Genomic DNA, 56,796 nt, shown 5'->3' on the forward strand with positions numbered 1-56,796 from the left:
GCACATCGCTGAGGAACGCGCGGATCGGCGCGTCATCGCGTTCGATGACGGGGTAGTCCACCGGGGCCGGCTGCGGCACCTCGGTGGTCAGCTCGCGGCCTTCCGCGATCCACTTGTCCCGGCCGCCGTCCAGCAAGCGCACGTCCTCGTGGCCGAACAAGGTGAACACCCACAGGGCATAGGCTGCCCACCAGTTGCTCTTGTCTCCGTAGAGCACCACCGTGGTGTCGCGTCTGATGCCCTTGGAACCGAGAAGCGCGGCAAAGCCTTCCCCGTCCACGTAGTCGCGGGTATCCGGATCATTCAGGTCGGTGTGCCAGTCGATTTTCACCGCCGACGGGATGTGCCCGGTTTCGTACAGCAGAATGTCTTCGTCGGACTCCACGACCACCAGGCCGTCCGTGCCCAGTTTGTCGGCCAACCACTGCGTGGAGACCAAGCGGTCGGGATTGGCGTAGGCGGCGAACTTTTCGTTCTGCTCAGCGGCAATGGGCATGGCAGGACCTTTCTGTAGCGTGCAGGGGCCGTCGATCACGGCGCGGGACTCCTGTTTAGCCTAACCACCGCAGCCGGCAAATGCTTCCGGGCGTTCACGCCGAGCCATATTCGTCACCGGCGCCACATGGAATCCGTTCCCAATGAGGCCGGGCCGAGTTCCCGGTGAGGCCGGGTCGGGTTCCCGATGTGGCCGGGCCGGAATGCCGTGGCCGGGCGAAGTTCCCGATACGGCCCGGTCGACACCAACTGCCGCTGATTGGCGCGGGTAGCGTATCGTTTTGCTGGCGGCATTCCGTCCGCTATGTCTATGAACCCCATGTCAGGAAAGCAGCGGTAAGTTTCACGTGCCCAAGATTGAACAGCTTTCACGCCGGACCCCCAGTGTGTCCGTGGACGAACTGCTGGCGGGCCTGCACCCGTCGCCGCGCTTCGGTGAGGTGTCCTTTGCCAGTTACCGGCCGGACCCGGCCCAGCCGTCACAGGCCGCCGCGGTCAAGGCCCTGCAGCACTTTGCCGCTGCCGTGGACCGGCCCAAGCCGAAGGGCCTGAGGAAGCTGTTTGGCGGCGGCAAGACGGAAAGCCGGGCCGGCATCTACCTGGACGGCGGGTTCGGCGTAGGCAAGACGCACCTGCTCGCCTCGCTCTGGCACGCGGTGGACGGGCCGAAGGCCTTCGGTACCTTCGTCGAGTACACCAACCTGGTGGGTGCGCTGTCCTTCCGCAAGACGGTGGAAGCCCTGAGCAGCTACCGCCTGGTCTGCATCGACGAGTTCGAACTGGATGATCCAGGCGACACGGTGCTGATGTCGCGGCTGATGCGCGAGCTGGCCGACGCCGGGGTCAAGCTTGCCGCCACGTCCAATACCTTGCCCGGTTCGCTGGGGGAGGGCCGCTTTGCCGCCGTCGACTTCCAGCGCGAAATCCAGGTGCTCTCCGACCAGTTCGACGTCATCCGTGTAGACGGCGAAGACTACCGGCACCGCGGGCTCCCCGCCGCTCCGGAACCGCTCAGCAACCATGACCTCAAGCGCCGGTTGCACGACTTCGACGGCAAGGTGGTGGCCGCCGACGAATTCTCGGATTTGGTCAACCATCTGGAAGGCGTGCATCCCAGCCGCTACCGGCAGTTCCTCGACGGCGTGGATGCGGTGGCCTGGCACAATGTCCACACCATTTCCGAACAGGCCCTGGCCTTGCGGTTCGTGGTGCTGGCCGACCGCCTGTACGACAAGGATGTGCCGATCATCGCCAGCGGTGTGCCGTTCGATCAACTGTTCACACCGGAAATGATGTCCGGCGGCTACATGAAGAAGTACTTCCGGGCCGTCTCCCGTTTGACCGCGCTGGCCCGTGAAGGCCAGACCGGCGAAGCCGCAGTCTAGATCCCGACCGTTCCCGGGCAAGCACCGCACCTGAACGAAACAGCGCCGCCCTTCAACGAAGAGCGGCGCTGCCTTAATGAAGAAGGGCGCCGGCGCCGCCTCCCGGCGGTCCGGCACCCTCCTTGGCGTGCTAAGGACTAGTTGGACGAGGGCTTCCCGTCGGACGGCGCCTGGCCACCCCTGCCGCCGAACGAATCGACGAAGCCGGATGCCTTGGCCTGCAGGCCGTCTACCTGCTCGGAATACTTACCGCCGGTCTTGGTATCGATGTATCCACCGACGTTGCCGACGGCACCCTTGATCGTGTCAGAGTTTTCTCCCACGAGACCGGCTGCCTTGTCCTTGAGTGCTCCTGCCCTGCCCTTGAGCTCGTCAAATAACGACACTGGCACCTCCTTTCCGACGGGGGGCCTTTCGCCCCTGCCATTCCATCGTAGGCACTTCGCAGCGGGTGCTCAATAGTTTAAACAACAAAGGCTCCCGCGAAGGGGAGCCATCCGATGGTGGGCGATACTGGGATCGAACCAGTGACCTCTTCCGTGTCAGGGAAGCGCGCTACCGCTGCGCCAATCGCCCCGGTCTGCCCGAGGCGGGCGATGGAGGAACTGAAGAAAAAACTGGAGCGGACGACGGGATTCGAACCCGCGACATCCACCTTGGCAAGGTGGTGCTCTAGCCAGCTGAGCTACGTCCGCACGAAACGGTTCCGGATTACTCCGGTCTGTTTCAGTGGGCGATACTGGGATCGAACCAGTGACCTCTTCCGTGTCAGGGAAGCGCGCTACCGCTGCGCCAATCGCCCGTGATCTCTCACGAGATGTGTGCCTGCTTGCCGTGCCACCGCACGAGGTGGGGACGGGATTCGAACCCGCGTATACGGCTTTGCAGGCCGCTGCCTCGCCTCTCGGCCACCCCACCGCGCCTATGGGCTAATGCCCTAGGACCGGCCAGCGACGCTGGCACTAAACAGTGACTTGCGAGCGGACGACGGGATTCGAACCCGCGACATCCACCTTGGCAAGGTGGTGCTCTAGCCAGCTGAGCTACGTCCGCAGAAGTTATCCATCACTGTAACCGCGAACCGTTTGTGGAACCGCTCGCGGCGTCGTTGTGATTTCCAACGAGTAAAAACTCTATAGGACGTTTCGCGCTTCGTCCAATCGGCATCTCCAGCGCGTGAAACGCCGGTGAAACCGGCGGGTCCTAGAGCCCGCCGTCGGTACTCTTCAGGGCGGCCGTCGCGCCTTTGCTGCGACCTCCAGCGCGGCCGCATCAGCCGACATGCAGGCAGCACGTCCCGCCGATTTTTGATTCTCCGGACCTGTGGGCTAGCATTTCTACACGTTGCAGAAAGCGTTCGGCGCATCGGCAACATGTTGGGGCGATTGGCGCAGTGGTAGCGCGCTTCGTTCACACCGAAGAGGTCACTGGTTCGAACCCAGTATCGCCCACCACTTCACAACATCCCGGCCAGGCAGCAGCCCGGCCGGGATTTTTGTTGTGCGATACCAAGGACACCGAAGGGTGCCGGTGGCAGCAGGCGGCCGGCAACCGAGGATTGCGGACCGTAACCGTCAGTGGAACCTGAGAAGATCTCTATATGACTGCACCACTCCTTGCGCATGCCACCGCCAACGGCCGGATGTACGCGCGCTCCACCTCGGAGCCGCCGTCGGTCCCTTCCATCACCACCGTGATCGCGCAGGAGCCGACCACGCTGGACGGCTGGTTTGCGCACATGGCCGCCACTTCGTTGGCCTCGGACGCCCGGTTGGCCGAAGCCGCCGGGAATCCAGGTCGGCTGCGGACACTGGCAAAAGAAGCCACGCTGGCGGCCGACCGCTACCGGGACGCGGCGGCGCTGCGCGGCGACCGGGTCCACGGATATTGCGAACAGGTGGCGCTGCGGGCGCTGGGTAAGGACCATGATGTCGCCGGCGCCAGGGAGGCCCTCAAGGCAAACGGGGAAGAAGCCTTTGCCGACAGGTTCGATGAATGGTGGCAGCTCTACTCGGTCGAGCCGATTGCTCCGGAGATCACTGTCTGGAACCAGGAAGTGGGGTACGCCGGCACCCTGGACCTGGTGGCCCGGATCGGCGGTCGTACCTGCCTGATCGACTTCAAGACCAAGGGGACCGACCGCAACGGCCAGGTCAAGGCGCTCAATGACAAGGTGGTCATGCAGTTGGTTGCGGGCATGAAGGCCCAGGAGTCGCTGGTGGACGGTGCCGCGGGAAGCTGGGAGCCGTGGGCGCACGGCGAGGACCCGCTGCTGCTGGGCGTGGCGATCGGCGAGACGGAAGTCCGCCCCATGCGGGCCAACCCGGAGGTGCTCCGCTGGCACTGGTACCGGTTCTGCTCGTTGCGGCGTGCCTGGGAGACGCATCTTCAGGTGTCGGAAGCCGGCCGCGCGCTGCTGCCGATCGCGCCTCCGTCCCCGGCACTGCAGGCAGCCCAACAGGCCCACTAAACTGGACCGGAACCCAACCACTTTCAGCGCCGTCAACGCGGCAGCAGTGAGGACAAGAACTACATGGCGATCCTGAGCATCCGGATTATCGGCGACCCCGTCCTGCGGACCAAGGCGGAACCGGTGACCGAGTTCGGGCCGGAACTGGCCAAGCTGGTGGCGGACATGGACGAAACCATGGAGGACGTCGACGGAGCCGGGCTGGCCGCCCCGCAAATCGGCGTCAGCCTGCGGGTCTTCACGTTCCGGGTGGGTGGGCAAAGGGGCCACGTGGTCAACCCCGTGCTTGAGCTCAGCGAAGACTTCCAAGAAGACGTGGCCGAAGGCTGCCTGTCTATTCCCGGGCTGGGCTATCCGGTCCGCCGGCGCCGCTGGACCCGGGTCACGGGCCAGGATGTGCACGGCAATCCGGTGGAGTACCAAGGCGAAGGCATGCTGGCCCGCTGCTTCCAGCATGAGACCGACCACCTGGACGGCATCCTCTACATCGACCACCTGACCGGCGAGGACCGCAAGAACGCGCTGCGATCCATCCGCAACGCGGGTTATAACGAAGTAGCCGGCGAAACCCAGGCCAAGCGTGCAGCCCACGTCGGTTCGGGCTTCAGCCGCGCAGCGGCACCGGCACGGACCGGTTCCTTCGGGCAGCCGCTGGCATGACGGACGGCGGGAGCGGGTTGCGCGTCCTATTCGCCGGCACGCCTGCGGTGGCGGTGCCGTCCCTTGACCGGCTGGTCCAGGACGGTTTCGAGATCGTGGCAGTGCTCACCCGGGAGGATGCGCCGGTCGGCAGGAAACGCGTCCTGACTCCCTCACCGGTGGCCGCCCGTGCCGGCGAACTCGGCGTCCCGGTGATCCGGGCCAACCGGATCGACCAGACCGCGATGGAGGCCATCCGGTCGGCCGCTCCGGACGTGGCCGCCATTGTGGCCTACGGCGGTTTGGTCCCGGAAACAGCATTGGGCATCCCGGAACACGGCTGGATCAACCTGCACTTCTCGCTGTTGCCCGCATGGCGCGGTGCCGCGCCGGTGCAGCATGCCGTCATCAACGGAGATGACGTCACCGGTGCTTCCACCTTTCTGCTGGAAAAGGGCCTGGACACCGGCCCGGTCTACGGCACGCTGACCGAGGCATTGCGCCCGGAGGACACCAGCGGCGACGTGCTGGACCGGCTGTCCCGCAGCGGCGCCGTGCTGCTGTCCCAAACCCTCGCGGCCGTTGGCGCAGGCAAAGCCGCGGCTGTGGCACAAACCGGCGAGGTCAGCCTGGCGCCGAAGCTGTCCTTGGAGGACGGGCACATCGACTGGCAGCAGCCGGCACTCGCCATCCGCCGCCGCATCAACGGTGTGACGCCCGAGCCGGGTGCCTGGACCATGCTTGCGGGGCAGCGATTCAAACTGGGACCGGTACGGCCGCGGCCGGAAACCCGGGACTTGCCGCCGGGCGCCGTCAGGCTGTCCGGCGGATCGTCCGCGTCCGCACTGGTGGGTACCGGCTCGCATGCGGTTGAGCTGGACAAGGTCCAGCCGGCAGGCAAAAAGATGATGGATGCTGCAGACTGGGCCCGCGGGCTTGGGCAGCGTGAGGATGTGCACTTCGAATGAGCGGCCGGAACGAAGGCGGCCGGAACAGCGGCCGCGGCAACAATGAAGGGCTCGGACGCCAGGGCGGCAGGGGCCAGGGAAGCGGTCGACGCGATGCTGCCGGTCGTGAGCGCAACCGCGGCGGCACCCGGCACTACTCGCAATCGGCACCGTCGCAGCGGTCCAGGACGGCAGATCCTGCCCGGCTGGCCGCCTTCGAGGTGCTGCGCGCGGTGGAACGGGACGACGCGTATGCGAACCTGGTGCTGCCGGCGAGCATTCGCAAACACCGGCTGGACAAGCGGGACGCCGGTTTCGCCACGGAGCTGACCTACGGCGCGTTGCGCGGCCTGGGCACCTACGATGCCATCCTCGCCCGCTGTGTCGACCGGCCCCTGGAGCAGTTGGACCCGGCGATCCTTGACGCCTTGCGCCTCGGCGCCCACCAGTTGCTGGCCATGCGGGTCCCGGCCCACGCCGCCTTGGACCAGACGGTCAGCCTGGCCCGCGCGGTCATCGGTGCCGGGCCGGGGTCGCTGATCAATGCCGTGCTGCGCAAGGTGACGGCGCACGACCTGAGCGGCTGGACCGCCGAGCTGACCGCGGGGGAGACCGACCCGGTCAAGGCAGCCGCCCTGGAACACAGCCATCCGGAATGGATCGTGCGCGCCCTGCGGCAGTCGTTGGCCGGACATGGCCGCAGCGTGGACGAAGTGGAAGACCTGTTGGCTGCCGACAACGCCGCGCCGGTGGTGAATCTGGTGGCCCTGCCCGGACTGGGTTCGTTGGACGAGGCGGTCGAGGCAGGCGCCGAGCCCGGCGAACTGGTGGAGGGTTCGGCCCTGTATGCCGGCGGCGACGTCGGCCGCCTGGCCAGCGTACGGGCCGGAACCACCCGAGTGCAGGACGCCGGCTCGCAACTGGTGGCCCGTGCCCTGGCCGCCGCTGCCCCATCCTCTCCCGGAGAGCGGTGGCTTGACCTGTGCGCCGGCCCCGGCGGCAAGGCGGCGCTGCTGGCCGCGCTGGCCGCCGAACAGGGCGCCACACTGCTGGCCAATGAGGTAGCCGAGCACCGGGCTGAGTTGGTCCGCAAGGCGCTGGCGCCGGTCCCGGCAGACGTCTGGGAAGTCCGAACCGGAGATGGCCGCGAGGTCGGCGACCAGTACGCCGGCCAGTTCGACCGGATCATGGTGGACGCGCCCTGCACGGGATTGGGAGCGCTCCGGCGCCGACCGGAATCCCGTTGGCGCCGGAAGCCCTCCGACGTTGCGCAACTTGGTCCGCTGCAGCGCGACCTGCTCGAAGCCGCCGTCGCGGCCGCGAAGCCGGGCGGCCTGATCGCCTACGTGACCTGCTCACCGCACCCGGCAGAGACGACCGCAGTCGTGGCCGACCTGCTCCGCCGGCACCCCGGGCTGGACCTCCTGGACACGTCCGCCGTCCTCGACGGCGTCAGCCTGCCGGGCCATCTGGACGCAGGACAACCGGGAGGGGACACGCTTGGCCGGGCCGGCGGGACAACCACGCAACTCTGGCCGCATCGCCACGGCACCGATGCCATGTTCATGGCCCTGCTGCGCCGGAGCAGCTGACCCGCCCCGGGGCAACCGGCCCAGGTTCCCCCACTCCTACAACACCAAGACAGGCAGGCAAGCACCCGATGGCACACTGCTGCATCAACCCCAGCATCCTCTCGGCTGATTTCGTCAACCTTGAAGCCGAACTGCAGCGCATCAGCACCGCGGACGCGGTGCATGTGGACGTGATGGACAACCACTTCGTGCCGAACCTGACGATCGGGCTGCCGGTGGTGCAGCGGATCCAGGAAGTCAGCAGCCTGCCGCTGGACGCCCACCTGATGATCGCCGACCCCGACCGCTGGGCGCCGGCCTATGCCGAAGCAGGCATCGACTCGGTGACCTTTCATGTGGAAGCGGCGAAGGCACCGGTGCGGCTGGCCCGGGAACTGAGGTCCCACGGAGCCAAGGCGGGAATGGCGCTCAAGCCGGCCACCGCCGTCGAACCGTATCTCGATCTGCTCCCCGAGATGGACCTGCTGCTGATCATGACCGTTGAACCCGGATTCGGCGGCCAGGCGTTCCTGGATGTGACGCTGCCCAAGATCCGCAAGGCGGCGAACGCGGTAGCGGGTTCCGGACTGCCGGTGGCCATCCAAGTGGACGGTGGCGTCACCGAAGAGACGATTGTGCGGGCCGCCGAGGCCGGCGCCACGGTTTTCGTCGCCGGCTCCGCCGTCTACGGACAGGCGGACCCAGAACAAGCCATCGCCTCGCTGCGGGCCGCTGCCAAGGTCCTGTGACTGCTGTTACACGATGTGACGGGAATGCGGGACCCCCTGCAGCAGTTGTGAGAGCATAGTTACGCAAACACAACGTGCTCCGGGGTCGGTGTAAGTCCGAACCGGCGGTTATAGTCCGCGACCCGTTGCCAAAAGTTCCACCCGGAACCCGAGGCCACGGTTGAACCGGTGGAATTCCGGTACCGACAGTTAAAGTCTGGATGGGAGAAGCACGTACAGGTGGCAGCAATGGGCCACCGGGTACGGCCACTGGCCAGTCAACCCGGGTGCCCGGACCTACCGCACTGTCGTTCCCCCGGAGCCGCCGCGGCTCGAAAGGAACGGCATGGATTTTCTGCGGTGGCTCTTTGAAGCTCAGATTCCCGTTGCCGGCAGCTCACTGCTGCTGCGCGAAGTTCTGGGAAACGTTTTTGGACTCCTCAGCGCCCTCGGCGGCATGCGCCGGAAAGTGTGGGCCTGGCCGGTAGGCATTATCGGCAACCTCCTCCTGCTGACGGTCTTCCTCGGCTCGTTGTTCGGCTCCGCCAGCACGGCCAACCTGCTGGGACAGGCAGGCCGCCAGGTCATGTTCATCGCGGTGGCCGTTTACGGCTGGAACCGCTGGCGCTCCGCCCGCAACGGCAGCGGCCGCGCCATCACCCCGCAGTGGGCCGGCGGCAAGGCGCGGGTTGGCCTGGTGGCTGCCTTGCTCCTGGGCACCGTTGCCCTGACCCCGGTCTTCGCTGCGCTGGGTTCCTATGAGCCGGTATGGGCCGACGCCTGGACCTTCGTCGGGTCGCTGTTGGCCACCTATGGCATGGCCCGCGGCTGGGTTGAATTCTGGCTGATCTGGGTTGCCGTGGACATTGTGGGCGTGCCACTGCTGTTCAGCGCCGGCTACTACGCCAGCGCCTTCATGTACCTCTTCTACGGAGGCTTCACACTGGTTGGGTTCTTCGTCTGGTGGCGGGCCAACGCACAGGCCAAGCCCGAGGTCGAGACGCTGCACCCCGATCCGCGGATCGGGCAGCCGGCCCGGGCTGACAGCGGCGACGAGACGGTGCCGGCGCGATGAGCCAGCCAGCCCCCGGCCCCGGCCAGGATTTTTCGACGGCGGAGCAGCGCGGCATGGAGCTGGCGCTGGCGGCCGCCGGCCAGGGTGTGCGCGGCGCGAACCCCGTGGTCGGAGCGGTCATCATCGATCCGCGCGGCGACGTGGTCAGCACCGGATACCACCGGGGCGCCGGCACGCCGCACGCCGAAGTGGATGCGCTGGCCAACGTTCCGTCGGGACGTGCGGCGGAGCTGGCGGACTGCACCATGCTGGTGACGCTGGAGCCATGCAACCACTCTGGCCGGACAGGCCCCTGCTCAGCTGCCATTCTGGCAGCGGGCATCGGTTCGCTTATTTACGCCGCGGCCGACCCCACCGACCAGGCGGCCGGCGGAGCGCAGCGGCTGGCGGAGGCCGGGGTAGCTGTGCGCACCGGACTGATGTCGCTGCAGGCCCAGGAACTGAACCACCGCTGGTTCCAGGCCCGGCGGGAAAACCGCCCGTTCACCACGCTGCACATCGCCCAGACAATGGACGGGCTGATCGCTGCGGCAGACGGCACCAGCCAATGGATCACCGGGGAGGAAGCCCGGGCGGACAGCCACGGCATCCGCTCCCGCGCGGACGCGATCATCGCCGGCACCGGAACCATCGCCGCCGACAACCCGCGGCTGACCGCCCGCGACCGGACTGGAGCCGAAACGCCGGACCAACCGCTGCGCGTTGTGATGGGGCGCCGGAAGGTGCCCGCAGACGCGGCAGTCCGCGGCACCGACGGTCGCTTCCTGCAACTGGCTACCCATGATCCCGCTGACGTACTGGCCGAACTGGCCGGCCGCGGCGTGGGACACGCCATGATCGAGGGCGGAGCCACCATCGCCTCGGCCTTCTTGCGCGCCGACCTGGTCGACGAGCTGATCCTCTACCTGGCGCCGCTGATGCTCGGTGCAGGCACCCGCGCTGTGGCCGACCTTGGCATCGGGACACTGGCGGAGGCAGGCCGGTGGCGCTGGGACAGCGCCGACGGCCATGCCCGCACCTTGGGCGCGGACCTCCGCCTGCACCTTGAACCCCTGCCGTTCCGCGGCACCCAGAAAGGCAAGTGAATGTTTACCGGAATCATCGTCGAACAAGGGCGGGTTGAAGCCCTGGACCTGAATCCAGCCACCGACAGCGCCGTGCTGACCTTCACCGCACCGCAAACCGCATCCGGCCTGGGACTCGGTGGCTCGATCGCGGTCAACGGGGTGTGCCTCACCGCCGTGGCGCTGGACGGCAGCCGGGTCAGTGTTGACGTGATGGGCGAGACGCTCACCCGCACCACCACCGGGTCGCTCCGGCCGGGGCAGACCGTCAACCTGGAACGCTGCGTGCCGGCCGGCGGCCGGTTGGATGGGCACGTGGTCCAAGGACATGTGGACGGCGTGGGCACGTTGACTGAGCGCGAGGATTTGGGCGACTGGGAACGCCTGCGTTTCACCGTTCCCCGGGAGCTGGCCCGCTACGTCGCGGAGAAAGGGTCCATTGCCGTGGACGGTGTCTCCTTGACGGTCACCTCGGTCAGCGACGCGTCGGCAGCAACGCAGTTCTTCGAAGTCGGCCTGATACCCACCACACTGGCCGACACCGGCCTGGGGGCAAAACAGCCCGGAGACACGGTGAACCTGGAAGTGGATGTGCTGGCCAAGTATGCCGAGCGGCTGCTCGCCTTCACCCCCGGGGCGCGGTCATGAGCGCCGCGGTGGAGCATCGCATCGCGCTGGACACCATCGAAGCCGCGGTGGCCGCGATCGCCGCGGGCCGCGCCGTCGTCGTTGTTGATGACGAGGACCGGGAAAACGAAGGCGACATCATCTTCGCAGCGGACGCCGCGACCCCCGAGTTGATGGGCTGGACCATCCGCCATACCTCGGGCGTCATTTGCGTGCCGCTCCCGGCGTCCCGCGCGGACGAACTGGGACTGCCGCCGATGGTTGAAGTCAACCAGGATGCCAAGGGCACGGCCTACACGGTGTCCTGCGACGCCGCTGTCGGCGTGAGCACAGGGATTAGTTCTGCGGACCGGGCGCGCACCGCATCGGTGCTCGCGGCGGCGGACAGCACCGCGGCGGACTTGACCCGGCCTGGCCATATCTTTCCGTTGCGTGCGGTCGACGGCGGGGTGCTGGCACGGCGCGGGCACACCGAGGCGGCCGTGGACCTGTGCCGGCTGGGCGGGCGGGCGCCGGTCGGTGTCATTGCGGAGCTGGTGCATGACGAGGGGGACATGATGCGGTTGCCGGCGCTGCGCGCATTTGCGGACGAGCACAACTGCCCGCTGGTCTCCATCGAGGACCTCGCGAACCACCTGGCCGGGGGAGAACCGGCCTCCTTCCCGGAGGTGGCTGATCATGGCCACTGACGACATCCGCGGCGACATCCGCGAAAAGGCACCGGCCGCCACGGTCGAGGGCGGGCCGTCGGTGCAGCTGCCCACTGCCTTCGGCAACTTCCTGGCCCAAGCCTGGACCGACGCCGCCACCGGCGTGGAGCACTTGAGCATCACCTCCCCGGTCCAGCCGGCGGCCGAGCCGCTGGTCCGGCTGCACTCCGAATGCCTGACCGGGGACGTGTTCGCCTCCTACCGCTGCGACTGCGGCGAACAACTGGAACAGGCACTGGCACTGATCGCCGAGCAAGGCGGAACCGTCCTCTACCTGCGCGGTCAGGAGGGGCGCGGCATTGGCCTGGCCAACAAGATGCGGGCTTATGCGCTGCAGGAAGCCGGCGCAGACACGGTGGAAGCCAATGAGCAGCTGGGGCTGCCGGTGGACGCGCGCGATTATTCGGCTGCCGCGGCTATCCTGCGAGCCATGGGCATCGGCGCCATCCGGCTGTTGAGCAACAATCCGGCCAAGAGCGGGATGCTGGCGGCACTGGGCATCGAGGTGGTCGACATGGTGACCGCCGAAGTCCCCTACCGCGAGCAGAACCGCCGTTACCTGGAGACCAAGCGGGACCGCATGGACCACCGGCTGGCAGTCCTCCAGACCACCCCGGTGCAGCAGAGCTGACGCCTGCGCCCCGGCCACACCATCCACAACTGACAAAGACATTCACGAAGGAAGAACATGAGCGGACACGGAGCCCCGGTTATCGACATCAGCGGCCTGCAGGAGGCGACCGGCGGGCTGAAGCTGGCCATTGTCGCCGCCAGCTGGCACACCCAGATCATGGACGGGCTGGTGGACGGCGCGCTGCGGGCGGCCGCCGAGGCAGGCATCGACGACGCTGCCTTGGTCCGCGTGCCCGGTGCCTTCGAGCTACCGGTGGCAGCCGCCCGCCTGGCTCCGCACTACGACGCCGTGGTGGCGCTCGGCGTGGTGATCCGCGGGGGCACGCCGCACTTTGAGTACGTGTGCCAGGCCGCCACCGACGGACTGACCAATGTCAGTGTGCAGACCGGCAAGCCGGTGGGTTTCGGCGTGCTGACCTGCGATACGGAGCAGCAAGGCCTGGACCGTGCCGGCTTGGCGGACTCCACGGAGGACAAAGGGCACGAAGCGGTGACCGCGGCTTTGGCTACCGCGGCCACGCTCAGGGGCCTCGGCGTTTGAGCCGGCCAGCTGGCGGCGCGGAGGGGTTCGTCACAATGGGGACGGCGGTTTGCCGCCGTCCCGCGCTCCTGACGTAGGCTAAAGGGCGTGAAATCCTTCGAATCCCTGTTTGCGGAACTGAGCGATAAGGCGCAGCAGCGCCCGGAGGGCTCCCGTACGGTAGCCGAGCTGGATTCCGGTATCCACGGGATCGGCAAGAAGGTCGTCGAAGAGGCCGCCGAAGTCTGGATGGCAGCCGAATACGAATCTGACGAAGCCGCCGCTGAGGAGATCTCCCAGCTGCTGTACCACCTGCAAGTCCTGATGATTGCCAAGGGACTGCAGCTGGAGGACGTCTACAAGCATCTGTAGCGGGACGCCGCCCTCGTCGGCGCCCCGCCCGGACCCAGGCCGAATCCAACCTTGAAGGCCGCGCTGCGGCCGAGCCGATTCCAGAAAGTCTTTCACATGCTCCGTGTAGCAGTTCCCAACAAGGGATCCCTGTCCGAGGCCGCCTCCGCCATGCTGGGGGAGGCCGGTTACCGCCAGCGCCGCGACAGCCGCGAACTGGTCATGACCGACCCGGACAACGATATTGAGTTCTTCTTCCTCCGCCCGCGCGACATTGCCGTCTATGTGGGGTCAGGCACCCTGGACGTCGGCATCACCGGCCGCGACCTGTTCCTGGATGCGCAGGTTGAGGCCGTGGAGCTGATGAACCTCGGCTTCGGGTCTTCCACCTTCCGCTTCGCCGGCCCGGTGGGGGAGTTCTCCCGCGCCGAGCAACTCAACGGCAAGCGGCTGGCCACCAGCTATGACGGGCTGCTGCGCAGCTACCTGTCCGAGCGCGGCATCGAAGCCTCCGTCGTCCGGTTGGACGGCGCGGTTGAATCCTCCGTTCGGCTGGGTGTTGCCGATGCCATCGCCGATGTCGTGGAGACCGGCAACACCTTGCGCGCTGCCGGCATGGAAATTTTCGGCGAACCAATCCTGAAGTCCGAGGCCGTGCTGATTGGCCGCTCCGGGGAGAACCCTCCGCCCGGACTGGACGTGCTGATGCGCCGGCTCCGCGGCGTCATTGTGGCCCGCGAATACGTGATGATGGACTACGACATCCGCAAGGACCTGGTCGACGCCGCCGCGACCCTGACGCCCGGACTGGAATCGCCGACGGTCTCGCCGCTGCGCGACACCGGCTGGGTAGCCGTGCGCTCGATGGTCCGCCGGACCCAGACCAACCGGATCATGGACGAGCTCTACGATCTCGGTGCCCGGGCCATCCTGGTCAGCACCATCCACGCCTGCCGCATCTGAGGTCCGGAGTAAGCCATGACTGTTGCCATCCGCGTTATCCCCTGCCTCGACGTCGACGCCGGACGTGTGGTCAAGGGAGTAAATTTCGAAGGCCTGCGCGACGCCGGTGACCCGGTGGAACTGGCCCACCGGTACGATCGCGCCGGCGCCGACGAGCTGACCTTCCTGGATGTGACCGCTTCGTCCGGCAACCGTGAAACGACGTTCGACGTCGTTGCCCGCACCGCCGAGGAAGTCTTCATCCCACTGACCGTGGGCGGCGGCGTGCGGCAAGTGGCCGACGTCGACAAGCTGCTTCGGTTCGGGGCGGACAAGGCCGCGATCAATACCGCCGCGGTTGCCCGGCCCGACGTGATCGACGAAATCACCCGGCATTTTGGCTCCCAGGTGCTGGTGCTCTCGCTCGACGCCCGCCGCACTGCCGACCCCTCGGTGGCCTCCGGCTTCGAAGTCACCACGCACGGCGGCCGCAAAGGTACCGGGATCGACGCGGTGCAGTGGGCGAAGGAAGCTGCGGACCGCGGCGTGGGGGAGTTGCTGCTGAACTCGATCGACGCCGACGGCACGAAGGACGGCTTTGACCTGGAAATGATCCGCGCCGTCCGGGCCGCCGTGAAAATTCCGCTGATCGCCTCGGGCGGTGCCGGCAAGCCGGAACATTTCCCGCCGGCCGTCGCCGCCGGCGCCGACGCCGTGCTGGCCGCTTCGGTGTTCCACTTTGGTCCCGACGACGCGATTGCCCAGGTCAAGCAGGCCATCCGCGAAGCGGGCTACCCGGTCCGCTGATCCGCTGCCCGGCCGGTCCAGGGCACAGCGGGGGACCGGCCGGCGCCTAGCGTCGGGTGGCCGGTGTCTTCAGGGGTGCGTCAGTGGCCGGGTTTCGGGAGAGGTGCCTCAGAGGCCGATGTCGGCGCTTTCCAGCAGGGCCAGGGCATCGGGCTGGCCCTCAAAGGTGACCAGGGCATGCTTGGTGCGGCCGTGGGCATGCATCAGCAGTTCGCCGGGTTCTCCGACGATGGCTACCGAAACCGGGGCGCGCTTGGCCACGTGCCGTGGCCCATCAGGACGCACCAGCACAATGCCCAGGTCCACGCCGCGGTACAACAGCGCGGCGCGCTTGACCAGATCGTCCCACAGCGCCGTCGAATAGTCCTCGTCGAGGGCGCGTGGCGCCCAGCGGTCGGTCGCTCGGCGCACGTCCTCGGTGTGGACAAAGAACTCCACCAGGTTGGCCACGTTGTCCACGGCCGGAACCTTGAACGGCGAGATGGCCGGTGGCCCGGCGCGGAAGGCCTCCACCAGTTTGGCGTAGCCGGCCGTGGCACGGGCCTTGTCCGCCGTCTTCCGGGTGGCGTCGTCGGAAACTTTGGCGAGCGGCTTGAACGCCAGCCCCAACGCGGCCCCCACCCGGTGTTCCCGGATGTACAGGTGAGCGGCGAGCTCCGCCGTCTTCCATCCCTCGCACAGGGTAGGCGAATCCGGCCCGGCAGCCAGCAAGGTCTCGGCCAGGACTTCACGGGACGGATTAACGTAATGCATCACTCCTGAACCTAGCACGAAGCCGCCAGTTTCGGGCCGTACCTCACGCCCGCGCAGGATGCCCCGGTGCGGGCCGGGGCCACGGGGACTTGGCACTAGACTTGTAGGGATGTCGTCCCAGCCTGATGCCCCGAACACTCCGCCGCCCGCCGCCGGTCCCGCCGCCCTTGATCCGGCGATCGCCGAGCGGCTCAAACGCGACTCCGCCGGACTGGTGGCCGCTGTGGTCCAACAGTTCGATTCCGGCGAGGTGCTGATGCTCGGCTGGATGGACGATGAGGCGCTGCACCGCACGCTGACCAGTGGCCGCGTGACCTTCTATTCACGCTCCCGGCAGGAATATTGGCGCAAGGGCGATACCTCCGGGCACGTGCAGTTCGTCAAGTCGGTTTCGCTGGATTGCGACGGCGATGCCCTCTTGGTCCGGGTGGACCAAGTGGGGGCGGCCTGCCACACCGGCACCCGCACCTGCTTTGACGGCCGCGACCTGGGTGCTGTCGCCGGCCGGCGGCCTACCTCGGACAACGGACCAGCGCTGGACAGCTGAAGCAGCTGCCGGCCCCCTTCCCAACTTGATCAGCGACTGAAGTGAAAGACGGATAACGCATGCAGGACCTCGGAGTCATCAGCCCCAGCTTGGAAGAATTCCGCACCTTGGCGCGGGACCGACGGGTGATCCCGGTGTCCATCAAGGTCCTGGCCGATGACCAGACCCCGATTTCGATCTACCGCAAACTCGCAGACTCGCGGCCGGGCACCTTCCTGCTGGAGTCCGCTGCGGTGGGAGGTGTTTGGTCGCGCTACTCCTTTATCGGCGCCCATTCCCGCGCAACGCTGACCACCAAGGACGGACAGGGGCACTGGCTGGGCGAGCCGCCGGTGGGCGTGCCGCGCGACGGCAACCCGGTGGAGGCACTGCGCGCGACCGTTGAGGCGCTGCGCACCGAGCGCTTTGAATCGCTGCCGCCGCTGACGTCCGGTTTGGTCGGCTTCGTCGGCTGGGAGGCCGTGCGGCACTGGGAAAAACTCACCTCCCCGCCCCAGGACGACCTGAACCTGCCCGAACTTGCCATGAACCTGGTCACCGATCTGGCGGTGCACGACAACGCCGAGGGCACGGTCACGCTGATTGCCAACGCCATCAACTTCGACAACCGCGATGAGCGCGTCGACGAGGCCTGGCTGGACGCTGTGAAGCGGGCCAAGCACATGCTGGCCCAACTGGCCGAACCACTGGCGCAGCAGGTTTCCGTGCTCGAAGATGCCTCGCTGGCCACCGATGACCTGATGAACAGCGTGACCCACCGGTGGGCCCGCGAGAAGTATCTGGCGGCTGTGGACCGCGGCAAGGAAGCAATCGTCGACGGCGAGGTGTTCCAGGTGGTGATCTCGCGCCGGTTCGAGGCAGAGTGTTCGGCCCCGGCGCTCGACGTCTACCGGGTGTTGCGGAACCTTAACCCCAGCCCCTACATGTACCTATTCAGCCTGGAAGACGCCGACGGCGTGGGCTACTCGATCGTGGGATCTTCGCCGGAAGCGCTGGTCACCGTGACCGGCGATGAAGTCATCACCCATCCGATCGCGGGATCCCGGCCGCGCGGGCACAGCGTGGAGCACGACAAGGAACTGGCCGAGGAACTGCTGGCGGACAAGAAGGAACGCGCCGAGCACCTGATGCTGGTGGACCTGGCCCGCAACGATATCTCCAAGGTCTGCGAACCCGGCAGCGTTGATGTCACGCAGTTCATGGAAGTGGAAAAGTTCAGCCACATCATGCACCTGGTCTCCACCGTGGTGGGCCGGCTGTCTCCGGACAAGACCGCCTACGACGTGCTGGCCGGGACGTTCCCTGCCGGGACGCTCTCCGGCGCCCCCAAGCCGCGCGCACTGCGGCTGCTGGACGAACTGGAACCACACCGGCGGGGCATCTACGGCGGAGTGGTGGGCTATCTGGACTTTGCCGGGGACATGGACATGGCCATCGCCATCCGGTCCGCGCTGCTGCGCGGCGGGACCGCCTACGTCCAGTCCGGCGGCGGGATCGTGGCCGACTCCCAGCCGGAGGCCGAGGCGCTCGAGACCGTGAACAAGGCGGCAGCTCCGCTGCGGGCGGTGACGTTGGCGGCCCGGCTGCACCAAGCCAACCCGGCGCATGTGCCGGTCAAGGGACAATCATGAGCGAGGACAAGGCAATGCCGGCCAAGGGCGGGCAGCCGGGGCGCACAACCGGCGCGTCGCGGTGGCAGCGCAAAGGCATAGTGGTCCTCGCCGCGGTGGCGGTCGCCCTGGCCGCCTTCGGCACGACGACGCAGACGTGGCTCACCGCGCACCTTCCCGGAACCAGGGTCCAGACCCCGGACGTCAGCGTAGCCGGCAGCGACGCCGCGACCGCAGTGACTGCCCTGGCCCTGGTGGCGCTGGCGGCAGCCCTGGCGGCTTCCATTGCCGGCCGGATTGCGCGCATCGTGATCGCCGTGCTGCTGGCAGCCGCCGGCATCGGCATCGCCGCCGCCAGCGTTGCCGTGATCGCCAACCCCGCGGCCGCCGCCTCCGCCGCCATCGGCGAGGCAACCGGACAGATCGGGGGAGAGGCCGCCGTCGTCGTCACCGCCTTTCCATACCTAGGGGCCGGCGCCGGAATCCTGCTGGTGGCGATGGCCATCTGGCTGGTCCTGGCTGGCCGGTCCTGGGCCGCGTCGAAGAAGTACGTGCCGGCCGCCGAGCGGCAGGCCGACGGCATGCCCTCCGACCGGGCCGGCAACGTCGACGAAATCGACAGCTGGGACCAGCTCAGCCGCGGCGAGGATCCGACCGACTGAACCGCCTGTACCGGCCCAGGACACGAGGCCGGGCCGCCGGCCTGCGTGTCACACTGGCCTGCCGTAGAGCCAAACAATGGCAGAATGAATAGCAGAACCGTTGAGAGGGAGAAACACCATGGCCAACCACGCCACCACCACCGAAACCGCGATGAAGACGGATCCGGCAGGCAGCATCCACGACGAAGTCATCGGCCACGGCAACAGCCCCGCCGCCTGGACCTGCGTGTTCATCATGATCGCGGGCTCCATCGTGTCCGGCATCGGTTTCGTGATGGCCTCTAACGTGGTGTTCTGGGCCGGCGTGGTGGTCATCCTTATCGGCCTGATCGTTGGCTGGATCATGAAGAAGGCCGGCTACGGCGTGGACGGCAGCAAGATCCAAGGGAGCGGACACTAAGCGTGACCGTTCTCGACGACATCATCGTTGGGGTCCGCGAAGACCTCCAATCCCGGCGCGCCCAAGTCCCGCTCGAGGAGATCAAGCGGCAGGCCGCTGAGGCACCCGCGGCCCGTGACGCCTACGCCGCCCTGGGCGGCAACGATTCACCCCGCGCCGCGCTGAAGGTGATCGCCGAGGTCAAGCGCAAGAGCCCCTCCAAGGGAGAGCTCGCGGCCATCGCCGATCCGGCCGAACTCGGTGCTGCCTACGAACGTGGCGGCGCAGCCGTCATCAGCGTGCTGACGGAGCAGCGCAGGTTCAACGGCTCGCTGGCCGATTTCGACGCCGTGCGCGCCGCGGTGGACCTGCCGCTGCTGCGCAAGGACTTCACCGTTGAGGAATACCAGATCTTCGAGGCCCGCGCCCACGGTGCGGATTTGGTGCTGTTGATCGTTGCTGCTTTGGACGATGCCGAACTGAAGGCCCTGCTGGCCCTCACCCACGACCTGGGCATGAACGCCCTGGTCGAGACGCACACCGCCGAGGAAATCGACCGGGCCGTGGCCGTCGGCGCGCGCATCATCGGGGTGAATGTCCGCAACCTTAAGACCCTGGACGTGGACCGTTCGTTGTTCGCGGAGCTCGCGGGCAGGATTCCGGCCGGCGCCGTGGTGGTGGCGGAATCCGGTGTTCGCTCGGTAGCCGACGTCCGTGACTATGCCAGCCAGGGCGCCAACGCCGTCCTGGTCGGCGAAGCGCTGGTCACGATGGGTGATCCGGAAGCGGCCGTTGCGGAATTCGGCACGGCCGGCTCCGAAGCTGTTGCCTCCCGCCGCTGAGGCAACGGCCCGTACCAGGTAAAGAATCTTCCAGGGGCAGGCAGTGGACCTCCATGGCTCCGCCGCCTGCCCCCAGCACTAGACAGGACCGCCATGACGCAGAGCCCCGACACCCCGGCAGAGTCCGGAAACCCGCAGGAAGCAGCCGACGCTTTCTTGGCCGGAAGCAGCCTTCGCCATGCCCCCGGTCCGTACTTCGGCGCCTTCGGCGGGCGCTGGATGCCCGAATCGCTGATTGCGGCATTGGACGAGCTGGAAGACACCTTCGAAAAGGCCAAAGCCGACCCCGAATTCATTGCCCAGGTCGCCGAACTGAACAAGAACTACTCCGGCCGGCCCTCGCTGCTCACCGAAGCCAAACGCTTCTCCCAGCATGCCGGCGGCGCCCGGATCTTCCTCAAGCGCGAGGACCTGAACCACACCGGCTCCCACAAGATCAACAACGTTTTGGGCCAGGCCCTGCTGGCCCAGCGGATGGGCAAGACCCGGATCATCGCGGAAACCGGTGCCGGCCAGCACGGCGTGGCCAGCGCCACCGCGGCCGCCCTGCTCGGCATGGAATGCGTCGTCTACATGGGCGCCGAAGACACCCGCCGGCAGGCCCTGAACGTGGCCCGGATGGAACTGCTCGGAGCCACCGTGGTGCCGGTCACCGCCGGATCGCAGACCCTCAAGGACGCGATCAACGAAGCCCTCCGCGACTGGGTAGCGAACGTGCACAACACGCATTACCTGCTGGGCACCGCGGCCGGGGCGCACCCCTTCCCTGCGCTCGTCCGCTACTTCCATGAGGTCATTGGCGAAGAATCCCGCGCCCAGATCCTGGACCAGACCGGCCGCCTGCCGGATGCGGTCTGTGCCTGCATCGGCGGCGGCTCCAACGCCATCGGCATCTTCCACGGCTTCCTGGATGACCGCAAAGTGGCGCTGTACGGCTTCGAAGCCGGCGGCGACGGGGTGGACACCGGCCGGCATGCCGCAACCATCACGCTGGGCCGGCCCGGTGTGCTGCACGGCGCACGCTCCTACCTGATGCAGGACGAGGACGGCCAGACCATCGAGTCGCATTCGATCTCGGCGGGACTCGACTACCCCGGCGTGGGACCCGAGCACTCCTACCTGGCGGACATCGGCCGGGCCACCTACGAACCGGTCACCGACACCGAAGCCATGGACGCCTTCCGGCTGCTCTGCCGCACCGAGGGGATCATCCCCGCGATCGAATCGTCACATGCCTTGGCCGGTGCCTTGCGGGTGGGCAAGCGCCTGACCGAGGGCAAAGACAACCCGCAGGACGTCATCATTGTGGTGAACCTCTCCGGCCGGGGCGACAAGGACGTCGCCACCGCCGCCGAGTGGTTCGGCCTGCTCCCGCAGGAATCACCCGAGGCTGGAATCGGCTCCGAAGGAGAGCAGCTGTGAACAATACCGCTACCGCCAGCAAGTCGGCGGCCGCCATCGACCGCGCCCTGGCCGCGGGCCGCACCGCACTGGTCGGCTACCTGCCCGCGGGCTACCCGGACGTCCAGACCACCATCGATGCCGCCGTCGCGCTGGCGGAGAACGGCACCGACGTCATTGAGATCGGCATTCCCTACTCCGACCCCGTGATGGACGGTTCGGTCATCCAAGCCGCCACGGTGCAGGCGCTGAAGGACGGCTTCCGGGTCAGCCAGGTATTCGACATCGTCGCCGGGATCACCGCCCGCTGCGATGCCGCCGTGCTGGTGATGACGTACTGGAATCCGGTGATGCGGATGGGAGTGGACGAATTCTCCCGCCGGCTGGCAGAAGCCGGCGGCGCCGGACTCATCACACCGGACCTGATTCCGGACGAGGCCGCCGAATGGTTCGAGGCATCGGACAAATACGGATTGGACCGGGTATTCCTGGTCGCTCCCTCGTCCTCACCGGAACGGATGGCCATGACGGTCAAGGCCAGCCGAGGTTTTGTCTACGCGGTCTCGATCATGGGCGTCACCGGCGCACGTGAGAATGTTTCCAGTGCCGCCGAGCGAGTGGTCCAGGCCGCCCACGAGGCCGGCGCTGAACGGGTATGCGTCGGCCTGGGCGTCTCCAATGCGGAGCACGTTCGGGAGATCGGCGCCTATGCCGAGGGCGCCATCGTGGGCACGGCACTGGTTGCCGAACTCGGCCACTCCGGCGTGGAAGCACTGGGCGCACTGGCGGCGCGGCTGAGCGAAGGCACCGCCCGGGCCTGACAGAATAACCGGTGGGTCAGCGGTTCGTCCGCGGCCGCGCCTTAACCTGCAAACTTCGGCCTAGAGGACGAATCTGGTGTACAGCACGACTATGGCAATGGCCGTCCCGGCTTCCATCCCCAGCCCCGGCTGGTCCGGCTTCAGCATCGGCCCGCTCACCATCCACGCCTACGCGCTGTGCATCCTGCTGGGCATCGTGGCAGCGCTCTGGCTCACCAGCCGGCGCTGGAAGGCCCGCGGCGGACCCGACGAGTTCATCTGGGATGCGGCCATCTGGGCCATCCCGTTCGGCATCATCGGCGGGCGCCTGTACCACGTCTTCTCCTCGCCCGATGCCTACTTCGGGCCGAACGGCGACCTCGCCCTCATCCCGCAGATCTGGCGCGGCGGACTGGGCATTTGGGGTGCGGTGGCCTTCGGCCTGCTCGGGGCCTGGATCGCGTGCCGCCGGGCCGGCATCAAACTGCCAGCCTTCATGGACGCGGCCGCCCCCGGTTTGTTGCTGGCCCAGGCCATCGGACGGTGGGGCAACTGGTTCAACCAGGAACTGTTCGGCGCACCCACCACGCTGCCCTGGGGCCTGCAGATTGACGCGGACAGCCCCAACTTCCCGGCCGACGCTGCCCCGGGTACGCTGTTCCACCCCACCTTCCTTTACGAGTCGCTGTGGAACCTGGCCGGCGTGGCACTGCTGCTGCTGCTCGACAAGCGCTTCAAGTTCCGCCGCGGCATGCTGTTCTGGCTGTACGTCGCGTTCTACACGCTCGGCCGGGTCTGGATCGAGATGCTCCGCATCGACGATGCCGAGATGATCACCATCCTCGGCATCACCCAGCGCCTGAACGTGTGGACATCCGTGCTGTTGCTGGTTGTTGCGGTGGCGATCTTCATCGTGCTCGCCCGGCAGCCGCGCACCGCGGAGACCGATTCGGTGTACCTGCCGGGCCGGGCGCCCGTGGAGGAGCCCACGGAGGAAGCAAAGGACGCGGAGGGCGCGGAACCGGCAGCCGAAACGGCCGAGCCGGGCCAGCCGGCTCCCGCTGCCGACGACGATGCCGCTCCGTCCCAAGGCGAGGCAGTGCCTTCTCCGGCCGCCCCCTCCCAAGGCGAGGCAGCGTCTTCTGTCGCCGCTCCGTCCCCGCGCGACGCGGGATCCTCCCCGGCCGCGGGGGAGAAGGGCAGTGAAGCGCCCGCGGCAGGGTCCGGTGTGGACACCGAGGAGCCCGCCACCGACGTCCCTGCCGACCCGTTGAGGGCCGAAGAGGCAGAGAAAAACCGGAGCCAGGACTAGCAGCCGCGCAAAGCCGCCGGAACGAACGTACCCACATTCGTTCCGGCGGCTTTGTTGTGATCACTCGCTGCTCAAAATCCGCTGTTAACAATCTGGAAAACGCGCGTTAAAAATCCTGAAAATTCTGGGTTACCCGGCGCCTGCCGTGCTATCGTCTCTCTACCGTAGAACGGACAAGTTCTGCGCATCGGTCGGCCCTCATCGGCAGACCGGAACGAACAGGTACGCACCATCCCGGACTACCGACTGGGGGCAGAATATGCAGCGTGCCGACCACACTGACGTGGATAATCCGCCGGCCAGGCGCACCACTAGTGCGGTTCCGGCGGTCGTGGCTGATCGACCGCATCGATAATCCCTGCGGCCCCATCCGAACCCTGTGCATCGAGTGCGCTGCCCCGGGTGAGCATGCCACGGTATTCCCAGTGCATCACGGGCCGGCTTGTCCGCAAGCTGAACCGGACGGGGCCAGTGCCGTCCCCTTCTCACGTACATCTAGGAGAAGGAAGTTCAGATGACTCCTCCATTCAAGGGGTCGAGTACCCCGCGCAGCATCGGCGGCGGACACGGGCACCCGCACACTACAGTGCAATCGCCGTTCAGTCGTTTCGCCGCCTACCCGGAACAGACCGGGCTGTACGATCCCGCCAACGAAAAGGATGCCTGCGGCCTCGCCGTGATCGCCACCCTCAGGGGCGAACCTGGGCACGACATCGTTGATGCGGCGCTGACGGCGCTGCGCAATCTGGAACACCGCGGCGCGGTCGGCGCCGACGAAGGAACCGGTGACGGCGCCGGCCTGCTCACCCAAATCCCCGATGAATTCTTCCGGGCAGTGGTGGACTTCGAACTGCCCGCGCCCGGCCACTACGCGGCCGGCACCGCCTTCCTGCCCAGCGACGGAGCCGAAGCCGCGGTCGCGCGGGACGGCGTGGAATCCCTGGCTGCCTCAGAAGGCCTCACCGTACTCGGCTGGCGCGAAGTACCGGTGGCCGCCGAACTGGTCGGCGCCATGGCCCGGTCCTGCATGCCCCACTTTGTCCAGGTGTTCCTGGCCCTCGACGCCGACCAATCCGGCGGAAACGATCTGGACGCCCGCGTTTTCCGCGTGCGAAAGCGGGCACAAAACAAATACGGGGTGTACTTCCCGTCGCTGTCCTCGCAGACCATCGTCTACAAGGGGATGCTGACCACCGCGCAGCTGGAACCTTTCTACCCGGACCTCTCCGACCCCCGGTTCAAGACCAAGCTCGGCATTGTCCACTCCCGGTTCTCCACCAACACTTTCCCCTCCTGGCCGTTGGCCCAGCCGTTCCGCACCATCGCGCACAACGGCGAGATCAACACGGTCAAAGGCAACCGCAACTGGATGCGGGCCCGGCAGTCGCAGCTGAAGAGCCCGCTGCTGGGCGAGACACCGGAAGAGCTTTTCCCGATCTGCACCCCCGGTGCCTCCGATTCCGCCTCTTTCGATGAAGTCGCGGAACTGCTGATGCTCTCCGGCCGGCCAATCACGCACGCCATCATGATGATGATCCCCGAGGCATGGGAAAACCACGCCTCGATGGATCCCGAACGGCGCGCTTTCTACCAGTACCACTCCATGCTGATGGAGCCATGGGACGGCCCCGCTGCCGTGTCCTTTACTGACGGCAAGCTCGTCGGAGCGGTGCTGGACCGCAATGGCCTGCGCCCGGCCCGCTACTGGGTCACCGAGGACGGGCTGGTGGTCCTGGCCTCCGAGGTTGGCGTCGTTAACATCGAGCCCGCCAAGGTGGTCAAGAAGGGCCGGGTCTCGCCGGGCAAGATGTTCTTGGTGGACACCGAGGCAGGACGCCTGGTCGAAGACGAGGAAGTCAAGGCTGAAGTCGCGAAGGCCAACCCGTGGGGTGAATGGCTCAAGCAGAACATGATCCGGCTCGAGGACCTGCCGGAGCGCGAGCACGTGGTGCACACCACGGCCTCGGTCAACCGGCGCCAACAGACGTTCGGCTACACGCAAGAAGAACTGCGGATCCTGCTGGGCCCGATGGCCCGCACCGGCGCCGAGCCGCTCGGCGCCATGGGCACCGACACGCCAATCGCGGTGCTGTCCAAACGGCCCCGGCTGCTGTTCGACTACTTCGTGCAGTCATTCGCCCAGGTGACCAACCCGCCGCTGGACGCCATCCGCGAGGAACTGGTGACGTCGCTGCGTTCGTCGATCGGACCGGACGGCAACCTCCTGGCGACCGGGCAGGTCCGCACCAGCCAGGTGGCGTTGAAGTTCCCGGTGGTCAACAACGACGAACTGGCCAAGATCGCCGCGATGGAAGACGAAGAGGGCAACCGCGTCACCCTGAAGGTGCGTGGCCTCTACCGGCCCGACGGCGGCGCTTCGGAACTGGCGGCGAGGCTGCAGGAGATCTGTGAAAAGGTTTCCGGCGCGGTTAACCGCGGTGTGAAGTTCATTGTGCTCTCCGACCGGGACTCGAATGCCCAGTGGGCACCGATCCCGACCCTGCTGCTGACCAGCGCGGTGCACCACCACCTGCTCAAGAGCGCCAACCGGACCAAGATCTCGCTGCTGGTGGAAGCCGGCGACGTCCGCGAGGTCCACCACGTTGCCGCGCTGATCGGGTTTGGCGCCTCGGCGGTAAACCCGTACCTGGCCATGGAAAGCTGCGAGGAACTGGTCCGCAACGGCCACCTGCAGGGCGTGACCGAAGCGCAGGCCGTGCAGAACCTGATCAAGGGCCTGGGCAAGGGCGTGCTGAAGATCATGTCCAAGATGGGCATCTCCACCGTCTCCTCCTACTGCGGCGCCCAGACGTTCGAAGCGATCGGGCTGTCCCAGGCGCTGGTGGACCAGTACTTCGCCGGAACGCAGTCCCAGCTCGGCGGCGTCGGCTTGGACGTCATCGCCGCAGAAGCCGCGGCCCGGCATGCCCAGGCCTACCCGTCTGACGGCATCGAGGACCCGCACCGGACCCTGGAGACCGGCGGCGAGTACCAGTGGCGCCGGGAAGGACCGCCGCACCTGTTTAACCCGGAGACGGTGTTCCGGCTCCAGCATTCCACCCGGGAACGCCGCTACGACGTCTTTAAGGCCTACACCCGCGGCGTGGACGACCAGTCCAAGGAACTGATGACGCTGCGCGGCCTGCTGAACTTCAAGTCCGGCAGCCGCCCGTCAGTTCCGCTGGAGGAAGTCGAGCCGGTTTCCAGCATCGTCAAACGCTTCTCCACCGGGGCGATGAGCTACGGCTCCATCTCGCAGGAAGCCCACGAGACGCTGGCCATCGCGATGAACCGGCTCGGCGCCAAGTCGAACACCGGCGAGGGCGGCGAAGACGTGGAACGGCTGCTGGACCCGGAGCGCCGGTCGGCAATCAAGCAGGTGGCCTCCGGCCGGTTCGGCGTCACCAGCCTGTATCTGACGAACGCCACGGACATCCAGATCAAGATGGCCCAGGGCGCCAAGCCCGGCGAGGGCGGCCAGCTGATGAGCCAGAAGGTCTACCCCTGGGTGGCCCGGACCCGGCACTCGACGCCCGGGGTGGGCCTCATCTCCCCGCCGCCGCACCACGACATTTACTCGATCGAAGACCTGGCGCAGCTGATCTACGACCTGAAGCGGTCGAACCCTTCGGCACGCGTGCACGTGAAGCTGGTCTCGGAAGTCGGGATCGGCACCGTGGCTGCCGGCGTGACCAAGGCGAAGGCCGACGTCGTGCTTGTTTCAGGGCACGACGGCGGAACCGGTGCCAGCCCGCTGAACTCGCTCAAGCATGCCGGCGCCCCATGGGAGCTGGGCCTGGCCGAAACGCAGCAGACCCTGATGCTCAACGGGCTGCGGGACCGCGTGGTGGTCCAGGTGGACGGCCAGCTGAAGACCGGCCGGGACGTGATGATCGCGGCCCTGCTGGGCGGCGAAGAGTTCGGTTTCGCCACCGCACCGCTGGTGGTTTCCGGCTGCATCATGATGCGTGTCTGCCACCTGGATACCTGCCCGGTGGGTGTTGCGACGCAGAATCCCGAACTGCGCCGGCGTTTCACCGGCAAGCCCGAGTTCGTGGTGAACTTCTTCGAGTTCATCGCAGAGGAAGTGCGCGAACTGCTGGCCGAACTGGGCTTCCGCAGCCTGGAAGAAGCCATCGGCCATGCCGAGCTGCTGGATACCCGCGAAGCCGTCGACCACTGGAAGGCCGACGGGCTGGACCTGGCGCCGATCCTGCGCGGCTACGGAGCCGATGCGGATGTGCCGCTGCGCAACCTGACGTCGCAGAACCATGAGCTGGACAAGCACTTCGACAACCAGCTGATTGCGATGAGCGCCGACGCGCTGACCAAGCGCGAGCCGGTCCGGATCAGCCTGGACGTGATCAATACAGACCGGTCCGTGGGCACCATGCTGGGCCACGAGGTGACCAAGCGCTTCGGCGTCCATGCCCTGGCGGACGACACGATTGACGTCACGCTGGCCGGCCAGGCCGGTCAGTCGCTGGGCGCCTTTTTGCCGGCCGGTGTGACCTTGCGGCTGCTCGGCGACTCGAACGACTACGTGGGCAAGGGGCTTTCCGGCGGCCGGATCATTGTGCGGCCGGACCGGGACAACCAGTTCGCGTCGGAGCGCAACGTGATTGCCGGCAACGTCATCGGTTACGGTGCCACCAGCGGGGAAATGTTCCTGCGCGGCCAGGTGGGCGAACGGTTCCTCGTGCGGAACTCGGGCGCCACCGCCGTCGTAGAGGGAATCGGCGACCACGGCTGCGAGTACATGACCGGCGGCCTGGCCCTAATCCTGGGCCCGACCGGCCGCAACTTCGGCGCGGGCATGTCCGGCGGCGTGGCCTACGTGCTGGATTTGGATCCCGCACGGTTGAACACCCAGGGCGTGGACAGCGGAGAACTGCAACTGCTGCGGCCGGATGCCGTGGACGAACAGTCCATCGCTGCGCTGCTCAAGAAGCACGCAGAGGAGACCGGGTCCGAGCTGGCCGCCCAGCTGCTGGAGAACCTCCAAGACACCCTGACCCGCATCACCAAGGTGCTGCCGCGCGATTACGCGGCGGTGCTGCAAGCCCGGGCGAACGCCGAGGCCGAGGGGCTCGACCCCGACGGCGACGTTGTCTGGACCCGAATTCTGGAGGTAACCGGTGGCTGATCCACGCGGATTTTTGAATGTACGTGAGCGGAAGACGCAGCCGCGCCGCCCGGTCCCCGTGCGCATCATGGACTGGAAGGAAGTCTACGAAGCACAGGAGAAGGGCGTGCTCCGCAGCCAGGCCGGCCGCTGCATGGACTGTGGCATTCCGTTCTGCCACCAGGGCTGCCCGCTGGGCAACCTGATTCCGGAATGGAACGACCTGACCTGGCGCGACATGGGCCAGGAAGCGATCGAACGGCTGCACGCCACCAACAACTTCCCGGAATTCACCGGCCGGCTGTGCCCGGCACCCTGCGAGGCGTCCTGCGTGCTGGGCATCAACCAGCCGGCAGTGACGATCAAACAGGTGGAAGTCTCCGTGATCGAGGAAGCCTTCGAGCAGGGCTGGGTAACGCCGCACGCTCCGGAGCGCTTGACCGGCCACACGATCGCCGTGATCGGATCCGGTCCCGCGGGGCTGGCTGCCGCGCAGCAATTGACCCGGGCCGGGCACACCGTGGCCGTCTACGAGCGGGACGACAAGGTCGGCGGCTTGCTGCGTTACGGCATTCCGGACTTCAAGATGGAGAAACAGTTCCTGGACCGCCGGCTGGACCAGATGCGCGCCGAAGGCACGCGCTTCCGCACCGGAATCGAAGCGGGCAAGGACATCAGCTGGGATCAGCTGCGCCGCCGTTACGACGCCGTGGTGATCGCCACCGGCGCCACCGTGCCGCGCGACCTGCCGCTGCCCGGGCGCGAGCTGTCCGGCGTGCATTTCGCCATGGACTACCTGGTGCAGGCCAACCGGGTGGTCGCCGGCGAGTCTGTTCCCGATCAAATCGACGCCCGCGGCAAACACGTGGTGATCCTCGGCGGCGGAGACACCGGCGCCGACTGCCTGGGCACAGCGCACCGGCAGCAGGCCGCCTCGGTGACCACCCTGGCCATCGGCAAGCAGCCGCCGGCCGAGCGTGCCGCGCATCAGCCGTGGCCGACGTTCCCCACGCTCTTTGAAGTCGAGAGCGCGCACGAAGAGGGCGGCGAACGGACCTACCTTGCCTCCACCGTTGAATTCGTGGGCGAGAACGGCGCAGTCACTGCCCTGAAGGTGGCCGAAACCGAGTACGTGGACGGCGGGCGTGTGCCCAAACCCGGCACGGAGCACGAAATCCAGGCAGACCTGGTGCTCCTGGCGCTGGGCTTCACCGGTCCGGAGCCGGCCGGGCTGGGCGAGCAGGTCGACACAACCTTCGACCAGCGCGGAAATGTCGGCCGGGACGGCAGCTACATGACCAGTGCCGAGGGCATCTTTGTAGCCGGCGACGCCGGCCGCGGACAGTCGCTGATCGTCTGGGCCATTGCCGAAGGACGCGCCTGCGCCGCCGCCGTGGACGAGTGGTTGACCGGCACCACCCGGCTGCCCGCCCCGGTGGCTCCGGAAGACCGTCCCATTGCGGTGCTGCCTTAGTGCGGGGTTGTCTGCGCGCCCGCCGCATCTTGATTAGGGTAGGGATATGAGACGCGCAAAAATCGTTGCAACCTTCGGCCCTGCCATCGCCAGCTATGAGAGCACCCTGGCCGTCCTGAAGGCCGGGGTGGACGTGGCCCGGATGAACATGAGCCACGGCGACTACGGCGTGCATCAGCAGACCTACGACAACGTCCGCAAGGCATCCGCCGAGCTGGGCAGGCCGGTGGGGATCTTCGCGGACCTGCAGGGCCCCAAAATCCGGCTCGGCAGGTTTGTTGACGGCCCCCACCACCTGGCGGTGGGGGACCGGTTCACCATCACCACCGAGGACGTGGAAGGCACCGCCGAGATCTGCTCGACGACGCACAAGGGCCTGCCCGGCGACGTCAGGGTGGGGGACTCCCTGCTGATCGACGACGGCAAGGTGGCGCTCAAGGCGCTGGAAGTGGACGACGTCAAAGTGGTCACCGAGGTGACGGTGGCGGGCGCGGTGTCCAACAACAAGGGCATCAACCTGCCCGGCGTGGCCGTCAACGTCCCGGCCTTGAGCGAGAAGGACGAGGACGATCTGCGCTGGTCGCTCAAGACCGGCGTCGACATGGTGGCGCTGTCCTTTGTGCGCAACGCTGCCGACGTCCAGCGGGTCCACGAGATCATGGACGAAGAGGGCCGGCGGGTTCCGGTGATCGCCAAGATCGAAAAGCCGCAGGCGGTGGATGCAATCGAGGAGATCATCGACGCGTTCGATGCCATCATGGTAGCCCGCGGTGACCTGGGCGTGGAACTGCCGCTGGAGGACGTGCCGCTGGTGCAGAAGCGCGCGATTGAACTCGCCCGCCGCTGGGCCAAACCGGTGATTGTGGCCACCCAGGTGCTCGAATCGATGATCGACAACCCCAGGCCCACTCGGGCGGAAGCGTCCGACTGCGCCAACGCCGTACTCGACGGGGCCGACGCCGTCATGCTCTCCGGCGAGACCAGCGTGGGGAAGTACCCGCTGGAAACCGTCCAGACCATGGCGCGGATTATCGAGTCCACCGAGCAGCACGGCCTGGACCGCGTGCCGCCGCTGGGCAGCCAGCCGAAGACCCGCGGCGGCGCCATCACCAGGGCAGCGGTGCAGATCGCCGACCAGCTTGATGCCAAGTACATCTGCACCTTTACCCAGTCCGGCGACTCGGCCAGGCGGCTCAGCCGGCTGCGTCCTGGCCGTCCGGTCTACGCCTTCACGCCGCTGCAGTCCACGCTGAACGTGCTCTCGCTGACGTGGGGGATCCAGCCGCTCGTGGTCGAATTCGTCGAGCACACCGATCAAATGACCGCCCAGGTGGACCGGATCCTTTACGAACGTGGCCTGGTGGACATTGACGACCTGGTGGTCATCGCTGCCGGTTCGCCTCCCGGCAAGGCCGGCTCCACCAATTCGCTCAAGGTCCACCGCGTGGGGGACCTGGCCGACGCCGGTGAAGTGCTCAACGGGCATTCCCACCCGCGGCCCGAAAAGGTCGGCCCCTGGCCGGTCTCCTAGCCACAAGATCAAGAAACGGGCTCCGGAAAAATATCCGGAGCCCGTTCTCTTTTCACATCGGTGGTCGACCAAGCCCCGTTACCTTTTTCGTAGCCCGATCCTCGGGAGAGGATATGGGTGTGCTGGCCTGACGGCCCCGGCATGATTCTTGCCCCCAGTCGACCATGATCCGGGGGGTGATGTCACCGGGGCCGGAAGGTGCCGGAGACATCGCTGATAGGGGCCGGGCAGTTAGTTTCGAGGCCGTTCGTAACGTGGATGCCGAGCTCCGACACCGCAACCAAGCCGGCACCTGTGGCTCTGCTTCAACTGCTGGAAGGGAACTCGTGATCAAAAACCACGCCGAGGTGGATGTCTTCCTCGGAGTCGATGTCGGCAAGGGCGAGCACCATGCCGTGGCCCTGGACCGGGACGGCAAGAAGATTTACGACAAGGCGCTGCCGAACGACGAAGCCAAAATGAAGGCAGTCATCGAGAAGCTGGCCAAACACGGTTCCGTCCTGTTTGTCGTGGATCAGCCCGCGACCATCGGGGCCCTGCCCATCGCGGTCGCCCAGGCCGCCGGCGTCACGGTCGGCTATCTTCCGGGCCTTGCCATGCGCCGCATCGCCGACCTGCACCCGGGCGAGGCCAAGACCGATGCCCGGGACGCGGCCATCATCGCCGAGGCAGCCCGCACCATGCCCCACACGCTGCGCTCCGTTCAGGTGGCCGATGAGCAGGTCGCCGAGTTGTCCATGCTCTGCGGTTTCGACGACGATCTGGCCAAACAAATCACCGCAACCAGCAACCGGCTGCGCGGCCTGCTGACCCAGATCCACCCCGCACTCGAGCGCGTACTCGGGCCCCGCCTGGACCACCCGGCAGTACTAGATCTGGTGCGCACCTGGCCCACCCCTGCGTCCATGGCGGCGGCCGGACGCAAGCGGGTCGCTGCCCGGCTGAAACGGCTCGCCCCGCGCATGTATGCGCGCCTGACCGAGGAGATCTTCGACGCCCTCGACCAGCAGACCGTGACCGTGGTCGGCACCAACGCTGCGGCCGTCGTGCTGCCGCAGCTGGCCGGCATGCTCGCGGACCTGCGCGCGTCCCGCGACACAATCCACGTCCAAGTCGAGGCCCTCGTGGAGGACCACCCTCTTCACTCGGTCCTGAGCTCTATCCCGGCGGTCGGGATCAGGACCGAAGCACGAATCCTCACCGAGGTCGTCGGCAAGGAATTCGCCACCGCCGGGCACCTGGCCTCCTACGCCGGCCTGTCCCCGGTGACATGGCGTTCGGGCTCCTCAATCCGCGGCGACCACTCCTCCCGACGAGGGAACAAGGTCCTCAAACGCGCGCTGTTCCTCTCCGCATTCGCCGCGCTGAAAGACCCGCTCTCCCGGGCCTACTACGACCGCAAACGAGCCCAGGGCAAGAAACACAACCAAGCCCTCATCGCCCTCGCCCGCAGACGCTGCGACGTCATCTTCGCCATGCTCCGCGACGGAACCATCTACGAAACGAAAACACCCGCAGCCGCTTGACGAAAACCATAGGGGCACCCCCCGGTGGTCGACCAAGCCCCCCGGTGGTCGACCAAGCGAGCGCCAGCGAGCGCGCGGAGACCCCTCGGACTCCGCAAAGCCCCAACCCCCGGTGGTCGACCAAGCGAGCGCCAGCGAGCGCGCGGAGACCCGGCCGCGCGCAGACCGGACTTCCCGCAGACCCGGCTAGTTCACCTGATTGATAATCGTCTCGGCGACTTCACGCATGCTCAGCCTGCGGTCCATCGACGTCTTCTGAATCCACCGGAATGCCTCCGGCTCGGTCAGGCCCATCTTGGTGATCAGCAGGCTCTTGGCACGCTCCACCAGCTTCCGCGTCTCGAACTGCTCCTGCAGATCAGAGACCTCGGATTCCAGCGCCGTGATTTCGTCGTGGCGGGACAGCGCGATTTCAATGGCGGGAATCAGGTCCGCCGGGGTGAAGGGCTTCACCACATAGGCCATGGCGCCGGCGTCACGGGCGCGCTCCACCAGTTCCTTCTGGCTGAACGCGGTCAGCAGCACCACCGGGGCAATTCGCGCCTTGACGATCTGCTCTGCAGCCGTAATCCCGTCCATCACGGGCATCTTCACGTCCATCAGGACCAAGTCCGGCTTCAGTTCCTGGGCCAGTTCGACTGCCCGTTCGCCGTTGTCGGCTTCGGCTACGACGTCGTAACCCTCGCCGCGGAGGATCTCGACGATGTCCAAGCGGATCAGTGTCTCATCCTCCGCTACGACGACGCGGCGAGCGGGGGCAGACTCGGTTTGTTCAGGCACTGGCGCTCCTAGACTGTTTCGTTGCCATTCTCCATGGCGTCGGTTCCGTGAAATAGCCTATCGGCATGTAGAGTAGATTCGCGCACCAAGCAGCATGACGGTTTTCACAGTGTGGATGACCGGCCTGCAACCGGTGCTGGCCCGAGTGGCGGAACGGCAGACGCACCGCACTCAAAATGCGGCGGGGAGACCCGTGTGGGTTCGAATCCCACCTCGGGCACTTGGTTTGCCTTCGGTAGGGGCTTACAAGCTTCTACCGAAGGCACGAATGGTGTTGAGGGGCCCTCTAAGGGCCCCTTTTTTCGTGCCGGCGGCCGCCGTAGCCGCGTATTTCCTTGCCGCTCTGGTCCTCCTTTCGTTCCATGTCCGTGGAAGTTGCCGGTGCTTTCCTTCCGATCTCATCCGCATCGGGTGAAGGCACCCCCCGCCTGAAGCGCTAGCTTGGCGACCATGCAACTGACCAGCTTCTATCGCGCGTGAAAGCTGCTTGACGGTTCCTTGTCGTCTAGCGGACTGCCAGCGGAAGGAGAAGCAATGCTCAACGGTCCCCCGGAGCACACCGAAGACGCATCCTCCCTGCTCGGCTCCAGCGTCGCACTGCGACCGGACCGAGAGGAAGGGCGTTTACGGGGGTTCCGTATCGTCACAGGCGCGTCAGGATGTCAGGAGTAAGCCAGCCTGCCGCGTCGCCACCCGGTCTGGATCCGATGGCTGTGATCCGTTCCAGGCAATACATTGCTGCGCTCGTGCTGGCAGCGGTGCTGGGCGTTCCCATCTCGGTCATGGCGTACGGTTTCCTCGCTTTGGTCGCGGCGATCCAGCAGTACGTTTTCGTCGGGCTGCCGGATCAAGTCTTCGGGGGACCCACCCCGGCCTGGTGGCCGGTTCCGTGGCTGGTCCTGTGTGGGCTGTTGACGGCGCTGACCATCCGGTATCTGCCGGGAACCGGTGGCCACTCACCGGCTTTCGGATTCACGACGGGCGGCGGTCCTCCCAGCGGGCGGGAACTCGTCGGCATTGTGCTCGCGGCATTGGCCACGCTCAGCCTGGGGGCGGTTCTTGGGCCTGAAGCCCCGCTGATCGCGATCGGTGGTGGTCTCGGGGCGTTGGCGGTCCACTTGGCGAAGAAGGACGCTCCGCCGATGGCATCGACGATCATGGCGTCGGCCGGCAGTTTCGCCGCCATCAGTACCCTGCTTGGGTCTCCGGTGCTCGGTGCCTTCCTGATCATGGAGGCCGCCGGGATCGGCGGAATGACGCTCAGCCTGATGGCCTTGCCCGGGCTGCTGGCCTCTGGCATCGGGGCGCTGGTGTTCGTCGGCCTGGACGGCTGGACCGGCCTGGGCAGCTTCTCGCTGGCGCTTCCCGTCGTGCCGCCTGCGGTGCCGCCGACCTTGGCGTCGTTGGGATGGGCAGTCCTTATGGGCGGGGTCGGCGCGCTCCTGGGCTGGACGATTCGATGGCTGGCGCTGGCACTTCGTTCGGTCGTGCATCTGAACCGGGTGTTGGTCACGTCTGTGCTGGGCTTGCTGATCGGTCTGACCGCGATGGCGTACCAGTTGATGTCCGGGCGCAGTTTCACGCAGGTGCTGTTCTCCGGGCAGGACGCCCTCCCGGAGCTGGTCGAAAACGCCGCGGGCTACCCGCTTGCTGTGCTGGTCTTGCTGATTGTTTGTAAAGCCTTGGTTTACGGGTTCTCACTGAGCGCCTTTCGCGGCGGGCCGGTTTTCCCATCGATGTTCATCGGTGCCGCGCTCGGACTTGCCGCGAGTGGGTTGCCTGGGATGGAACCCGCAGCAGCAATCGCGATGGGCATGGGAGCCATGACGGCAGCCATGCTGCGGCTGCCGTTGACGTCCACGCTGTTGGCCACGCTGCTGCTGGGAGTCGACGGCGTAGCCGTCACACCCCAAGTGGTGGTGGCGGTGGCGATGGCCTTCTTGATGACCAACATCCTGCCGGTTCCGGGCCCGAGGACGCCCGCGGCTCCCGACGATCCCCACGCCACCCAGAACCTGGCTGCTTCACGGGCCGCGCCGACAGCGGGGAACCCAGGCGCGGGCCGCTTACCCGCGCGGGGCCGGTGGACCGCGTGGTTGTTCATCATCGGCTCCGGCCTGTTCGCCTTGGGCGCCCTGCCGCCATATGCCCAGGCCGTAGGATTGCGCGCCTGTGCCGTCACCTTCTTCGTGGGATCGCTGTTCTTCACCTCGGCGGCGTTCCTGCAGTTCCGCGAGGCCGTTGACGGGCTTTCAGGGCCGGGGGCTGCGCGACGCCATTCCTTGTGGGTGTGGGCACCGCAGAATCTCGGCTGGCTGGCTGCCGCTGTCCAGCTTGCCGGCACGCTGTGGTTCAACTGGAGCACAGGAAACGCAATGCAGGACAACCTCACTGCCGCGGTGACCGACCAGCGGGTGTGGCGACCGGACGTTCTGGGTTCAGCAGCCTTCCTCATTGCAAGCGCCGTGGCCTTGCGGGACGCCAACCGGGCCGGCACAGCCAACCGGCCCAAGACCCGGACGTGGACGATCGCCGTTCTGAACCTGGCCGGGTCCGTTGCGTTCGGCATCTCGGCCGTCGCGGCCTTCGTCATACCGTCAAGCGGCGATCTCCTAAACGCCCAGCTGTCCAATCTCGGCACGTTCGTGGGCGCCCTGTGCTTCCTCGTCGGCGCGATCCTGATGCTGAATCCGGAGCCCGCCGGCGCCTCGGTCCCTGCGGCCGGGAGAACCCCGCCGTAACCGCGTATCAACACCTCTGAAGGAGTAGCGATGTCAGTAAATTTCCAGTCGGATGCCGCCGCGGCGCTGTTCGGCAACAGATTCGTCACCCAAGAAGTTCCGAGCCGGGAGTTCCCGGCGGCCGGCATGCCCGCCCAAGATGCCCTGCGCCTGGTGTCGGAGGACCTGGCGCTGGAAGGTGACCCAGCCCGCAACCTGGCGACCTTCGTCACGACGTGGATGGAGCCGCAGGCCCAGCAGATCATCGCCGCGAACCTGCATCGCAATTTCATTGACCACGCCGAATATCCCCGCACGGCCGAGATAGAGCAGCGCTGCATTCGGATGCTCGCCGATCTCTTCCACGCACCTGGCGAGACGACGGGAGCCCGGACCCAGGGATCATCCGAGGCGATCATGCTCGGCGGTCTTTCCTTGAAGTGGAACTGGCGCAAGCGCCGCGAGGAGGCCGGCGCGTCGACGTCGAGCCCGAATCTGGTGTTTGGCGGCGATGTGCACGTAGTGTGGGAGAAGTTCTGCCGGTACTTCGACGTCGAGCCGCGTATCGTTCCCCTGCAACCGGGAAAGTACACCATCGGCCCGGACGACGTGCAGGACCACATCGATGAGAACACCATCGGCGTCGCAGCCGTTCTAGGTACGACGTTCACCGGGCACAAGGACGACATCGTCGGCATCAACGACCTGCTGCTCCGGATCAAGAGTGAGAGAGACCTCGATATTCCGCTGCACGTGGACGGGGCCAGCGGCGGGTTCGTCTGGCCTTTCCTCTACCCGGACTCGGAGTGGGACTTCCGGCTTGAACAGGTCCGATCAATCAATGTCTCCGGGCACAAGTTCGGACTGGTCTATCCCGGCATCGGCTGGCTGATCTTCCGGGAGAAGGCCGACCTTGCCAAGGACCTCGTCTTCGAGGAGAACTACCTCGGCAAGACGGACTCCACCTTCACCCTGAACTTCTCCACCGGCTCGTCAATGGTCCTCGCCCAGTACTACAACTTCGTGCGGTATGGCCGTGCCGGTTACAGCTACATCATGCAGAACATGCAGACCAACGCCCGGGTGCTCGCCGAGAAGCTGGAAGCCATGGGCCGGTTCGAGATCATCGGCCCCAACCAGGAGCAACTTCCCCTGGTCGCCTTCCGGCTCGCCGCCGACCCCGGGTACGACGAATTCGACATTGCCTGGCAGCTCGCGGCCGAGCGCAGCTGGATGGTGCCGGCCTACACCATGCCGCCGAACGCCCAGAACGTGACGATCATGCGGGCCCTGGTCAAGGAGACACTGAGCCGCGAGCACGTCGACACTCTCGCCCGCGACATCGAAGAGGCCTGCTCCACGCTGGCGAAAAAGGGAGGCGCGCACGAATCCGAACGAAACAAGATTGTCACCGGACCCGGCCATTGACCCGAGTGCCCGCGGTACAGCGCCGGCCCGATTGCGTTTCCTGGAACGGTCTACGCTCTGGGTCGTTGTACCGTGGTTCAATCGCAGGACGTTTGTCGGTCCAAACCGATCTCACCAGGGGGAGCCATGCCGTACGTTGTCGACTTCAAGGACGTCTCTACCGTCGGCCTGGAATCCTCTCCGGTCGCCGAGGCACTTGCCGGATTGCGCGCCAACGAAGCGCGCTACTTCCGCAATAAGTACGACCACACCTTCACCGTCAGCCCGGCAAACGATGCCCCGGAAGTAATCGACCGGGTCAGCCGCATCCTCAAGGAGGAACGCGACATCGCCATCGGCTCCCGCCCCCTCGAGGCCACAGCCTTCGAAGTCGACGGCCTGCGGATGGATTACGTCTTCTACGAGTCCGGGCTTTCCATCAACGTCATGTACAGCATCGAGGACGGCGGGAAGCGCGCCGTCGGATTCAAACTGGCGGAGGGCATGGAGGTTCCAGAGGAGCTGGCCTCACGTTTCAAGTTTGCCCGGCAGAAATCCAAGCTCGCCGGCGTCATCCGCGGCTCCTTCTTCGTGATCAAGGGCGAATACTGACCGCGGGCAGGGAGCTGATCAAGGTTGGCATGCCGGGCCGGGCGGCGCCGGCGGTCCGGCCTAGCCGGCAGGAGCCTCGCACCGGCACCTCCGCGGCCAACGTGCAGCGGGCCTCCGGGACCACATGTTTCCACAATGAAGCGGTTCAACCCTTGCCGCTCCACCCCTTCTTGGTGTCGAATCTGTTAACAGCACCAGCGTGTGCAGGGGACGAGGATGCCTACGACGCCAGGAGGCGCTCATGTCGGGGAAATCCGCCAACGGCTTGGCGAAGGGATCGGGACGGGGCACCGATCCGCGGCGGGCGGAGGCTTCTGCTGCGGCCAGCGGCTCCCGCCCCGAACACATCCGCAACGTGGTCTTGGTAGGGCACTCCGGGGCCGGCAAGACGATGCTCGCCGAGGCCATGCGGTTGGCGACGGGCATCACCAACCGCATGGGTTCCATCTTGGAGGGAACCACCGTCAGCGATTCGGATCCCTCGGAGATTCACCAGCAGCGTTCGGTGGTGCTGTCCGTTCTCCCCTTCATGTACGACGACGTCAAAATCAACCTCTTCGACACCCCGGGCTATTCGGACTTCGCCGGCGAACTGCGTGCCGGTCTCCGCGCCGCTGACGCGGCCCTGTTCGTGGTGTCCGCCGTCGACGGCATCGATGCTGCAACCACCGCGCTCTGGGAGGAATGCTCCAGCATCGGGATGCCCAGGGCGGTGATCATCAGCCGGCTGGACCATCCGCGGGCCAACTTCGACGCCGCGCTGGCGAACTGCCGCGCTGCGTTTGGCGAGTCGGTGCAACCGCTGTACCTGCCCGTGCGGAGCGGGAGCGAGCTGACCGGGTTGCACGGACTGCTCTCCGGCACCGTGTCGGAGTACCAGGCCGGAGAACGTCAACCCGTGGTCCGCCCCGCGGATGCGGCGGAGTTGGCCGGCGCCGAGGAGGCCCGCAGTGCGCTGATCGAAGGCATCATCGCGGAGAGCGAAGACGAGTCCCTGATGGACCGCTACCTCGGGGGTGAGGATATTGGGCTTGACGTTCTCCTGTCCGACCTGGAGACCGCCGTGGCCCGGGGCTCGTTCTACCCGGTGCTGGCCACCTCCGCGGAAACCGGGCTCGGTGTTGCGGAGCTGCTGGAGATGCTCCGGCGGGCATTCCCGTCCCCGCTGGAGCGTCCGTTGCCGGAGGTGACGGGACTATACGGTTCGCCGACCGTACCCCTGCGCTGCGATCCCGACGGGCCGCTCGCCGGAGAGATCGTCCGGACGAGCACGGATCCATTCCTGGGCCGGGTATCGCTGGTAAGGGTATTCTCCGGAACTTTGCGCGATGATTCGGCCATCCACGTCTCCGGGCATGGGCTCGCCGGCCGCGGCCACGCCGACCACGACAGTGATGAACGCGTCACGCATCTGCACGCCCCGGTCGGGTCGACCCTGCGCTCGGTGTCCTTCTGCGTCGCCGGCGACATCTGCGCGCTGACAAAGATCGGCACAGCCGAGACGGGGGACACCGTCTCCGACAAAGAGCATCCGCTGCTGATCCAACCCTGGGAGATGCCGGAACCCCTGCTGCCGGTGGCAGTGGAGGCTGCCACTCGCAACGATGAAGCGGCGCTGGCCAAGAGCCTGGCCAAGGTGGCCGCGGGTGATCCGACGCTTCGGGTGGAACGGAATGCCGAGACGCACCAGCTCATCCTGTGGTGCATGGGCGAATCCCACGCCGAGGTGGTGCTCGATCGGCTGCGCGGGCAGGGCGTCAAGGTCCAGACCGTTGACGTGGTGACGCCGCTGCGGGAAACGTTCGCGGCAGCTGCACCCGGGCACGGACGCTACGTCAAGCAATCCGGCGGGCACGGCCAGTTCGCCATCTGCGACATCGAGGTAGAACCGCTCCGGCAGGGTGCCGGGTTCGAGTTCGTGAACAAGATCGTCGGGGGAGTGATCCCCGGCCCGTACATCGCCGCCGTCGAAAAAGGTGTGCGCTCGCAGATGGAAAAGGGCGTCTCCGCCGGGTTCCCCGTCGTCGACATCCGCGTGACCCTGGTGGGTGGCAAGACACACAGTGTGGACTCTTCCGATGCGGCCTTCCAATCTGCCGGCGCACTGGCTTTGCGGGAAGCGGCTGCGGCCGCACGCATCCAGCTGCTTGAGCCGGTCTCCGCCGTGACCATCACGGTTCCGGACGACTATGTAGGAACAGTGATGAGCGACCTGTCCGCGCGGCGCGGCCGGCTGACCGGGTCCGACTCGGCGGACGGGGAGGGCACCGAAATCAGCGCCGAAGTTCCCGAACAGGAACTGCTGCGCTACGCCATCGAGCTTCGGGCGCTGACCGGCGGCACCGGACGTTTCAAGCGCGATTACCTGCGCCACGACCCGGTGCCACCGGGTAGCGCGGGCGAGAAGGCGCAACGGTAGACAGCAGTAGGGCGGTGCCGGCGAGGGTTACGCGCCGGAGCCAATAACCTGCGCGAGCTTCCCGAGGGAATCGGCCCAGCCGGCACGGTGCAGCCCCAGACGTTCCTCGGTGGCAAACTCGCCGTGGGACAGCGCGATCCACGTCCGGCCCTCCCGCGGGTCGAGTGCAAGCGTAACGGTGGTCTCCCTGTCGTCGGGAGTGGGCTCCTCCCACCGGAAGGTGTAGACAAGGCGGCGCGGTGGGTCGATCACAAGGTACTCACCGGCAAGATGGAATGGCTCGCCGTCGGGCGGCTTCATGGTTAGCCGATAGCTCCCGCCTGGTTGCAGGTCGAGCAAGGCCTCGGGCATGGTGAAACCTTCAGGTCCCCACCATTTCGCCAGCTCGGCCGGTTCCGTCAGCATGCGGAAGACCTGCTCGCAGGGTGCGTCCAGCATGGTTTCCAACTCCAGCGTGTGTCCGCTGCATTGTTCGGTCATCGCAGCCTTCCTCCGGAAACGCGGCGCTCGGGACCCGCATTCGCCCACGACCCCTGCCTGACCAGCGTAGTCCCGTGAGAGGGACCCTGCTAGGTGACATGCCTGGCGGTGCGCTCGCAGAGGGTGGGGCGGAAACCACGGCGTGATGGACGGGCTCCGCCGGCCGGTGGGACCATGACCGGTATGGCCGCTCGCTAGCGGTGGCGTGTCGGCGGCGGCAGCGGGAGGAAATCATGCCGGGAACCGATCTTGATGTCATGATCGAGCGTTACCACCACGCGTTGGACGCGTTTGTCCGCGGGGACCCCGCTCTCCAGAAGGAGCTGTTCTCGCGGCGGGACGACGTCACCCTCGCGAACCCTCTCGGCCCGCCGGTCAGGGGCTGGCACAGCATCGAAAAGGTGATGGACCGGGCGGCTTCCTATCTCCGCGAGGGCAAGCCCAACACGTTCGAACGGCTCTCCAGCTATACCGGCCCGGACCTGGCCTACATGGTGGAGATCGAGCGGACCCATGCCAAGGTCGACGGATCCCCTGAAGCCTTGCCGGTGTCCCTGCGGGTGACCACAATCTTCCGGCTGGAGGATGACCGGTGGAAGGTCCTGCACCGCCATGCAGACCCGATCACCACTCCACGGCCCGCGGAAACCATCGTCCAGCGTTCGTAGTCCCGGCTGCCGCGCTCGGAGCGTCCTGCTAGCCGGCAATCCGGCTGGAGCGGAGGAACCGCGACACCGGAGTTGCAAGCGAAGCGCCGATCTCCGACGCGCTGCGCTTCTGGCCCTTGACGTCGAACGAGTGGTCGCCGCCTTCCTGCCAGTCCAGAACTGCGTTTGGCCCGATCCGCTGGACGACGGATTCGAGCAGTTCGGGGGTAGCGAAGGTGTCACGGGTGCCCTGCAGGAAGAGCATCGGCAGCGTCAGGCCATACAGGTGTTCATCGCGCAGCTTCTCCGGCTTCCCGGGCGGGTGCAGCGGATAGCCCAGGTAGACCAGGCCGGCGGCCGGCATGCCCTCCGCCACGGCCATTGACGCCATCCGGCCGCCGAACGACTTTCCGGCGGCCCACAACGGTTCCCCGTCGGAGCGCGCAGCAGCTTCCTGCATGGCCGCCCGCCAGGTCTCAATGGCGGCCGGCGGTCGGTCGGGGAACCGCTTGCCGGCCTCCCGGTAGGGGAAGTTGAAGCGCAAGGTGGCCACGCCGTCGTCGTTCAACGCGCGGGTGAAACCCGAGAGAAACGGGTGGTCCATACCGGCACCGGCTCCATGGGCCACCACCACGGTTGCCATCGCGGCCGGTGGCCGCGCGTAGACACTGGAGACGGTGGACTGACCAACCTCGATGGGCACATCTATCTCGCTGACTTGCATGGTCCCATCATGCCCTCGCCAGAAGCGACATGTGTATGTTTAGGTGTTTCCATGGCCAGCGAACAAACAACGCTGACGGTCGATGGACCGCACGGTGAACGTGACATCCGCATCTCCAGCCCCAGCCGGGTAATGTGGCCCGAGCTCGGCATCACCAAACTGGACCTGGCTCGCTATATCGCGGAAGTGGGGGAGGCGTTCATCCGCGCCAACGGCGACCGCCCGGTGTCCCTGCAACGGTTCTCCGACGGGATCGACGGCGAGCAGTTCTTCTCCAAGAATCCGCCCAAGGGTGCGCCCGACTTTGTGCGCTCGGTGATGGTGGTCTACCCGAGCGCCCGCTCGCACCCGCAGTTGGTGCTCGATGAGCCTGCCGCCGCCGTCTGGGCGGTCCAGATGAACACCGTGGTGTTCCACCCGTGGCCTTCCCGGGCGGAGGACTCGGACAACCCCGACCAACTGCGCATAGATCTCGACCCGCAGCCGGGAACGTCCTTCGACGATGCCATCCCGGTGGCCATCGAGCTGAGGTCGGTGCTGGCCGAGGCCGGGCTTGAGGCATTTATCAAGACGTCTGGAAACCGCGGGCTGCATATGTTCGCCCCGATTGAACCCACGCACGAATTCCTGGACGTGCGCCACGCCGTTATAGCGGCCGCTCGCGAAATTGAGCGGCGGATGCCGAAACAAGTGACGACCTCCTGGTGGAAGGAGGAACGCGGGGAGCGGATCTTCGTGGACTTCAACCAGGCCAACCGCGACCGCACCATGGCGGGGGCCTACAGCCCCCGCGCCTTGCCGCATGCCTCGGTCTCCTGCCCGATCGAATGGGATGAACTGGAGACTGCGGATCCGAAGAACTTCACCATTGCCACCGTGCCGGACAGGCTGAAGTCCACTGGCGACCCCTGGGCGAAGATGCACGAAAACCCGGGCAAAATCGACGTCCTGCTGCAATGGTGGGAGCGTGACCTCGCGGCGGGCCTGGGCGAGATGCCGTTCCCGCCGGACTACCCGAAGATGCCGGGCGAGCCGCCGCGGGTCCAGCCCAGCAGGGCCCGTAAGAAGGACTGACCGCGACAACGCCCCGGTGGTCGACCAAGCGAGCGTCCCGGTGGTCGACCAGGCGAGCGTCCCGGTGGTCGTCCAAGCGAGCGCCAGCGAGCGCGTGGAGAACCGCGTGGAGACCCGCGGCCGTCGGCACAGCCCTTTACCCGAACCGCATCACTCGAACCGCGACGGGTCGCCGGCGCCGTGGCGGACTACCTCGGCGGTGCCGCTGGAGAAGTCCACGACGGTGGACGGTTCGGAACCGCAGTCGCCGGCGTCCACCACCGCATCCACCACGTGGTCCAGCCGCTCCTTGATCTCCCACCCCTGGGTCATCGGTTCGTCCTCGTCCGGCAGCAGCAAGGTACTGGAGAGCAGCGGTTCGCCCAGCTCGGTCAGGATCGCCTGGACGACGTTGTTGGCGGGAATGCGGACACCGACCGTCTTCTTCTTCGGATGCAGCAACCGGCGCGGGACTTCCTTGGTGGCCGGCAGGATGAACGTGTAGCTGCCCGGCGTGGCTGCCTTGATGCTGCGGAACACTCTGTTGTCGATGTGCACGAACTGTCCCAGCTGGGCAAAGTCCCTGCAGACGAGGGTGAAGTGGTGTTTGCCGTCGAGTTGGCGGATGGTCCGGATCCGGTCCAGGGCGTCCCTGTTGCCCAACTGCGCGCCGAACGCATAACAGGAGTCGGTCGGGTACACGATCAACGCGTCGGACCGGACAAGGTCGACGATCTGGCCGATCGACCGCGGCTGCGGATTCTGCGGGTGGACGTCGAAGTATCTGGCCATGCCCTGAGCTTACGGCCCGGGCCGCAGGTTGAGCCATGTGCGGGCCCGGACATTTGGCCGGTTCAGTGGCTGGCGCAGCGTGAGCCACCCGAAGTCAGGAAGGGGCCGACTGGTCCATCCACCACTCCGTGAAGCTGGTTGCCCGGCCTTCGCCGTTCAGGCGGATCACCCACAGATTGCTATACGTCGGCCCATCCCGGTACATCGTCGTTCCCTCCACCACCGAAACGCCGTCCGCCACCGCGACCTGGTGCCACTCAAACGTGGCCGCGCCGGGTTCATCCTTGCGCGCCAACCATTCCCGGACAATGGTGTCCCTGCCACGCCACGGTGCCGTCCACGGGTCGGGCCGGTACTCGGCGTCCTCGGTGAACAAGGCTCCGATCTGGACCGGGTCGTTGGTCTCCCACGCCTGCCGGTAGGCCGTGATCCACGCCGCAGTTTTCGCGTCCATCCCACCGTTGTACTGCGGCTCTCCGGGGTGGGCAAGCCCGTAGTTCCGGGGAGCGTGGGCCAGTGCTCCCCGTCGAAGGCGCCAGCCTTTCTCTCCGGGGTGCTTGCGGCGGGTCCGCCGTGGTTTGCGTGGGCCCGGCAGGGCTCTACAATCGGAAGGCGGTTTGCCGAACGTTGCTTTCACAACCCAAGCCCGGTGAACTCAGGATGAATTCTTCCAACAAGATTGGGTAACTAGGTGGATCTCACCTTCATAGTCGCGCTCGTCGTCGTGCTGGCGCTGTTTTTCGATTTCACTAACGGCTTCCACGACACAGCGAACGCAATGGCGACGCCGATTGCCACCGGGGCGATCAAACCCAAGACCGCCGTGGCACTGGCCGCCGTGTTGAACCTGGTGGGAGCCTTCCTTTCCACGGAAGTGGCCAAGACCGTTTCCGGCGGACTCATCCGCGAGGGCGAGGGCGGCATTCAAATCACGCCGCTGATGATCTTTGCCGGATTGATCGGGGCGATCGTGTGGAACATGATCACGTGGTTGCTGGGCCTGCCGTCCAGCTCCTCGCATGCCCTGTTCGGCGGGCTGATTGGTGCTGCCATTGTCGGCGCCGGCTTCCAAGCGGTGGATTACGGCGTGGTGGTGTCCAAGGTGCTGCTGCCGGCCATCCTGGCGCCGGTGATTGCCGGAACGGTGGCGTATCTGGCCACCAAGCTGGCCTACTGGATCACCAAACGTGACGAGAGCGCGTCCAGCCCCAAACGCGGCGGTTTCCGCTATGGCCAGATCTTCTCGTCCTCGCTGGTAGCCCTGGCGCACGGAACCAACGACGCACAGAAAACCATGGGCGTCATCACCCTGGTGCTGATCGCGGGCGGTTTCCAGGCGGCAGGCACCGGCCCGGAGTTCTGGGTCATCCTCTCCTGTGCCCTGGCCATCGCCATCGGCACCTACTCCGGCGGCTGGCGGATCATCCGCACCATGGGGTCCGGCCTGACAGAGGTCAAACCCGCCCAGGGTTTCTCCGCCGAGTCCTCCACGGCGTCGGCCATCCTGGCCTCGTCCCATCTGGGATTCGCGCTGTCCACCACCCAGGTAGCCTCCGGTTCGGTGATTGGCTCCGGACTGGGCCGCAAAGGGGCGAAGGTCCGTTGGGACACTGCCGGGCGTATCGGCATCGGTTGGCTGCTGACCCTGCCGGCGGCCGGTGCCATTGGCGCCCTCGCTGCGCTTATCGCGCACTTGGGAATGGTGGGCGTAGTGATCGACGCCGTTGCCGGGGCAGCGGTCATCGGGCTGATGTACATCGTCTCAAAGCGCAACCAAGTTGGTCATGACAACGCCATCAGCGACGTTGACCAGGCCGGCGAAATCGTCAAGATCAAGCGCAAGAAGAAGCGTAAAGCCACCGCCAAGAAGCGCTCTCAGCAACAGTCCGCGCTGTCTGCGGCCGGCCCGGAGTCGGCCGCTGCAGAAACCGACCGGGTAGGGGCAAAGAAGAACCACGAGGGCACCAACAAAGGGGCAGCACGATGAACATCGACTGGGTGGCATTCCTGATCGTCGCCGTGGCGACCCTCGTATCGGCACTGTTCGTCGTCGGTTCCTACGGCCTCGGGGTCCGCCTGCTGGCCGTGGCTTCCGATGCGCCTGAAACCCGCCGCCCGGCGTACCGCGGTCTGGCCTATCTGAGCTTCGCGGCTGCAGCTGTCGCTGTGGGCTACGGCATCTACCTGATCGTGCCTGCCTTTCACTAGTCCGCCCCGCTGGCTAGCATGGGCCCATGGCCCGGACTATCTACTACGTCGGCAGCTCGATGGACGGGTATATTGCCGACCGCAGGAACAAGCTTGACTGGCTGATGCAGTTCAACGACGCAACCGGCGTGCAGGACAGCATCGAGACTTTCCTGCAGCGGGTCGGGGCCATTGTCATGGGGTCCGAGACGTACAAATTCCTGCTGGCAGAGGGGTCGGAGGCTTGGGTCTACGGCTCAACACCCACGTGGGTTTTCACGCACCATGAACTGCCCGGCATTCCGGGGGCGGACATCACCTTTGTGCGCGGCGCCGTCGACATCTTCCACCAGAGCATCTGCGCCGACGCCGGGGACAGGGATGTGTGGCTGATGGGCGGCGGCCAGCTCGCGGCGCAGTACGTCTCCGCCGGGCTCTTGGATGAACTGATCCTCACCTTGGTTCCGGTCGCGCTGGGCGGCGGACAGCCGTTATTGCCCGTCTTAAGCACGACGGCGCCGGCTCGGCTTCGTGCCAGCCGCGCCATGGGCGACCTGGTCGAGATGCACTACGACCTCACGCCGGCCAGCAGCTGAGCTGCGCCGCGGAGCCACTTCCCCGGCGCACTCCCTGTCGTGCTACGTCAGCGGTTATCGCGGATCAAATTGGTGATCCGAGCCGTGGAGAGGCGCCGTCCGTCGTCGTCGGTCATCACCACTTCATGCACGGTGAGGGATCGGCCCAGCTGGACCGCCGTCGCCGTTCCGGTCACCAGCCCGGAGGAGACAGACCGGTGATGGCTGGCGCCTACCTCGATCCCGACCGCGTGGCGGCCGGGTCCCGCGTGCAGCGCCGCGGCAAAGGATCCCAGCGTTTCGGCCAGCACAACGTGCGCGCCGCCGTGCAGGATGCCCGCCACCTGGGTATTCCCCTCCACCGGCATGCTGGCGACGATGCGCTGCGGGGTCATTTCGCTGAAAACAATGCCCATCTTGACCACCAGCGAGCCGACACCGGTATGGATGAGCCACCGGTGCAGGTGTTCCGGAACGCCGGCATCGACGAGTTCAGCGATCGTCGCCGCGGCGGACGCCTGCACGTGTTCGGGCACACCGCCGTCGGGTGTGAATTTGTCGCTCATGGGAACTAGGCTGGCAGGTGTGAGTGAAACTAACAAACCGGATGCAGCGACAGCCACTTTGGACGCCGACGGGGCTCCGCTGGCCGACGCGACGGCCGATTCTTCCGGCCCCCACCGCCTGCTGCTGATCGATGGCCATTCCATGGCGTTCCGCGCTTTCTATGCCCTGCCGGTGGAGAACTTCTCCACCGATACCGGCCAGCACACGAATGCGGTCTACGGTTTCACTTCCATGCTGATCAAGATGATCGAGCAGCGCGAACCCACTCATGTTGCGGTGGCCTTCGACCTGGACACCCCCACGTTCCGCACCCAGGAGTACGCCGAGTACAAGGGCGGCCGGAACAAGACGCCGGAAGAATTCCACGGCCAGGTGGACCTGATCGTCAAGGTAATGGAGGCGATGCAGATCCCTACCGTCACGCTCGACGGTTACGAAGCCGATGACATTATCGCCACGCTGAGCACCCAGGCTGAAGTAGCCGGCTGGGACGTCATGGTGGTGTCCGGCGACCGCGACGCTTTCCAGCTGATCACGGACAAGGTCACCGTGCTCTACCCGAAGAAGGGCATCAGCGACATCCCGCCGATGGACAGCGCCGCGGTGGAGGCCAAGTACTTCGTCCGGCCGGAGCGGTATTCCGACCTGGCGGCGCTGGTCGGCGAAACGGCCGACAACCTGCCGGGCGTGCCGGGCGTGGGCCCAAAAACCGCTGCCAAGTGGATTAATTTGTACGGCGGAGTGGACGGCATCCTGGAGAACCTGGATTCCATCGGCGGCAAGGTCGGTGAGTCCCTGCGCGCCAATATCGACTCGGTCAGGCGCAACCGGCGGCTGAACCACTTGCTGCGGGATCTGGAACTGCCAGTGGAGCTGGAGAATATGGTCCTCCAGCACCCGGACCGCGCCGCCATCGAGGAACTCTTCGATGCGCTGCAGTTCAACACCCTGCGCAAGCGGCTCTTCGACCTCTTCGGCGAGGAAGACGCCGTGCGCCAGACGGAGGTCAACGCTCCGGCGCACCACGTGGTTGCCGACGCGGCTGCGCTCAAAGAGTGGCTGGCGGAGAGCAACCAATTGAACGTCGCGCTGCAATTGGTGACGGAAGCCGCGGAAGGCGGGGACGACGCCGTCGGGCTGGCTCTGGTGCGGCACTTGCACGCGGCTTATGTGCCGCTGGCCTCGCTGGACGCCGAGGCCGAGCAGCTGTTGGCGCATTGGCTGTCCGACCTGGACGCGCCGAAGATCGTCCACGACTTCAAATACGCCTACAAGGTTCTTTCGCGGCGAGGATTCGAGTTGCTGGGCGTGGTGGACGACACCGCCATTTCCGCCTACCTGATCCAGCCCGACCGCCGCAGCTACGAGCTGGCTGATCTGGCCCAGTACCACTTGAAGATGTCGGTGACGGCGCCGGAGACGGCCGCGGGCGGCCAGCTGGAGCTTGGCCTGACCGAGGATGACCAGGCCGGTCCGGCCGTGGTCCAGGCCTTCGCCGCGCTGCAGCTGAGCGAGCATTTCGCCGGGCAACTGGTGGAACGCGGCGCCAACCAGCTGATGGGCGGCCTTGACCTGCCGCTGTCGCTGGTGCTGGCGCGGATGGAACTGGCGGGCATTGCGATGGATGCCGGCGCGCTGGACCGGCTGATGGATGACTTCACGGTCACTATCGACGCCGCCAGCTCGGCAGCCTTCGGCATCATCGGCAAGGAAATCAACCTGGGCTCGCCCAAGCAGCTGCAAGCCGTGCTGTTCGAGGACCTGGGTTTGCCGAAGACCAAGAAGATCAAGACCGGCTATTCGACCGACGCCGATGCCCTCAACGATCTGTTCGCCAAGACCGGCAATGAGTTCCTGGTGCAATTGCTGGCCTACCGCGATGCCACGAAGCTGCGGCAGACGGTGGAAGGCCTCCGCAAGACGGTGGCGGACGACGGGCGGATCCACACCACCTATGCCCAGACCGTTGCCGCCACCGGCCGGCTCTCCTCGATCAATCCGAACCTGCAGAACATTCCGGTCCGTTCGGAAGCCGGCCGGCGCATCCGGGAAGCGTTCATCGTCGGCGAGGGCTACGAGACGCTGCTGACCGCGGATTACTCACAGATCGAAATGCGGATCATGGCGCACTTGTCCGGCGACGAAGGCCTGATCCAGGCGTTCCGGGCCGGCGAGGACCTGCACCGGTTTGTCGGCGCGCACATTTTCGGGGTGGCGCCGGAGGATGTGACCAGCGAGATGCGGGCCAAGGTCAAGGCCATGTCCTACGGCCTGGTCTACGGTCTGAGTTCGTTCGGTTTGTCCAAGCAGCTGAACATCTCCGTGGACGAGGCGCGGACGCTGATGAAGGACTACTTTGCCCGGTTCGGCGCCGTCCGCGACTACCTGCGCGGCGTGGTGGACCAGGCCAGGGTCGACGGGTTCACCTCCACGATCGAAGGCCGGCGCCGGTACCTGCCGGATCTGGCCAGCGACAACCGCCAGCTGCGCGAAATGGCTGAGCGGGCGGCCCTCAACGCACCGATCCAAGGCTCCGCCGCGGACATCATCAAGAAGGCGATGCTCGGCGTCGCCCAAGAACTCGAAAGCCAGGGGCTGAAGTCCCGGATGCTGCTGCAGGTCCACGATGAACTGGTCCTGGAAGTGGCACCGGGGGAGCGCGAGCAGGTGGAGCAGTTGGTCCGGGCCCAGATGGGCGGTGCGGCAGACTTGTCCGTGCCGCTGGATGTCTCGGTGGGCGTGGGCGCCAACTGGCAGGAAGCCGGCCACTAGGAGCCCCGACCGGTAAGGCGCCGGTCTAAAGCGGTAGGAAGCCGGCCACTAGCGTCCCGGCCGGTAACGCGCTGGCCGGTTGGCGCCGGTCTAAACCGGTAGCTCGACAACGCGCCCGGCGCAAGCGCCTTTGTTGACAATCGGGTGGCGGAAAGGCGCAGCGACACGCCGACGCTCGCTGCAACTTTTCTCCACTCGATGGCCGGTGGATCGCATCCGCTTCCGCTATCCGACCAGGGCGGCAACGCCCCAGCAGGGCAACCAGCAGAAGCCAGACAACTGGACCGGTTCAGGAGCGTCGAATGATCCGGCGCCCGCCCAGTCTCGCACCTGCGGCTTGTGCAACGCGTCGGCGTCCAGGGCGCGCTGTGCTCTGGCGGACCGGCGGAGGTGCAGCTAGGCTCAAACACCGTGGCCACTCACACACAGGACACCCGTCAGGACCTGCGCATCGACCGGTTTGCCGCCGGGCTGGATGGCGAAGCTCCGGATGCCAGGACCCTCGGTTGGTTTGAAGCTGTCGGCTTCGGGTTTTACGACAAAAAGCCGGATCCGTCCGACGTCGCCGCCTACGCCAAGGCCTATGGCGCGGACCGGCGGATCCTCTGGGGCGCCTACGACGATGCGCCACGCCCCGGCGTCTGGGACCGTCAGATACCGGTCGCCACCTATGCCAGCATGGTCAACACGCTCAATGTGGGCGGCGGGCGGCTGATGGACACGCACCTCATTACCGCAGTGACCGTCAGGGCAACGCACCGACGCCGCGGTCTGCTGCGCCGGATGATCACTGAGGACCTGAAGCAGGCGGCCGGCCAAGGGCTGGCGATGGCGGCGCTGACGGCTTCCGAGGCCACCATCTACGGCCGGTTCGGTTTCGGTGCCGCAACGTTCACCCGCGAAGTGGAGATCGACGTCAGGGAGCGGTTCGGACTGCGTGCCCCGGCGACCGGAACGATGGAACTGGCCGACCCTGCCTCGCTGCAGGAGCTCGCGCCTCAGCTGTTCAACCGGTTCCATACCCGGGTCCCGGGCTCCATCGGGCGCCAAGCCAGCTACGCCCTGCGCGTCTCGGGGCGCTGGGGCCAGGACGGCGCGTCGGAGGACAAGGCGCTTCGCACGGCTGTCCATTACGACGGCGATGGCCGCCCGGATGGCTATGTCAGCTATCGCTTCGCTGGCTGGGACACCAAGCCTTACACCGTGAAAGTGATGGATCTGGTCGCCGCCGAACCGGATGCCTACCTGGAGTTGTGGCGATACCTCGGATCACTCGATCTGGTGGAGCGCATCCAGTTCCCACTGTGCCCGGAGCAGGATCCGTTGGCCTGGGGCCTGACGGACAGCCGCGGCTACGAGGTGAAGTCGGTGGAAGACGTGTTGTGGCTGCGGGTCCTGGACCCGGTGGCGGTCCTGCAAACCCGGCCGTACCTTCATGACGGCACCTGCACGCTGCGGATCAGCGACCCGTTGGACATCTGCGGCGGCGTTTACCGGCTCACCGTGGCAGCCGGCCGCGGAACAGTGAAGAAGCTGGCCGCGGACGCCGATGCCGACGCCGTCGTACCGGTGGATTCGCTCGGCTCCCTCTTCCTCGGCGGGGTCCGCGCCCGGACGCTGGCCGCGGCCGGGCATTTCTCCGGCGCCTCCGCTGAGACGGTTTCCCGGCTGGACCGCCTGTTCGCCACGGACACCGCACCCTGCTGCATCACGCATTTCTGACCGGGCGGCACGGCGGCGGGCGGAACGGCTGCGGCGGCCAAGCGCAGGTTCCGGCGCCGGCCGCGCGCTCCACGGGACCGGCACGCTTTGCCGGAATTGGGGTAACCGGCTAGACTTATTGGGCGCGTAATGCGTATGGAGAGCCCCTTCCCATGGAGGGCAGGCTCCATGAGCTTCACCAAAATACATCAGTCCGTTTCCGTAAACGGCAATGCATCCCCCGGGCAGCAGCGATTGAGTGCTGGTGCGTGCCGGGAGGCAGGGCAGTTACGGAACTTTCGAAATCTATCCACATCGGAGCCCCTACTACATGACCATCACCTCCACCGAGAAGCCCGGTACCCCGCAGGTCGCGATCAACGACATCGGTACCGCTGAAGACTTCCTCGCAGCCGTCGACGCGACCATCAAGTACTTCAACGATGGCGATCTGGTCGAAGGCACTGTCGTCAAGGTTGACCGCGACGAAGTTCTGCTCGACATCGGTTACAAGACCGAAGGTGTCATCCCCTCCCGCGAGCTTTCCATCAAGCACGACGTCGACCCGGGCGAAGTTGTCGCCGTCGGTGACGAGGTCGAAGCCCTGGTGCTGACCAAGGAAGACAAGGAAGGCCGCCTCATCCTGTCCAAGAAGCGTGCTCAGTACGAGCGCGCCTGGGGCGACATCGAGAAGGTCAAGGAAGAGGACGGCGTTGTTACCGGCACCGTCATCGAGGTTGTCAAGGGCGGCCTGATCCTCGACATCGGCCTGCGCGGCTTCCTGCCCGCCTCCCTGGTTGAAATGCGCCGCGTGCGCGACCTGGCTCCGTACATCGGCCAGCAGATCGAAGCGAAAATCATCGAGCTGGACAAGAACCGCAACAACGTTGTGCTGTCCCGCCGTGCATGGCTCGAGCAGACCCAGTCCGAGGTCCGCTCCACCTTCCTCAACAAGCTGGAGAAGGGCCAGGTCCGTCCGGGCGTCGTCTCCTCGATCGTCAACTTCGGTGCCTTCGTGGACCTGGGCGGCGTCGACGGCCTGGTGCACGTCTCCGAGCTGTCCTGGAAGCACATCGACCACCCGTCCGAGGTCGTCGAGGTTGGCCAGGAAGTCACCGTCGAGGTGCTCGAGGTGGACCTGGACCGCGAGCGTGTGTCCCTGTCCCTGAAGGCTACCCAGGAAGATCCGTGGCAGACCTTCGCCCGCACCCATGCTCTGGGCCAGATCGTCCCGGGCAAGGTCACCAAGCTGGTACCGTTCGGTGCGTTCGTCCGCGTCGAAGACGGCATCGAGGGCCTGGTCCACATCTCCGAGCTGGCCGTGCGCCACGTGGAGCTGGCCGAGCAGGTTGTCTCCGTCAACGACGAGGTGTTCGTCAAGGTCATCGACATCGACCTGGAGCGCCGCCGCATCTCGCTGTCGCTGAAGCAGGCCAACGAGGGCGTGGACCCCGAGGGCACCGAGTTCGACCCGGCACTGTACGGCATGGCTGCCGAGTACGACGAGCAGGGCAACTACAAGTACCCGGAGGGCTTCGACCCGGAGACCAACGAATGGCTCGAAGGCTACGAAGCGCAGCGCGCCGCATGGGAGCAGCAGTACGCTGACGCCCAGGCTCGCTGGGAAGCCCACAAGAAGCAGGTTGCTGCTTCGCTGGCCGAGGAAGCCCAGGCTCCGGGCGAGTCCGAGGCCGCACCGACCAGCTACTCCTCCGACGCTCCGGCGGCTCCGGCCTCCAGCGGCGGCACCCTGGCTTCCGACGAAGCCCTGGCTGCACTGCGTGAGAAGCTGACCGGCCAGTAACAAATGCGTCAACGGCGCGGCATCCTCCGCCGCCGCGTGACTCACGGAAACCCCCGTACCTTTCAGGTGCGGGGGTTTCCGTGTTGTTGGACCCGGCTTGGCCACGTCGACACCACAGACAAAGCGATGAGGGCCACCCTTGTCCGGTCGGCCGTTGCCGCCGGCAACTAGTCCTTCCCACACGGATCCGCGGGGCATAGCATGTGCCCAACAGCGCCCAGAACGCATCCTTGGGGGAATCCGACATGCCACGTGCAGTATTCGTTCCGCAGCGTTCCCGAGACCAACCCCGTCGCCGTGCCCGGCTGTGGACCGTTGCGGTGTGCGCGGCCCTGGTCGGCGGTCTTTCCGCCTGTACGGAGGAACCTCGGGCCCCTGTAGTCGTGGAGACGCCGCCGGATCCGTCGGTGGTGCGCGAGGTGGTGCAACCCAGTGCGCTGAGGCGGCATCTGGAGGCGTTGCAGGCGGCGGCGGATGCGAACGGCGGGAACCGGGCCGACGCCACCGGGGGCTACGAGGCGTCCGCGGAATACGTTGAGGAGCAGCTGCGCGCGGCGGGATACGAGCCGCGGCCGCAGGAGTTCAGCTATGGCCGGCGCGACCCGGTGGACGCCTTCAACATCCTGGCCGACACCAACACCGGCGGCGGCTCCGGGAACGTGCTGGTGCTGGGCGCGCACCTGGACTCGGTCGAGGAAGGGCCCGGACTCAACGACAACGGCAGCGGCGTCGCGGCGGTGCTCGAGGTGGCGTTGCGGCTCGCGGAGCAAGGCGCGGTACCGCGGGACCGGATCCGGTTCGCGTTCTGGGGCGGCGAGGAGGACGGAATGCACGGCTCGGAACACTACGTCGAGGAACTCTCCGGCCCGGAGGCCGCGGCGCACGTGGCGTACCTGAACGTGGACGTGGTGGGCTCCCCGAACGGAGTGGTGTTCGTCTACGACGGCGACGGCTCGGACGGCGAGGGAGAGGCGGGGCCGGAGGGGTCGGGCGCCGTCGAACAGGTCTTCGTGGACATCCTGCGCGGCGAGGGGGTCGAGCCGCTGCCGTTCGGATTCATCGAGGATTCGGACTATGACGCATTTGTGCGCGGCGGGATTCCGGCCGGAGGGCTGTTCACCGGCGACGCGGGGACCAAGAGCGAGGCCGAAGCGCTCACCTTCGGCGGGCAGGCCGGCAGGCAGTACGACGAGTGCTACCACGAGGCCTGCGACACCATCGACAACGTCGACATGACCGTGCTGGAACAGATGACCGAAACGCTCATCAGCGCGACCGTCTCGCTCGGCGGCATCGAAGACGGCCTCGCCACTGGCACGGCAACCGAAGGCGCCGGCTGAGCCGGTTACGGACTCAGGCTTTCACGAGAGCCGGCGCCTCATGGGCGGCGCTGTTGCGCGATTCGAGGTAGCGCTCGATGCTGACGGGGCAGTTGCCAAGGCCGCTGCCCTGCCCCCGGCGGCGGAAATTGATGACCTGGCCGGTTCTCCCGCAGCCACAGGTGCCGGTTTCCACGTCGCCCACGTCGTCGGTGAGGAGGAAACCGGGGTAGCTGGTGTTGAGGGCGTCCAGTATGGCGATGGTGCCCGTCTCCCCCGAGGGGAGCTCCTTGCCGATCTGGCCGGGGTCGCGGATGGAAATGTAGCACCAGGGCGGAACGTGTTTGCGATGCAGGTGGCATTCGACGGCGAGCATGTTCGACTCGATCATGCCGTACATGTCGCGCACGTTCGCCGGACGGACGCCGAGCAGGTCGTGGCATCGGTCCCGGAAAGCTTCCTCAGGGATAGCCTCGGCCGTGTGCCGCTTCCAGCCCCCGAGCGTGATGATCATGCTGTACGGGTCCAAGCGCACATTGACTTTCTCCTGTTCAAGGAAGCGGAGGAGCCGGTTGATCAGGAACGGCGGGCCGACGATGTGCCGGGTCATGTGACCCTTCCACCGGCGCAGGTGCTCCATGGCCTCCCTGGCGTCGAACGCCTGATCGTCAACGAGGTAGGCGTGGTGGTCGAAGACGCTGTTCAGGATGTTGAAGTCCTTGAGCAGGCCCATCTCCGAGGCTTCGGAGTCCGTAGGGTTCAAGAACAGGCCCGCGCCGCCGGACAAGTTGAAGAACTCCCGATAGGTCCCGATGAGGCCAACCAGCGCACGCGTCATTGTCTCGCTGTTGCGGCGGGCGACGGACTGGATACCGTGGGTTCCGCTGGAGCGGGTCTCGGTCTCGACGTCGGCCAACGAGCAGGTAAGCAGCACCTGCGCGTCGGGACGTTTGAACATGCTGACCGGCAACAGGGGCAGGTCCTGCAGGTCGCCGATGTCGTTGATCGCAGCGGGATCGACTCCCAGCGCGTCGCACTGGGCACGATAGAAGCCGTTTCTGGCCTGATGGTAGATCGCGGCGTCCCGCAGGACGTCCGTGACCGATTGTGCCCAGTCCTCGGGGGACTGGACGTGTGCTTGGGACACATTCCCCAGCATCTGCGCTAACGAGAGCATTGTGTCACTTCCTCGGTGGGTGCGATTCGATAAACGTGGTGGGCCGCCGGGTCAGCCGTACCTACGCAGTTCGGAAAAGAAGTCTTCGACCACTCGGAGCTGCCCGCTGCCGGCAAGTTCGTCGTAGACATACT

The 56,796-nt window shown here is 66.5% G+C and carries 50 protein-coding genes, 7 tRNA genes, 1 pseudogene and 1 riboswitch (1 of these 59 only partly in view); of the genes and pseudogenes, 42 read left to right on the forward strand and 16 right to left on the reverse strand.

Annotated features, from left to right (window positions below; genetic code table 11):
* Nucleotides 1–496, reverse strand: a 496-nt coding sequence (locus ACMX2H_RS08940; RefSeq protein WP_414960158.1) for a sulfurtransferase, incomplete at its 3' end; no start/stop codon positions are given.
* 346 nt (nt 497–842) lie between these two features.
* Between ACMX2H_RS08940 and zapE the strand changes: the two genes are divergently transcribed.
* Nucleotides 843–1,880: a cell division protein ZapE gene (gene zapE, locus ACMX2H_RS08945; RefSeq protein ID WP_414960159.1), complete on the forward strand. Its 1,038-nt coding sequence runs from the start codon at nt 843–845 to the stop codon at nt 1,878–1,880.
* Between the two features lie 137 nt (nt 1,881–2,017).
* Here the strand turns inward: zapE and ACMX2H_RS08950 are convergent, their stop codons facing one another.
* The 6 genes from ACMX2H_RS08950 to ACMX2H_RS08975 all read right to left on the reverse strand — a co-directional run bounded on the left by ACMX2H_RS08950 (nt 2,018) and on the right by ACMX2H_RS08975 (nt 2,933).
* Nucleotides 2,018–2,266, reverse strand: a complete 249-nt coding sequence (locus ACMX2H_RS08950; protein ID WP_414960160.1) for an antitoxin — start codon at nt 2,264–2,266, stop codon at nt 2,018–2,020.
* A gap of 115 nt (nt 2,267–2,381) precedes the next feature.
* A tRNA-Val gene (locus ACMX2H_RS08955) sits at nt 2,382–2,456 on the reverse strand.
* Nucleotides 2,457–2,498: 42 nt separating this feature from the next.
* Nucleotides 2,499–2,575, reverse strand: a tRNA-Gly gene (locus ACMX2H_RS08960).
* A gap of 35 nt (nt 2,576–2,610) precedes the next feature.
* Nucleotides 2,611–2,682: transfer RNA gene (locus tag ACMX2H_RS08965), tRNA-Val, on the reverse strand.
* A gap of 45 nt (nt 2,683–2,727) precedes the next feature.
* Nucleotides 2,728–2,798: transfer RNA gene (locus ACMX2H_RS08970), tRNA-Cys, on the reverse strand.
* A 61-nt stretch (nt 2,799–2,859) separates the two neighbouring features.
* Nucleotides 2,860–2,933, reverse strand: a tRNA-Gly gene (locus ACMX2H_RS08975).
* A gap of 326 nt (nt 2,934–3,259) precedes the next feature.
* On the opposite strand from ACMX2H_RS08975, the gene ACMX2H_RS08980 reads away from it, so the two are divergent.
* From ACMX2H_RS08980 to hisF, 15 genes are all read left to right on the forward strand, one after another.
* Nucleotides 3,260–3,334: transfer RNA gene (locus ACMX2H_RS08980), tRNA-Val, on the forward strand.
* A 146-nt stretch (nt 3,335–3,480) separates the two neighbouring features.
* Nucleotides 3,481–4,350 carry a cytochrome gene (locus ACMX2H_RS08985; RefSeq protein WP_414960161.1) on the forward strand — a complete coding sequence of 290 codons (870 nt, stop codon included), beginning with the start codon at nt 3,481–3,483 and terminating at the stop codon, nt 4,348–4,350.
* 63 nt (nt 4,351–4,413) lie between these two features.
* The gene (def, locus tag ACMX2H_RS08990; RefSeq protein WP_414960162.1) at nt 4,414–5,010 is read left to right on the forward strand and encodes a peptide deformylase; all 597 of its coding nucleotides are present in this window, start codon (nt 4,414–4,416) and stop codon (nt 5,008–5,010) included.
* A gap of 17 nt (nt 5,011–5,027) precedes the next feature.
* Nucleotides 5,028–5,957 (forward strand): methionyl-tRNA formyltransferase, encoded by a 930-nt coding sequence (fmt, locus tag ACMX2H_RS08995; RefSeq protein WP_414960230.1) that lies wholly within the window; start codon nt 5,028–5,030, stop codon nt 5,955–5,957.
* On the forward strand, nt 5,954–7,528 hold the full coding sequence (locus ACMX2H_RS09000) for an RsmB/NOP family class I SAM-dependent RNA methyltransferase (RefSeq protein ID WP_414960163.1): 1,575 nt from the start codon (nt 5,954–5,956) through the stop codon (nt 7,526–7,528). The genes fmt and ACMX2H_RS09000 overlap by 4 nt, the downstream gene beginning before the upstream one ends.
* A gap of 68 nt (nt 7,529–7,596) precedes the next feature.
* Nucleotides 7,597–8,256 (forward strand): ribulose-phosphate 3-epimerase, encoded by a 660-nt coding sequence (rpe, locus tag ACMX2H_RS09005; protein ID WP_414960164.1) that lies wholly within the window; start codon nt 7,597–7,599, stop codon nt 8,254–8,256.
* Between the two features lie 71 nt (nt 8,257–8,327).
* Nucleotides 8,328–8,472, forward strand: a riboswitch (FMN riboswitch).
* 109 nt (nt 8,473–8,581) lie between these two features.
* Nucleotides 8,582–9,310, forward strand: a complete 729-nt coding sequence (gene pnuC / locus ACMX2H_RS09010; protein ID WP_414960165.1) for a nicotinamide riboside transporter PnuC — start codon at nt 8,582–8,584, stop codon at nt 9,308–9,310.
* The gene (gene ribD, locus ACMX2H_RS09015) at nt 9,307–10,395 is read left to right on the forward strand and encodes a bifunctional diaminohydroxyphosphoribosylaminopyrimidine deaminase/5-amino-6-(5-phosphoribosylamino)uracil reductase RibD (RefSeq protein ID WP_414960166.1); all 1,089 of its coding nucleotides are present in this window, start codon (nt 9,307–9,309) and stop codon (nt 10,393–10,395) included. Before pnuC ends, ribD begins: the two co-directional genes overlap by 4 nt.
* Nucleotides 10,396–11,022 (forward strand): riboflavin synthase, encoded by a 627-nt coding sequence (locus ACMX2H_RS09020; protein ID WP_414960167.1) that lies wholly within the window; start codon nt 10,396–10,398, stop codon nt 11,020–11,022.
* Entirely contained in the window at nt 11,019–11,690 is a 672-nt protein-coding gene (gene ribB, locus ACMX2H_RS09025; RefSeq protein WP_414960168.1) for a 3,4-dihydroxy-2-butanone-4-phosphate synthase, read from the forward strand. The genes ACMX2H_RS09020 and ribB overlap by 4 nt, the downstream gene beginning before the upstream one ends.
* On the forward strand, nt 11,680–12,342 hold the full coding sequence (gene ribA, locus ACMX2H_RS09030) for a GTP cyclohydrolase II (RefSeq protein ID WP_414960169.1): 663 nt from the start codon (nt 11,680–11,682) through the stop codon (nt 12,340–12,342). The genes ribB and ribA overlap by 11 nt, the downstream gene beginning before the upstream one ends.
* A gap of 57 nt (nt 12,343–12,399) precedes the next feature.
* A complete protein-coding gene (gene ribH, locus ACMX2H_RS09035) occupies nt 12,400–12,885 on the forward strand; it encodes a 6,7-dimethyl-8-ribityllumazine synthase (protein ID WP_136785175.1) in 486 nt (161 codons plus the stop codon).
* Nucleotides 12,886–12,972: 87 nt separating this feature from the next.
* Nucleotides 12,973–13,236 carry a phosphoribosyl-ATP diphosphatase gene (locus tag ACMX2H_RS09040; RefSeq protein WP_127514683.1) on the forward strand — a complete coding sequence of 88 codons (264 nt, stop codon included), beginning with the start codon at nt 12,973–12,975 and terminating at the stop codon, nt 13,234–13,236.
* A gap of 96 nt (nt 13,237–13,332) precedes the next feature.
* The gene (hisG, locus tag ACMX2H_RS09045) at nt 13,333–14,178 is read left to right on the forward strand and encodes an ATP phosphoribosyltransferase (RefSeq protein WP_414960170.1); all 846 of its coding nucleotides are present in this window, start codon (nt 13,333–13,335) and stop codon (nt 14,176–14,178) included.
* A 15-nt stretch (nt 14,179–14,193) separates the two neighbouring features.
* On the forward strand, nt 14,194–14,964 hold the full coding sequence (gene hisF / locus ACMX2H_RS09050) for an imidazole glycerol phosphate synthase subunit HisF (protein WP_414960171.1): 771 nt from the start codon (nt 14,194–14,196) through the stop codon (nt 14,962–14,964).
* 108 nt (nt 14,965–15,072) lie between these two features.
* On the opposite strand, the gene ACMX2H_RS09055 is transcribed toward hisF, so the two are convergent.
* Entirely contained in the window at nt 15,073–15,717 is a 645-nt protein-coding gene (locus ACMX2H_RS09055) for a TIGR03085 family metal-binding protein (protein WP_414960172.1), read from the reverse strand.
* Nucleotides 15,718–15,826: 109 nt separating this feature from the next.
* Between ACMX2H_RS09055 and hisI the strand changes: the two genes are divergently transcribed.
* The 12 genes and pseudogenes from hisI (at nt 15,827) to ACMX2H_RS09115 (ending at nt 32,926) form a co-directional block, all read left to right on the forward strand.
* Nucleotides 15,827–16,264: a phosphoribosyl-AMP cyclohydrolase gene (gene hisI, locus ACMX2H_RS09060; protein ID WP_414960173.1), complete on the forward strand. Its 438-nt coding sequence runs from the start codon at nt 15,827–15,829 to the stop codon at nt 16,262–16,264.
* A 59-nt stretch (nt 16,265–16,323) separates the two neighbouring features.
* Complete coding sequence (locus ACMX2H_RS09065; RefSeq protein WP_414960174.1) at nt 16,324–17,895, forward strand: anthranilate synthase component I; 1,572 nt, start codon at nt 16,324–16,326, stop codon at nt 17,893–17,895.
* Nucleotides 17,892–18,536, forward strand: coding sequence for a Trp biosynthesis-associated membrane protein (locus tag ACMX2H_RS09070; RefSeq protein WP_414960175.1), 645 nt, complete (start codon nt 17,892–17,894; stop codon nt 18,534–18,536). Before ACMX2H_RS09065 ends, ACMX2H_RS09070 begins: the two co-directional genes overlap by 4 nt.
* A 118-nt stretch (nt 18,537–18,654) precedes the next feature.
* Nucleotides 18,655–18,936: an HGxxPAAW family protein gene (locus ACMX2H_RS09075; protein ID WP_414960176.1), complete on the forward strand. Its 282-nt coding sequence runs from the start codon at nt 18,655–18,657 to the stop codon at nt 18,934–18,936.
* 2 nt (nt 18,937–18,938) lie between these two features.
* Nucleotides 18,939–19,757 (forward strand): indole-3-glycerol phosphate synthase TrpC, encoded by an 819-nt coding sequence (gene trpC, locus ACMX2H_RS09080; protein ID WP_414960177.1) that lies wholly within the window; start codon nt 18,939–18,941, stop codon nt 19,755–19,757.
* 93 nt (nt 19,758–19,850) lie between these two features.
* Entirely contained in the window at nt 19,851–21,179 is a 1,329-nt protein-coding gene (trpB, locus tag ACMX2H_RS09085) for a tryptophan synthase subunit beta (RefSeq protein WP_414960178.1), read from the forward strand.
* Nucleotides 21,176–21,979, forward strand: coding sequence for a tryptophan synthase subunit alpha (trpA, locus tag ACMX2H_RS09090; RefSeq protein ID WP_414960179.1), 804 nt, complete (start codon nt 21,176–21,178; stop codon nt 21,977–21,979). The genes trpB and trpA overlap by 4 nt, the downstream gene beginning before the upstream one ends.
* Nucleotides 21,980–22,070: 91 nt before the next feature.
* Complete coding sequence (lgt, locus tag ACMX2H_RS09095; protein WP_414960231.1) at nt 22,071–23,270, forward strand: prolipoprotein diacylglyceryl transferase; 1,200 nt, start codon at nt 22,071–22,073, stop codon at nt 23,268–23,270.
* 514 nt (nt 23,271–23,784) lie between these two features.
* Nucleotides 23,785–28,416: a glutamate synthase large subunit gene (gene gltB, locus ACMX2H_RS09100; RefSeq protein WP_414960180.1), complete on the forward strand. Its 4,632-nt coding sequence runs from the start codon at nt 23,785–23,787 to the stop codon at nt 28,414–28,416.
* Nucleotides 28,409–29,869, forward strand: coding sequence for a glutamate synthase subunit beta (locus ACMX2H_RS09105; RefSeq protein ID WP_414960181.1), 1,461 nt, complete (start codon nt 28,409–28,411; stop codon nt 29,867–29,869). The genes gltB and ACMX2H_RS09105 overlap by 8 nt, the downstream gene beginning before the upstream one ends.
* A 46-nt stretch (nt 29,870–29,915) precedes the next feature.
* Nucleotides 29,916–31,400, forward strand: coding sequence for a pyruvate kinase (gene pyk, locus ACMX2H_RS09110; protein ID WP_414960182.1), 1,485 nt, complete (start codon nt 29,916–29,918; stop codon nt 31,398–31,400).
* Nucleotides 31,401–31,658: 258 nt separating this feature from the next.
* Nucleotides 31,659–32,926 (forward strand): annotated as a pseudogene (locus ACMX2H_RS09115) (IS110 family RNA-guided transposase).
* A gap of 186 nt (nt 32,927–33,112) precedes the next feature.
* On the opposite strand, the gene ACMX2H_RS09120 reads toward ACMX2H_RS09115, so the two are convergent.
* Nucleotides 33,113–33,706 (reverse strand): ANTAR domain-containing response regulator, encoded by a 594-nt coding sequence (locus ACMX2H_RS09120; RefSeq protein WP_136785195.1) that lies wholly within the window; start codon nt 33,704–33,706, stop codon nt 33,113–33,115.
* 139 nt (nt 33,707–33,845) lie between these two features.
* On the opposite strand from ACMX2H_RS09120, the gene ACMX2H_RS09125 reads away from it, so the two are divergent.
* From ACMX2H_RS09125 to ACMX2H_RS09145, 5 genes are all read left to right on the forward strand, one after another.
* Nucleotides 33,846–33,926 (forward strand) — tRNA-Leu (locus ACMX2H_RS09125).
* A 439-nt stretch (nt 33,927–34,365) separates the two neighbouring features.
* Nucleotides 34,366–36,447, forward strand: a complete 2,082-nt coding sequence (locus ACMX2H_RS09130) for a chloride channel protein (protein WP_414960183.1) — start codon at nt 34,366–34,368, stop codon at nt 36,445–36,447.
* 30 nt (nt 36,448–36,477) lie between these two features.
* The gene (locus ACMX2H_RS09135) at nt 36,478–37,854 is read left to right on the forward strand and encodes a glutamate decarboxylase (protein ID WP_414960184.1); all 1,377 of its coding nucleotides are present in this window, start codon (nt 36,478–36,480) and stop codon (nt 37,852–37,854) included.
* Nucleotides 37,855–37,980: 126 nt separating this feature from the next.
* The gene (locus ACMX2H_RS09140; protein ID WP_414960185.1) at nt 37,981–38,445 is read left to right on the forward strand and encodes a phage tail protein; all 465 of its coding nucleotides are present in this window, start codon (nt 37,981–37,983) and stop codon (nt 38,443–38,445) included.
* A 241-nt stretch (nt 38,446–38,686) separates the two neighbouring features.
* Nucleotides 38,687–40,864: an elongation factor G-like protein EF-G2 gene (locus ACMX2H_RS09145; protein ID WP_414960186.1), complete on the forward strand. Its 2,178-nt coding sequence runs from the start codon at nt 38,687–38,689 to the stop codon at nt 40,862–40,864.
* 27 nt (nt 40,865–40,891) lie between these two features.
* On the opposite strand, the gene ACMX2H_RS09150 is transcribed toward ACMX2H_RS09145, so the two are convergent.
* Nucleotides 40,892–41,344 carry an SRPBCC family protein gene (locus ACMX2H_RS09150; RefSeq protein ID WP_414960187.1) on the reverse strand — a complete coding sequence of 151 codons (453 nt, stop codon included), beginning with the start codon at nt 41,342–41,344 and terminating at the stop codon, nt 40,892–40,894.
* 233 nt (nt 41,345–41,577) lie between these two features.
* Here ACMX2H_RS09150 and ACMX2H_RS09155 point away from each other — a divergent pair, with 233 nt between their 5' ends.
* The gene (locus tag ACMX2H_RS09155) at nt 41,578–42,012 is read left to right on the forward strand and encodes a nuclear transport factor 2 family protein (RefSeq protein WP_414960188.1); all 435 of its coding nucleotides are present in this window, start codon (nt 41,578–41,580) and stop codon (nt 42,010–42,012) included.
* 28 nt (nt 42,013–42,040) lie between these two features.
* Here ACMX2H_RS09155 and ACMX2H_RS09160 read toward each other — a convergent pair whose 3' ends face one another.
* Nucleotides 42,041–42,715: an alpha/beta hydrolase family protein gene (locus ACMX2H_RS09160; RefSeq protein ID WP_414960189.1), complete on the reverse strand. Its 675-nt coding sequence runs from the start codon at nt 42,713–42,715 to the stop codon at nt 42,041–42,043.
* A gap of 51 nt (nt 42,716–42,766) precedes the next feature.
* On the opposite strand from ACMX2H_RS09160, the gene ligD reads away from it, so the two are divergent.
* Complete coding sequence (gene ligD, locus ACMX2H_RS09165) at nt 42,767–43,789, forward strand: non-homologous end-joining DNA ligase (RefSeq protein ID WP_414960190.1); 1,023 nt, start codon at nt 42,767–42,769, stop codon at nt 43,787–43,789.
* A gap of 150 nt (nt 43,790–43,939) precedes the next feature.
* Here ligD and ACMX2H_RS09170 read toward each other — a convergent pair whose 3' ends face one another.
* Entirely contained in the window at nt 43,940–44,560 is a 621-nt protein-coding gene (locus ACMX2H_RS09170) for an L-threonylcarbamoyladenylate synthase (protein ID WP_414960191.1), read from the reverse strand.
* 94 nt (nt 44,561–44,654) lie between these two features.
* Nucleotides 44,655–45,014 (reverse strand): nuclear transport factor 2 family protein, encoded by a 360-nt coding sequence (locus ACMX2H_RS09175; protein ID WP_414960192.1) that lies wholly within the window; start codon nt 45,012–45,014, stop codon nt 44,655–44,657.
* Nucleotides 45,015–45,251: 237 nt separating this feature from the next.
* Here ACMX2H_RS09175 and ACMX2H_RS09180 point away from each other — a divergent pair, with 237 nt between their 5' ends.
* From ACMX2H_RS09180 to ACMX2H_RS09190, 3 genes are read left to right on the forward strand one after another with little or no spacing between them, the layout of a single operon-like run.
* Nucleotides 45,252–46,547, forward strand: coding sequence for an inorganic phosphate transporter (locus tag ACMX2H_RS09180; protein ID WP_414960193.1), 1,296 nt, complete (start codon nt 45,252–45,254; stop codon nt 46,545–46,547).
* Nucleotides 46,544–46,768 carry a hypothetical protein gene (locus ACMX2H_RS09185; RefSeq protein ID WP_414960194.1) on the forward strand — a complete coding sequence of 75 codons (225 nt, stop codon included), beginning with the start codon at nt 46,544–46,546 and terminating at the stop codon, nt 46,766–46,768. Before ACMX2H_RS09180 ends, ACMX2H_RS09185 begins: the two co-directional genes overlap by 4 nt.
* A gap of 26 nt (nt 46,769–46,794) precedes the next feature.
* Entirely contained in the window at nt 46,795–47,343 is a 549-nt protein-coding gene (locus ACMX2H_RS09190; RefSeq protein ID WP_414960195.1) for a dihydrofolate reductase family protein, read from the forward strand.
* Nucleotides 47,344–47,390: 47 nt separating this feature from the next.
* Here the strand turns inward: ACMX2H_RS09190 and ACMX2H_RS09195 are convergent, their stop codons facing one another.
* Complete coding sequence (locus tag ACMX2H_RS09195; protein WP_414960196.1) at nt 47,391–47,888, reverse strand: hotdog fold thioesterase; 498 nt, start codon at nt 47,886–47,888, stop codon at nt 47,391–47,393.
* Between ACMX2H_RS09195 and polA the strand changes: the two genes are divergently transcribed.
* The 4 genes from polA (at nt 47,887) to ACMX2H_RS09215 (ending at nt 55,506) form a co-directional block, all read left to right on the forward strand.
* Nucleotides 47,887–50,661, forward strand: a complete 2,775-nt coding sequence (gene polA, locus ACMX2H_RS09200; RefSeq protein WP_414960197.1) for a DNA polymerase I — start codon at nt 47,887–47,889, stop codon at nt 50,659–50,661. The genes ACMX2H_RS09195 and polA overlap by 2 nt on opposite strands.
* A 411-nt stretch (nt 50,662–51,072) precedes the next feature.
* A complete protein-coding gene (locus ACMX2H_RS09205) occupies nt 51,073–52,383 on the forward strand; it encodes a GNAT family N-acetyltransferase (protein ID WP_414960198.1) in 1,311 nt (436 codons plus the stop codon).
* Nucleotides 52,384–52,693: 310 nt separating this feature from the next.
* Nucleotides 52,694–54,166, forward strand: coding sequence for a 30S ribosomal protein S1 (gene rpsA, locus ACMX2H_RS09210; RefSeq protein WP_136785223.1), 1,473 nt, complete (start codon nt 52,694–52,696; stop codon nt 54,164–54,166).
* A gap of 245 nt (nt 54,167–54,411) precedes the next feature.
* Entirely contained in the window at nt 54,412–55,506 is a 1,095-nt protein-coding gene (locus tag ACMX2H_RS09215; RefSeq protein ID WP_414960199.1) for a M20/M25/M40 family metallo-hydrolase, read from the forward strand.
* Nucleotides 55,507–55,519: 13 nt separating this feature from the next.
* Here the strand turns inward: ACMX2H_RS09215 and ACMX2H_RS09220 are convergent, their stop codons facing one another.
* Nucleotides 55,520–56,662 (reverse strand): LuxE/PaaK family acyltransferase, encoded by a 1,143-nt coding sequence (locus ACMX2H_RS09220; protein ID WP_414960200.1) that lies wholly within the window; start codon nt 56,660–56,662, stop codon nt 55,520–55,522.
* Nucleotides 56,663–56,713: 51 nt separating this feature from the next.
* Nucleotides 56,714–56,796 carry the 3' end of a 2,3-diaminopropionate biosynthesis protein SbnB gene (gene sbnB / locus ACMX2H_RS09225; RefSeq protein WP_414960201.1) on the reverse strand. The gene runs 985 nt beyond the window's last position, so only the last 83 of its 1,068 coding nucleotides appear in the window; its start codon lies off the right edge, out of view; the stop codon is at nt 56,714–56,716.

It is taken from the genome of Arthrobacter sulfonylureivorans (genome assembly GCF_047607445.1).
Lineage (GTDB): Bacteria > Actinomycetota > Actinomycetes > Actinomycetales > Micrococcaceae > Crystallibacter > Crystallibacter sulfonylureivorans_A.

What these genes read in the sequence shown, in the direction of transcription:
- ACMX2H_RS08985 (WP_414960161.1), top strand. Translation starts at nt 3,481, where the DNA reads ATGACTGCACCACTCCTTGCGCATGCCACCGCCAACGGCCGGATGTAC.
- def (WP_414960162.1), top strand. Translation starts at nt 4,414, where the DNA reads ATGGCGATCCTGAGCATCCGGATTATCGGCGACCCCGTCCTGCGGACC.
- ACMX2H_RS09000 (WP_414960163.1), top strand. Translation starts at nt 5,954, where the DNA reads ATGAGCGGCCGGAACGAAGGCGGCCGGAACAGCGGCCGCGGCAACAAT.
- rpe (WP_414960164.1), top strand. Translation starts at nt 7,597, where the DNA reads ATGGCACACTGCTGCATCAACCCCAGCATCCTCTCGGCTGATTTCGTC.
- pnuC (WP_414960165.1), top strand. Translation starts at nt 8,582, where the DNA reads ATGGATTTTCTGCGGTGGCTCTTTGAAGCTCAGATTCCCGTTGCCGGC.
- ribD (WP_414960166.1), top strand. Translation starts at nt 9,307, where the DNA reads ATGAGCCAGCCAGCCCCCGGCCCCGGCCAGGATTTTTCGACGGCGGAG.
- ACMX2H_RS09020 (WP_414960167.1), top strand. Translation starts at nt 10,396, where the DNA reads ATGTTTACCGGAATCATCGTCGAACAAGGGCGGGTTGAAGCCCTGGAC.
- ribB (WP_414960168.1), top strand. Translation starts at nt 11,019, where the DNA reads ATGAGCGCCGCGGTGGAGCATCGCATCGCGCTGGACACCATCGAAGCC.
- ribA (WP_414960169.1), top strand. Translation starts at nt 11,680, where the DNA reads ATGGCCACTGACGACATCCGCGGCGACATCCGCGAAAAGGCACCGGCC.
- ribH (WP_136785175.1), top strand. Translation starts at nt 12,400, where the DNA reads ATGAGCGGACACGGAGCCCCGGTTATCGACATCAGCGGCCTGCAGGAG.
- hisG (WP_414960170.1), top strand. Translation starts at nt 13,333, where the DNA reads ATGCTCCGTGTAGCAGTTCCCAACAAGGGATCCCTGTCCGAGGCCGCC.
- hisF (WP_414960171.1), top strand. Translation starts at nt 14,194, where the DNA reads ATGACTGTTGCCATCCGCGTTATCCCCTGCCTCGACGTCGACGCCGGA.
- ACMX2H_RS09055 (WP_414960172.1), bottom strand. Translation starts at nt 15,717, where the DNA reads ATGCATTACGTTAATCCGTCCCGTGAAGTCCTGGCCGAGACCTTGCTG.
- hisI (WP_414960173.1), top strand. Translation starts at nt 15,827, where the DNA reads ATGTCGTCCCAGCCTGATGCCCCGAACACTCCGCCGCCCGCCGCCGGT.
- ACMX2H_RS09065 (WP_414960174.1), top strand. Translation starts at nt 16,324, where the DNA reads ATGCAGGACCTCGGAGTCATCAGCCCCAGCTTGGAAGAATTCCGCACC.
- ACMX2H_RS09070 (WP_414960175.1), top strand. Translation starts at nt 17,892, where the DNA reads ATGAGCGAGGACAAGGCAATGCCGGCCAAGGGCGGGCAGCCGGGGCGC.
- ACMX2H_RS09075 (WP_414960176.1), top strand. Translation starts at nt 18,655, where the DNA reads ATGGCCAACCACGCCACCACCACCGAAACCGCGATGAAGACGGATCCG.
- trpB (WP_414960178.1), top strand. Translation starts at nt 19,851, where the DNA reads ATGACGCAGAGCCCCGACACCCCGGCAGAGTCCGGAAACCCGCAGGAA.
- lgt (WP_414960231.1), top strand. Translation starts at nt 22,071, where the DNA reads ATGGCAATGGCCGTCCCGGCTTCCATCCCCAGCCCCGGCTGGTCCGGC.
- gltB (WP_414960180.1), top strand. Translation starts at nt 23,785, where the DNA reads ATGACTCCTCCATTCAAGGGGTCGAGTACCCCGCGCAGCATCGGCGGC.
- pyk (WP_414960182.1), top strand. Translation starts at nt 29,916, where the DNA reads ATGAGACGCGCAAAAATCGTTGCAACCTTCGGCCCTGCCATCGCCAGC.
- ACMX2H_RS09130 (WP_414960183.1), top strand. Translation starts at nt 34,366, where the DNA reads ATGTCAGGAGTAAGCCAGCCTGCCGCGTCGCCACCCGGTCTGGATCCG.
- ACMX2H_RS09135 (WP_414960184.1), top strand. Translation starts at nt 36,478, where the DNA reads ATGTCAGTAAATTTCCAGTCGGATGCCGCCGCGGCGCTGTTCGGCAAC.
- ACMX2H_RS09140 (WP_414960185.1), top strand. Translation starts at nt 37,981, where the DNA reads ATGCCGTACGTTGTCGACTTCAAGGACGTCTCTACCGTCGGCCTGGAA.
- ACMX2H_RS09145 (WP_414960186.1), top strand. Translation starts at nt 38,687, where the DNA reads ATGTCGGGGAAATCCGCCAACGGCTTGGCGAAGGGATCGGGACGGGGC.
- ACMX2H_RS09150 (WP_414960187.1), bottom strand. Translation starts at nt 41,344, where the DNA reads ATGACCGAACAATGCAGCGGACACACGCTGGAGTTGGAAACCATGCTG.
- ACMX2H_RS09155 (WP_414960188.1), top strand. Translation starts at nt 41,578, where the DNA reads ATGCCGGGAACCGATCTTGATGTCATGATCGAGCGTTACCACCACGCG.
- ACMX2H_RS09160 (WP_414960189.1), bottom strand. Translation starts at nt 42,715, where the DNA reads ATGCAAGTCAGCGAGATAGATGTGCCCATCGAGGTTGGTCAGTCCACC.
- ligD (WP_414960190.1), top strand. Translation starts at nt 42,767, where the DNA reads ATGGCCAGCGAACAAACAACGCTGACGGTCGATGGACCGCACGGTGAA.
- ACMX2H_RS09170 (WP_414960191.1), bottom strand. Translation starts at nt 44,560, where the DNA reads ATGGCCAGATACTTCGACGTCCACCCGCAGAATCCGCAGCCGCGGTCG.
- ACMX2H_RS09175 (WP_414960192.1), bottom strand. Translation starts at nt 45,014, where the DNA reads ATGGACGCGAAAACTGCGGCGTGGATCACGGCCTACCGGCAGGCGTGG.
- ACMX2H_RS09185 (WP_414960194.1), top strand. Translation starts at nt 46,544, where the DNA reads ATGAACATCGACTGGGTGGCATTCCTGATCGTCGCCGTGGCGACCCTC.
- ACMX2H_RS09190 (WP_414960195.1), top strand. Translation starts at nt 46,795, where the DNA reads ATGGCCCGGACTATCTACTACGTCGGCAGCTCGATGGACGGGTATATT.
- polA (WP_414960197.1), top strand. Translation starts at nt 47,887, where the DNA reads ATGGGAACTAGGCTGGCAGGTGTGAGTGAAACTAACAAACCGGATGCA.
- ACMX2H_RS09195 (WP_414960196.1), bottom strand. Translation starts at nt 47,888, where the DNA reads ATGAGCGACAAATTCACACCCGACGGCGGTGTGCCCGAACACGTGCAG.
- rpsA (WP_136785223.1), top strand. Translation starts at nt 52,694, where the DNA reads ATGACCATCACCTCCACCGAGAAGCCCGGTACCCCGCAGGTCGCGATC.
- ACMX2H_RS09215 (WP_414960199.1), top strand. Translation starts at nt 54,412, where the DNA reads ATGCCACGTGCAGTATTCGTTCCGCAGCGTTCCCGAGACCAACCCCGT.
- ACMX2H_RS09220 (WP_414960200.1), bottom strand. Translation starts at nt 56,662, where the DNA reads ATGCTCTCGTTAGCGCAGATGCTGGGGAATGTGTCCCAAGCACACGTC.